48 protein-coding genes and 2 pseudogenes (2 of these 50 only partly in view) are annotated in these 57,253 nt (G+C 67.3%); 30 read left to right on the forward strand and 20 right to left on the reverse strand.

What is annotated here, in order from left to right; all coding sequences use genetic code 11:
* A protein-coding gene (locus QT386_RS07850; protein ID WP_289273319.1) for a DUF1329 domain-containing protein crosses the window boundary here: on the forward strand, positions 1-2,494 show its 3' portion. The gene continues 17 nt to the left of window position 1, outside the view; the window shows 2,494 of its 2,511 coding nt (coding positions 18-2,511); its start codon lies beyond the left edge, outside the window; the stop codon is at positions 2,492-2,494.
* Positions 2,495-2,582: 88 nt separating this feature from the next.
* On the opposite strand, the gene QT386_RS07855 is transcribed toward QT386_RS07850, so the two are convergent.
* Positions 2,583-3,017: a hypothetical protein gene (locus tag QT386_RS07855; RefSeq protein ID WP_289273199.1), complete on the reverse strand. Its 435-nt coding sequence runs from the start codon at positions 3,015-3,017 to the stop codon at positions 2,583-2,585.
* 22 nt (positions 3,018-3,039) lie between these two features.
* Here QT386_RS07855 and QT386_RS07860 point away from each other — a divergent pair, with 22 nt between their 5' ends.
* The 6 genes from QT386_RS07860 to QT386_RS07885 all read left to right on the forward strand — a co-directional run bounded on the left by QT386_RS07860 (position 3,040) and on the right by QT386_RS07885 (position 9,214).
* Positions 3,040-4,425, forward strand: a complete 1,386-nt coding sequence (locus tag QT386_RS07860; RefSeq protein ID WP_289273200.1) for an AarF/ABC1/UbiB kinase family protein — start codon at positions 3,040-3,042, stop codon at positions 4,423-4,425.
* 94 nt (positions 4,426-4,519) lie between these two features.
* Positions 4,520-5,872 (forward strand): DUF1329 domain-containing protein, encoded by a 1,353-nt coding sequence (locus tag QT386_RS07865; protein WP_289273201.1) that lies wholly within the window; start codon positions 4,520-4,522, stop codon positions 5,870-5,872.
* Positions 5,873-6,061: 189 nt separating this feature from the next.
* Positions 6,062-7,414, forward strand: coding sequence for a DUF1329 domain-containing protein (locus QT386_RS07870; protein ID WP_289273202.1), 1,353 nt, complete (start codon positions 6,062-6,064; stop codon positions 7,412-7,414).
* Positions 7,415-7,524: 110 nt separating this feature from the next.
* Positions 7,525-8,013 carry a DUF2505 domain-containing protein gene (locus QT386_RS07875; RefSeq protein ID WP_289273203.1) on the forward strand — a complete coding sequence of 163 codons (489 nt, stop codon included), beginning with the start codon at positions 7,525-7,527 and terminating at the stop codon, positions 8,011-8,013.
* A gap of 1 nt (position 8,014) precedes the next feature.
* Positions 8,015-8,251, forward strand: a complete 237-nt coding sequence (locus QT386_RS07880; protein ID WP_289273204.1) for a DUF2970 domain-containing protein — start codon at positions 8,015-8,017, stop codon at positions 8,249-8,251.
* A gap of 111 nt (positions 8,252-8,362) precedes the next feature.
* Positions 8,363-9,214: an SURF1 family cytochrome oxidase biogenesis protein gene (locus tag QT386_RS07885; RefSeq protein ID WP_289273205.1), complete on the forward strand. Its 852-nt coding sequence runs from the start codon at positions 8,363-8,365 to the stop codon at positions 9,212-9,214.
* A gap of 49 nt (positions 9,215-9,263) precedes the next feature.
* On the opposite strand, the gene mutS is transcribed toward QT386_RS07885, so the two are convergent.
* Positions 9,264-11,843, reverse strand: a complete 2,580-nt coding sequence (mutS, locus tag QT386_RS07890) for a DNA mismatch repair protein MutS (RefSeq protein ID WP_289273206.1) — start codon at positions 11,841-11,843, stop codon at positions 9,264-9,266.
* A complete protein-coding gene (locus QT386_RS07895; protein WP_289273207.1) occupies positions 11,840-13,603 on the reverse strand; it encodes a permease in 1,764 nt (587 codons plus the stop codon). Before QT386_RS07895 ends, mutS begins: the two co-directional genes overlap by 4 nt.
* An 85-nt stretch (positions 13,604-13,688) precedes the next feature.
* On the opposite strand from QT386_RS07895, the gene QT386_RS07900 reads away from it, so the two are divergent.
* From QT386_RS07900 to QT386_RS07925, 6 genes and pseudogenes are all read left to right on the forward strand, one after another.
* The gene (locus QT386_RS07900) at positions 13,689-14,192 is read left to right on the forward strand and encodes a hypothetical protein (protein WP_289273208.1); all 504 of its coding nucleotides are present in this window, start codon (positions 13,689-13,691) and stop codon (positions 14,190-14,192) included.
* On the forward strand, positions 14,164-19,755 hold the full coding sequence (locus QT386_RS07905; RefSeq protein WP_289273209.1) for an alpha-2-macroglobulin: 5,592 nt from the start codon (positions 14,164-14,166) through the stop codon (positions 19,753-19,755). Before QT386_RS07900 ends, QT386_RS07905 begins: the two co-directional genes overlap by 29 nt.
* Positions 19,752-20,102, forward strand: coding sequence for a ribonuclease E inhibitor RraB (locus QT386_RS07910; RefSeq protein ID WP_289273210.1), 351 nt, complete (start codon positions 19,752-19,754; stop codon positions 20,100-20,102). Before QT386_RS07905 ends, QT386_RS07910 begins: the two co-directional genes overlap by 4 nt.
* The gene (locus QT386_RS07915) at positions 20,099-22,174 is read left to right on the forward strand and encodes a transglycosylase domain-containing protein (protein ID WP_289273211.1); all 2,076 of its coding nucleotides are present in this window, start codon (positions 20,099-20,101) and stop codon (positions 22,172-22,174) included. The genes QT386_RS07910 and QT386_RS07915 overlap by 4 nt, the downstream gene beginning before the upstream one ends.
* A gap of 207 nt (positions 22,175-22,381) precedes the next feature.
* Complete coding sequence (lon, locus tag QT386_RS07920) at positions 22,382-24,724, forward strand: endopeptidase La (RefSeq protein WP_367401409.1); 2,343 nt, start codon at positions 22,382-22,384, stop codon at positions 24,722-24,724.
* Positions 24,725-24,829: 105 nt separating this feature from the next.
* Positions 24,830-24,994, forward strand: a pseudogene (locus tag QT386_RS07925) (IS3 family transposase); the annotation flags it as partial.
* A 267-nt stretch (positions 24,995-25,261) separates the two neighbouring features.
* Here the strand turns inward: QT386_RS07925 and QT386_RS07930 are convergent.
* Positions 25,262-25,411 (reverse strand): hypothetical protein, encoded by a 150-nt coding sequence (locus tag QT386_RS07930; RefSeq protein ID WP_289273213.1) that lies wholly within the window; start codon positions 25,409-25,411, stop codon positions 25,262-25,264.
* A gap of 158 nt (positions 25,412-25,569) precedes the next feature.
* Positions 25,570-26,361: a hydroxyacylglutathione hydrolase gene (gene gloB / locus QT386_RS07935; RefSeq protein WP_289273214.1), complete on the reverse strand. Its 792-nt coding sequence runs from the start codon at positions 26,359-26,361 to the stop codon at positions 25,570-25,572.
* Positions 26,362-26,401: 40 nt separating this feature from the next.
* Here gloB and QT386_RS07940 point away from each other — a divergent pair, with 40 nt between their 5' ends.
* From QT386_RS07940 to dnaQ, 3 genes are read left to right on the forward strand one after another with little or no spacing between them, the layout of a single operon-like run.
* Entirely contained in the window at positions 26,402-27,169 is a 768-nt protein-coding gene (locus QT386_RS07940; protein ID WP_289273215.1) for a class I SAM-dependent methyltransferase, read from the forward strand.
* Positions 27,166-27,624: a ribonuclease HI gene (gene rnhA, locus QT386_RS07945; RefSeq protein ID WP_289273216.1), complete on the forward strand. Its 459-nt coding sequence runs from the start codon at positions 27,166-27,168 to the stop codon at positions 27,622-27,624. The genes QT386_RS07940 and rnhA overlap by 4 nt, the downstream gene beginning before the upstream one ends.
* Positions 27,621-28,346 (forward strand): DNA polymerase III subunit epsilon, encoded by a 726-nt coding sequence (gene dnaQ, locus QT386_RS07950; protein ID WP_289273217.1) that lies wholly within the window; start codon positions 27,621-27,623, stop codon positions 28,344-28,346. The genes rnhA and dnaQ overlap by 4 nt, the downstream gene beginning before the upstream one ends.
* A 72-nt stretch (positions 28,347-28,418) precedes the next feature.
* Here the strand turns inward: dnaQ and QT386_RS07955 are convergent, their stop codons facing one another.
* From QT386_RS07955 to QT386_RS07965, 3 genes are all read right to left on the reverse strand, one after another.
* Positions 28,419-28,970 carry a hypothetical protein gene (locus QT386_RS07955; RefSeq protein WP_289273218.1) on the reverse strand — a complete coding sequence of 184 codons (552 nt, stop codon included), beginning with the start codon at positions 28,968-28,970 and terminating at the stop codon, positions 28,419-28,421.
* Between the two features lie 6 nt (positions 28,971-28,976).
* Positions 28,977-29,294 (reverse strand): hypothetical protein, encoded by a 318-nt coding sequence (locus tag QT386_RS07960; RefSeq protein ID WP_289273219.1) that lies wholly within the window; start codon positions 29,292-29,294, stop codon positions 28,977-28,979.
* Between the two features lie 136 nt (positions 29,295-29,430).
* Positions 29,431-29,616, reverse strand: coding sequence for a hypothetical protein (locus QT386_RS07965; protein WP_289273220.1), 186 nt, complete (start codon positions 29,614-29,616; stop codon positions 29,431-29,433).
* Between the two features lie 101 nt (positions 29,617-29,717).
* Here QT386_RS07965 and QT386_RS07970 point away from each other — a divergent pair, with 101 nt between their 5' ends.
* A complete protein-coding gene (locus tag QT386_RS07970) occupies positions 29,718-30,974 on the forward strand; it encodes a DUF445 domain-containing protein (RefSeq protein WP_289273221.1) in 1,257 nt (418 codons plus the stop codon).
* A 76-nt stretch (positions 30,975-31,050) separates the two neighbouring features.
* Here the strand turns inward: QT386_RS07970 and QT386_RS23395 are convergent, their stop codons facing one another.
* From QT386_RS23395 to QT386_RS07985, 3 genes are all read right to left on the reverse strand, one after another.
* Positions 31,051-31,890 (reverse strand): Abi-alpha family protein, encoded by an 840-nt coding sequence (locus QT386_RS23395; RefSeq protein WP_289273222.1) that lies wholly within the window; start codon positions 31,888-31,890, stop codon positions 31,051-31,053.
* Between the two features lie 117 nt (positions 31,891-32,007).
* A complete protein-coding gene (locus QT386_RS07980) occupies positions 32,008-32,937 on the reverse strand; it encodes a metalloregulator ArsR/SmtB family transcription factor (RefSeq protein WP_289273223.1) in 930 nt (309 codons plus the stop codon).
* Positions 32,938-33,031: 94 nt separating this feature from the next.
* The gene (locus QT386_RS07985; protein WP_289273224.1) at positions 33,032-33,790 is read right to left on the reverse strand and encodes a hypothetical protein; all 759 of its coding nucleotides are present in this window, start codon (positions 33,788-33,790) and stop codon (positions 33,032-33,034) included.
* Between the two features lie 560 nt (positions 33,791-34,350).
* On the opposite strand from QT386_RS07985, the gene fadB reads away from it, so the two are divergent.
* The gene (gene fadB, locus QT386_RS07990; protein ID WP_289273225.1) at positions 34,351-36,501 is read left to right on the forward strand and encodes a fatty acid oxidation complex subunit alpha FadB; all 2,151 of its coding nucleotides are present in this window, start codon (positions 34,351-34,353) and stop codon (positions 36,499-36,501) included.
* A gap of 34 nt (positions 36,502-36,535) precedes the next feature.
* Positions 36,536-37,696 carry an acetyl-CoA C-acyltransferase FadA gene (fadA, locus tag QT386_RS07995; RefSeq protein WP_289273226.1) on the forward strand — a complete coding sequence of 387 codons (1,161 nt, stop codon included), beginning with the start codon at positions 36,536-36,538 and terminating at the stop codon, positions 37,694-37,696.
* A gap of 68 nt (positions 37,697-37,764) precedes the next feature.
* On the opposite strand, the gene QT386_RS08000 is transcribed toward fadA, so the two are convergent.
* Positions 37,765-38,796, reverse strand: coding sequence for an isocitrate/isopropylmalate dehydrogenase family protein (locus QT386_RS08000; protein WP_289273227.1), 1,032 nt, complete (start codon positions 38,794-38,796; stop codon positions 37,765-37,767).
* A gap of 135 nt (positions 38,797-38,931) precedes the next feature.
* On the opposite strand from QT386_RS08000, the gene QT386_RS08005 reads away from it, so the two are divergent.
* On the forward strand, positions 38,932-40,242 hold the full coding sequence (locus tag QT386_RS08005) for a sorbosone dehydrogenase family protein (protein ID WP_289273228.1): 1,311 nt from the start codon (positions 38,932-38,934) through the stop codon (positions 40,240-40,242).
* An 8-nt stretch (positions 40,243-40,250) separates the two neighbouring features.
* On the forward strand, positions 40,251-40,673 hold the full coding sequence (locus QT386_RS08010; RefSeq protein ID WP_289273229.1) for an MAPEG family protein: 423 nt from the start codon (positions 40,251-40,253) through the stop codon (positions 40,671-40,673).
* Between the two features lie 7 nt (positions 40,674-40,680).
* On the opposite strand, the gene QT386_RS08015 is transcribed toward QT386_RS08010, so the two are convergent.
* The 3 genes from QT386_RS08015 to QT386_RS08025 form a co-directional block, all read right to left on the reverse strand.
* Positions 40,681-41,340: a TetR/AcrR family transcriptional regulator gene (locus tag QT386_RS08015; protein WP_289273230.1), complete on the reverse strand. Its 660-nt coding sequence runs from the start codon at positions 41,338-41,340 to the stop codon at positions 40,681-40,683.
* Positions 41,341-41,431: 91 nt separating this feature from the next.
* Entirely contained in the window at positions 41,432-42,205 is a 774-nt protein-coding gene (locus QT386_RS08020; RefSeq protein ID WP_289273231.1) for an enoyl-CoA hydratase, read from the reverse strand.
* Positions 42,206-42,318: 113 nt separating this feature from the next.
* Positions 42,319-42,663, reverse strand: a complete 345-nt coding sequence (locus QT386_RS08025; protein WP_367401410.1) for a histidine triad nucleotide-binding protein — start codon at positions 42,661-42,663, stop codon at positions 42,319-42,321.
* Between the two features lie 74 nt (positions 42,664-42,737).
* Here QT386_RS08025 and msbA point away from each other — a divergent pair, with 74 nt between their 5' ends.
* The 4 genes from msbA to kdsB all read left to right on the forward strand — a co-directional run bounded on the left by msbA (position 42,738) and on the right by kdsB (position 46,595).
* On the forward strand, positions 42,738-44,534 hold the full coding sequence (msbA, locus tag QT386_RS08030) for a lipid A export permease/ATP-binding protein MsbA (RefSeq protein ID WP_289273233.1): 1,797 nt from the start codon (positions 42,738-42,740) through the stop codon (positions 44,532-44,534).
* On the forward strand, positions 44,531-45,541 hold the full coding sequence (gene lpxK / locus QT386_RS08035; RefSeq protein WP_289273234.1) for a tetraacyldisaccharide 4'-kinase: 1,011 nt from the start codon (positions 44,531-44,533) through the stop codon (positions 45,539-45,541). The genes msbA and lpxK overlap by 4 nt, the downstream gene beginning before the upstream one ends.
* 110 nt (positions 45,542-45,651) lie before the next feature.
* The gene (locus QT386_RS08040; RefSeq protein WP_289273235.1) at positions 45,652-45,834 is read left to right on the forward strand and encodes a Trm112 family protein; all 183 of its coding nucleotides are present in this window, start codon (positions 45,652-45,654) and stop codon (positions 45,832-45,834) included.
* Positions 45,831-46,595, forward strand: coding sequence for a 3-deoxy-manno-octulosonate cytidylyltransferase (gene kdsB / locus QT386_RS08045; RefSeq protein ID WP_289273236.1), 765 nt, complete (start codon positions 45,831-45,833; stop codon positions 46,593-46,595). The genes QT386_RS08040 and kdsB overlap by 4 nt, the downstream gene beginning before the upstream one ends.
* Positions 46,596-46,652: 57 nt before the next feature.
* Here the strand turns inward: kdsB and QT386_RS08050 are convergent, their stop codons facing one another.
* Both QT386_RS08050 and QT386_RS08055 read right to left on the reverse strand, forming a co-directional pair.
* Positions 46,653-47,987 (reverse strand): UDP-glucose/GDP-mannose dehydrogenase family protein, encoded by a 1,335-nt coding sequence (locus QT386_RS08050; RefSeq protein ID WP_289273237.1) that lies wholly within the window; start codon positions 47,985-47,987, stop codon positions 46,653-46,655.
* Positions 47,988-47,993: 6 nt separating this feature from the next.
* Positions 47,994-50,858: an Rne/Rng family ribonuclease gene (locus QT386_RS08055; protein ID WP_289273238.1), complete on the reverse strand. Its 2,865-nt coding sequence runs from the start codon at positions 50,856-50,858 to the stop codon at positions 47,994-47,996.
* A 274-nt stretch (positions 50,859-51,132) separates the two neighbouring features.
* On the opposite strand from QT386_RS08055, the gene QT386_RS08060 reads away from it, so the two are divergent.
* Both QT386_RS08060 and QT386_RS08065 read left to right on the forward strand, forming a co-directional pair.
* A complete protein-coding gene (locus QT386_RS08060; protein ID WP_289273320.1) occupies positions 51,133-52,047 on the forward strand; it encodes an RluA family pseudouridine synthase in 915 nt (304 codons plus the stop codon).
* 144 nt (positions 52,048-52,191) lie between these two features.
* On the forward strand, positions 52,192-52,890 hold the full coding sequence (locus tag QT386_RS08065) for an HAD-IA family hydrolase (protein WP_289273239.1): 699 nt from the start codon (positions 52,192-52,194) through the stop codon (positions 52,888-52,890).
* On the opposite strand, the gene QT386_RS08070 is transcribed toward QT386_RS08065, so the two are convergent.
* Complete coding sequence (locus QT386_RS08070; protein ID WP_289273240.1) at positions 52,877-53,467, reverse strand: nucleoside triphosphate pyrophosphatase; 591 nt, start codon at positions 53,465-53,467, stop codon at positions 52,877-52,879. The genes QT386_RS08065 and QT386_RS08070 overlap by 14 nt on opposite strands.
* Before the next feature lie 96 nt (positions 53,468-53,563).
* On the opposite strand from QT386_RS08070, the gene QT386_RS08075 reads away from it, so the two are divergent.
* Genes QT386_RS08075 through plsX form a run of 3 tightly spaced genes read left to right on the forward strand, consistent with a single transcriptional unit; the run spans position 53,564 to position 55,385 of the window.
* Positions 53,564-54,073, forward strand: coding sequence for a DUF177 domain-containing protein (locus QT386_RS08075; RefSeq protein ID WP_289273241.1), 510 nt, complete (start codon positions 53,564-53,566; stop codon positions 54,071-54,073).
* A gap of 33 nt (positions 54,074-54,106) precedes the next feature.
* Complete coding sequence (gene rpmF / locus QT386_RS08080) at positions 54,107-54,313, forward strand: 50S ribosomal protein L32 (RefSeq protein WP_289273242.1); 207 nt, start codon at positions 54,107-54,109, stop codon at positions 54,311-54,313.
* 22 nt (positions 54,314-54,335) lie between these two features.
* A complete protein-coding gene (gene plsX, locus QT386_RS08085; RefSeq protein ID WP_289273243.1) occupies positions 54,336-55,385 on the forward strand; it encodes a phosphate acyltransferase PlsX in 1,050 nt (349 codons plus the stop codon).
* A 12-nt stretch (positions 55,386-55,397) separates the two neighbouring features.
* Here plsX and QT386_RS08090 read toward each other — a convergent pair.
* Positions 55,398-56,158: pseudogene (locus tag QT386_RS08090) on the reverse strand (sulfite exporter TauE/SafE family protein).
* Between the two features lie 45 nt (positions 56,159-56,203).
* Positions 56,204-57,253, reverse strand: partial view of a type II secretion system inner membrane protein GspF gene (gene gspF, locus QT386_RS08100; protein WP_289273246.1) — the 3' portion only. 165 nt of this gene lie beyond the right edge of the window; only the last 1,050 of its 1,215 coding nucleotides appear in the window; its start codon lies off the right edge, out of view — the gene reads right to left on this strand; the stop codon is at positions 56,204-56,206.

The raw sequence follows: 57,253 nt of genomic DNA on the forward strand, positions 1-57,253 counted from the left end.
GTGCACGGCATCGGCCGACCAGTACCGCAGTGAGGTCAAGGAACTGGACAGCGTGCCGCAGCCGGCGCCACAGAAGAGTGCCCAGCAGCAGCTGCAGACGACCACCGATCCCTATGCCAAGGCGCTGCTGCTGCGAGAGCTGGCGGCGCAGGCGGTGGCGAAGAAGGATTTCGCGCAGGCCTCCAAGTACCTGGAGCAGGCGCTGGCCACCAAGGCGCTCTCGGGCATCGCCGCGGAGCAGATGAAGCGCGACCTGTCGCAGCTCTACCTGGCCGGTGGCGATTTCAAGCGTGTGCTGCCGCAGCTCGAGGCGCAGGTGAAGGCCGGCAATGCCGCGCCGGAGACGCTGGTGGCGCTGGGTGCGGCCTACGTCGAGCAGAAGCGTTTCCGTGACGCCGTGCCGCTGCTGCAGAAGGGCCTGGCGGCGGTGAAGAATCCGGACCCGAGCTGGCAGCGCGCGCTGGTGGCGGCGCTGTTCGGTGCGGGGCAGGAGAAGGAAGCGCTGCCGATCCTGGAGGCGCTGCTCAAGCGCGACCCCAGTCAGCGCGACGATTGGATGCGCCTGGCCGCGGCCACGATCCGCTACGGCAGCAAGGAACGCGCGCAGGCGGTGATGGAGCTGGCCAATCGCATGGGCTTCCTCGACAAGCCGGACGATCGCCTGCGCCTGGTGCAGCTCACGGCCCAGATCGGTGCGCCCTTCGAGGCGGGCTCCCTGCTGCAGTCCTGGATGCAGAAGGGCGTGCTCAAGGCCGATGCCGCCAACTGGAAACTGCTGGCCGGACTTTGGATCGCCGCACGCGAGTCGGTGCCTGCGATGGCGGCGCTGGAGGAGGCCCTGAAGCTGCAGCCAGACGCGACGCTGTACCGCCAGCTTGGCCAGCTGCGCCTGGACCGGGAGGAGTACGCCGCCGCGGCCGACGCGCTGCTCAAGGCCGTGCAGCGTGGCGGCAAGGACGGCAACACCCTGCTGGCGCTGGGCATGGCCCGCTATCAGCAGGCCGATGTCGAGGGCTCGCTGGAGGCGTTCCGCGAGGCGGCTCAGTTCGTCGCTGCCAAGAAGCTGGCGGCGGAGTGGGTGCGTTACCTGGAATCAGGCCAGGCGCGCGAGCAGGCCCTGGCGGCGGCGGCGCAGCGGCGCCAGCGGGGCGATGGCGGCTTCCAGATGAGTGGCCGCATGAGCGGCGAGAGTTTCACGCTGTCCTCCGGGCAGCAGGCTAGCGTCACGCTGGCCGAGTCCGGCGGCGATCCCCATACGCCGATCGGTGCGGACCGTCCGGGCAGTGCCGACGGCACCATCCCGGCCTGGACCGGTGGCCTGGCCAAGGGCGGCAGCCCTGGTGCGCGCCTGGCCAACCCGTATGCCGGCGACAAGCCGTCGTTTACGATCACCGCCGCCAATGCCACCCAGTATCGCAACCGCCTGACGCCGAGCCACCAGGCCTTGCTGGCGCGGTATCCGGGCTACCAGATGCCGGTCTACCCGACGCGTCGCAGCGTGGCCTACCCGCAGGCGATCTACGACGCCAGCAAGGCCAACATCGGCAAGGCGAAGCTGCTGGGCTCCGACGCCCTGGAAGGCGCGCGCCTGGGCGTGCCCTTTCCGCGCCCGCAGTCCGGCGTGGAGGTCATGTGGAACCACCGCACGCGCTACCGCGGCGACTCGGTCGACATGCAGTCGACGCAGGCGGTAGTGCAGCGCAACGGCCAGTTGCAGACGCTCAAGCAGACCGAGCGCGTGGCCTTCCGCTACGGCAACGTGCGCGCACCGGCGGATCTGTCCAAGAGCAATGTGCTGCTCTACTACCTGACCTGGTTCGGCCGCTCGCGCAACGACACGGACTTCCTCGTGCTGGTCCACGAGACAGCGAATTCGGTAGAGAACCCACGCAACATCTGGGTGCTGCCGCCCAAGATCAACAAGATGTTCCGCGTGCCGCCGGTGGGTTACGACCAGCCGTTCCCGGGTGCGGACGGCCTGATGTTCGTCGACATGATGGACATGTACAACGGTGCCTTCGACCGCTACGTCTGGAAGCTGACCGGCAAGCGCGAGGTCTACATCCCCTACAACGGCTACCGCCTGCTGGACGGCAGCGTCAAGGCGGCGGACCTGCTGCGCCCCGGCCATCCGCGCCAGGACGTGATGCGCTATGAGCTGCACCGCGTCTGGGTGATCGAAGCGGTGGAGCGCGAGGGCAAGCGGCACACCTTCGGCAAGCGCGTGTTCTACGTCGACGAGGACAGCTGGAACGTGGTGCTGGTGGAGAACTACGACCGCGACGGCCGGCCCTGGCGCTTCCAGGAGGGCCACCTGCTGGCCTTCTACGACGCGCAGTTTGCCAATACGGCGCCTGTCTTCACCTACGACCTGAAGGACGGGCGCTACTTCGCCAACCGCCTCAACGACAACGACCCGCCGCCGAAGTACGGCGAGGCGATGAAGGATTCGGAGTTCCTGCCGGCCACCGTCAAGGCGCGCTACGGGCGCTGACGCCGGCCGTGCGGCTGCGGGGTGACTGTGGCCGCAGGCAAGAGGCCCTGCCGGGACAGTCCCGGCGAGGCCTCCGATCGGGCCCTGGTCAGGCCAAGTACTTCTGGACCAGCCGGCCGACCTCCGGCACCATCGCCGCGATGTCCTTGTCGGCGCCGCCGCGGAACTTGGCGTAGAGCGACTTGGCGGTGGCGTTCTGGCTGGTGGACATCAGCTGGTCGATGGTCCGGGCCAGGACGGTGGCGGCTTCGTCGCTGTTCTTCTTCATGAAACCGGCGAAGTCGCTGCCGCCGTCCTTCTGGAAGCGTTCGAACAGGGGCTGCAGTTGGGCCGCGAATTCAGGCAGCATGCGAGTGGCGCCGCGCTCCAGGACGTCGGGGCGGCCAGACTTGAGCATGGCCAGGCCGGTCTTGAGGGCCATGCCGGTCAGGCCGCCGCGGTTGGCCAGGGCGCTCTCCAGCAAATGGGACAGATCGGCCACGACCGCGTCTTTCTTCTCCGGGGCCAATAGAATATCGCTCAAGGACTTCATCCGTGGACTCTCGATGACTGAAGACAGGAAGGGCGGCAAGAGTAGCATTTCCTCGCTGAAAACCCGGCCGCTGGAGCGCAACATCGCGATGACGATGCTGGGCCTGGGCGCGGGCAGCAAGATCGTGGCGCACTCCATCGCCAACATCTTCCGCGACGAGTCCGCGCGTGGCCACGCCGACCGCGACTTCTACAAGCGCCAGGCCGAGGTGCTCGCCGACGAGTTGGGCCGCCTCAAGGGCTCGGTCATGAAGGCCGGGCAGATGATGTCGCTCTACGGCCAGTATTTCCTGCCGGAAGAGGCCGTCGACGTGCTGTCGAGCCTGCAGGACGACACTCCGCCGGTAGCCTGGCATGTGGTCCTGCCGGTGCTGGAGCGCGGCATCGGCCGGGACCGCCTGCGCGAGCTGGAGGTGGACGAGACGCCGCTGGCAGCCGCTTCGCTGGGCCAGGCCCACCGTGCCCGGCGCAAGCGCGACGGCCAGGAGCTGGTGATCAAGATCCAGTATCCGGGCGTGGCCGATGCCATCGAGAGCGACATCCGCACGCTGTCACGCCTGCTGATGATGACGCGCCTGGCGCCCAAGGGCCTGGACCTGGAGCCGGTGTTCAATGAGGTGCGCGAGATGCTCCACCGCGAGGTGGACTACGAAACCGAGCGGCATTTCACCCAGACCTTCGGCGAGAAGCTGCGTGACGACCCGCGCTTCGTGGTGCCGCGCGTGTTCGGGGAGTATTCCAGCGACCGCGTGCTGACCACCAGCTTCGAGCACGGCAACCATGTGCGCGACGACGCCGTGCAACGCCTGCCGCAGGCCCGGCGCAACGCCCTGTCCGCGGCTTTCGTGGAGGTGTTCCTGAAGGAGTTCTTCCGCTGGCACATGGTGCAGTCGGACCCGCATTTCGGGAACTACCGCATCCGCCCGGGGGAGGACGGCCAGGATCGCATCGTGCTGCTGGACTTCGGCGCCACCCGCGTGTTCGGCCGTGGCTTCGTGGAAAGCTATGCCGATATCGTGCGCGGTGCCATCCAGCGCGACCGCGACGCCATACTGCGCGGCGGCGTTGATATCGGGCTGATGAAGGCCAGCTTCCCCAAGCCGGTGCTGGATACCTTCGTGCAGCTCTGCGAGACCATCGTGGAGCCCTTCGGCGATGCGGCCCACATGCCGGAGCGGCTGAAGAACGCCAAGGGCGAGTATCTCTGGGGTGCCAGCGACCTGCCGATGCGGGCGGGGCGTATGGCGGCCTCCAATGCCCTGTCGGTGCACTTCAAGGTGCCGCCGCGGGAGATCGTCTTCCTGCACCGTCGCCTGGCAGGGGTGTTCATCATGCTGGCCACGCTGCATGGCGAGCTGAACGCCCGCGACATGCTGCTGAAGTACTTGGGAGAACCCTGAGGGCCGGGGACGGACGATGGCGCCGGCTGGCGCGCTGGGCTAGCATCCCGGCCCTGTTCGAGCGGCAGCCCCCCGCGCCGCAGGTAGATTCACCATGAAGCCGATCCTCGCCACCCTGGCGGCGTCCGTCCTGTTGCTGGCCGCAGTCCCCGCGGCCGCCCGCGTCACCGAAAGGGAGGCGGCCCAGCTGGGCGCCCGCCTGACCCCGGTTGGCGCCGAGAAGGCGGGCAACCAGGACGGCAGCATCCCCGCCTGGGTGCCGGGCAAGCAGCGTGGGTCCCTGGCCGGCGAGTTCTACACCGACCCGGCAGTGGAGGCAGACAAGCCGCTCTACACGATCACCCGGGCCAACATGGCGCAGTACGCGCCGCGCCTGTCGGAGGGCCACAAGAAGCTGCTGGCGGCCCACGACAGTTACAAGATGCTGGTCTATCCCTCGCACCGCCAGTCCGCCTGGCCCGAGCCGATATACGCCGCCACCCGCGAGAACGCCGTCCGCTGCGAGCTGCGTGGGAGCGACGACCTGTACGGCTGCCGCCTGGGCTTTCCGTTCCCGATCCCCAAATCCGGCGCCGAGGCGATCTGGAACCACAAGCTGAAGTGGCGCGGCGAGTCGGTCACCCGCTACAACAACCAGATGATCGTGCAGCCCAACGGCCAGTACCAGCTGACCAAGATCATCGAGGACGTGCGCTTCGTCTATGCCTCGATCAAGAACCCGGTGACGCTGGGGGGCGGGCAGAGCGACTACCTGCACTACATGGCGCGCACCATCGCGCCGCCGCGCCTGTCGGGCACCACGATCCTGGTACATGACAAGGTCGGCACCGGCAGCGAAGGCCGTGCTGCCTGGCTCTATACCCCCACGCTCAAGCGTGTGCGCCGCGCCCCCACGGTCTGCTGCGACAACCCGGCCGAGGGCACGGACGGCAACCAGTTCTACGACCAGGTGGACATGTACAACGGCGTCCTGGAGCGCTACAACTGGAAGCTGCTGGGCAAGCGCGAGATGATCCTCCCCTACGATCCCTACCGCCTGATCAGCCCCAAGACCCGCTTCGCCGACCTAGCCCGGCCCAGGCACCTGAACCAGGATCTGGCCCGCTATGAGTTGCATCGTGTCTGGGTGGTGGAGGCCGAGCTGCGCCCCGGCGAGACCCATGCCTTCAAGAGGCGTCGCTTCTACCTGGATGAGGACGGCTGGGCGATCGCGATGGTGGATAACGACGACAACCGCGGCCAGCTGGTGCAGTTCCAGGAAGGCCACATCGGCTTCGGCTACAACATCTTGGCCACCTCGGCGGCGCCGGAAGTGATCTACCACTTCGGGTCCGGCCGCTACTTCATCACCACCCTGTTCAACGAGGACAAGCCCTACGACTTCACCCAGGACTACCGTCCGGACTACTTCAGTGCCGCCACGGTACAGAAGCGGGCCACCCGGTAGGGCGATGAGGCCACCGTTCAGGGGACATTCAGCCCCTGTTGCAGTGCGATGAAGTTTCAGGCGTAACCCCCTGAAATTTGTTGGCGCTCCAGGGGATTTGCGCTAGCATCCCCAGCACTCGGTGCCCTTGGGTCAAATTTCTCCGCCAGCGGCAGCCATCCGAAATAACCAGACGAGGAGATGTTCCCGATGAAGAAAACCCTAGCATCAGTCCTTGGCGTCGCTGCCCTGTGCCTGACGGCGCAGGCGGGTGCCAAGGTTCCTGCCGCAGAGGCGGGCAAACTCGGTACCGAGCTGACGCCCGTCGGCGCCGAAAAGGCCGGCAACGCCGACAAGACCATCCCGGAGTGGACCCCGCGTGCCCGCACCGGCGCCCTGAAGGGCGAGTGGCCGAACGACCCGGACGTGGACGCCCAGAAGCCGCTGTTCACGATCACCAAGGCCAACATGGCGCAGTACAGCGCCAAGCTGACCGAAGGCCACAAGAAGCTGCTGTCGAGCTATGACAGCTACAAGCTGAACGTGTATCCGTCGGTGCGCAAGATCGGCTGGCCGGAAGAAATCTACGCCGCCACCAAGGCCAACGCCACGACCTGCGAACTGGTCAACACGGAAATCCTCAATGGCTGCAAGCTGGGCTTCCCGTTCCCGATTCCGAAGTCCGGCGCCGAGCCGATCTGGAACCACAAGCTGAAGTGGCGCGGTGAGTCGGTCACCCGCTACAACAACCAGATGATCGTGCAGCCGAACGGCCAGTTCCAGCTGACCAAGATCGTCGAGGACGTGACCTTCGGCTACGCCTCGCTGAAGAACCCGACCGAGCTCAAGCCCGGCCAGGGCGAGTTCCTGAAGTACCTGTCCAAGACCGTGGCTCCGCCTCGCCTGGCCGGTACCTTCATTCTGGTGCACGAGAAGATGGGCACCGGCGCCGAAGGCCGTGCCGCCTGGCTCTACTCGCCCGGTCTGAAGCGCATCCGTCGCGCCCCGACGGTCTGCTGCGACAACCCGTACGAAGGCACCGACGGTCACCAGTTCTACGACCAGGTCGACATGTTCAACGGCGCCCTGGAACGCTACAACTGGAAGCTGATCGGCAAGAAGGAAATGTACATTCCGTACAACTCCAACAAGATTGCCGGCAAGGGCACCAAGTACAAGGACCTGGCCAAGCCGAAGCACCTGAACCAGGACCTGCCGCGCTATGAGCTGCACCGCGTCTGGGTGGTCGAGGCCGACATCAAGCCGGGCACCAGCCATACCTTCAAGAAGCGTCGCTTCTACCTCGACGAGGATGGCTGGACCATCGCCGCCGTGGACGACTACGACAACCGCGACCAGCTCTACCAGTTCCAGGAAGGCCATATCATCAATGCGTCCAACCTGCTGGCGGCGACGACGGTGCCGGAAGTGATCTACCACTTCACCTCGGGCCGTTACTTCATCACCGCCGCGTGGAACGAAGACAAGCCGATCGACGCAACGGCCAGCTTCAACGCCGACTACTTCAGCGCGGCCTCCGTGCAGAAGATGACGACGAAGTAAGCTGCAAAGAGCATCAGCGACAAGAAAGGCCGCCGGGCGATACCCGGCGGCCTTTCTCTGTTCAGCGTGACGATAAGCGAGCCGTGCAAAGCGGCCGGGGATGGGATGGGATGAAGTACGACGAAAAGCTCGATTACGACAAGCCGATCGAAACGGTGCTGCAGATGTACACCGACCGCAGCTACTTCGAGCGCAAGTACCGCGACTCTGGCGCCTGGGACGTGGAGGTGCTGGAACACGAGAAGACCGACAAGCGCTTCCGCATCAAGTGCCGATTCAGCATGAAGTCCGACGCACCGCTGCCGGATTTCGCCAAGAAGTTCATCGGCGAGTCGGTGTCGGTGGTGCAGCAGGACGCCTGGGACCTGGAGAAGCGGACCGGTCGTATCGACACCGAGATCAAGGGCGCCCCGGTGAAGGTCTTCACCGAGATGCAGCTCAAGCCCGCAGGGCAGGGTTGCGCCAATCACCTGGTCTGGAACGTTTCCTGCGGTATCCCGCTGATCGGTGGCAAGCTGGAGAAGGTGCTGGCCGAAGACCTGCAGGCCAAGTCGCGCACCGACTACCAGGTCAGCCTCAAGATCCTGCGCGATTACTGACATGAGTCCCGCACCCGATCCCGGACTGCCGCCGGGCGGCGAGCCGCCCAGCCTCTGGCAGACCATTGCCAGTGTGGCTGCCTCGTTTTTCGGGGTCCAGAGCTCGAAGAACCGGGAGCGCGATTTCACCAAGGGCAAGCCGCTGCACTTCATCGCCGTGGGCCTGGGCATGACCCTGGCTTTCATCGGGGTGGTCTGGATCGCCGTGCGCCTGGCCCTGCGCAGCGCCGGGCTCTAGCCGGACTGAACCACCGTTCCTCCCGGCGGGTATTGCCCATCCCCCCGGTTCCGGGGCATAAAGGGGGCTAGCGCGCCGTCCGAGCGCGCGGAATATTCGGGAGGAGACGAGATGGCAGTCAGTCATGGCTTGCGCGTGCTGGCCCTGGGTGTTGTGGCCCTGGGCGTGGCAGCGGGTTCATCGTGGTTCGGGCTCCAGCAGCAGAAGCTGGCTGCGGCCTCCGCCGCCGACCTGGCCTTGTACGAAGCGGCCCAGGGCCGCACGCCCCTGGTCCTGACCAGCAACACCACGGCCTCGGACGGCGAGGTCGATCTCGGCAACGTCTCGGGCAAGCTCGTGGTGGACCAGCAACTGCTGGTGCCGCGCCGACTGGCGGGCGGCCGGGAGGGTTTCGACCTGTGGCTGGCGCTGTCCTATACGCCCGGCGAGGGCGATGCCAGCGAGGCGGGCGAGTTCATCATCATCAATCGTGGCTGGATCAGCGCGGCTGACAGCCGTGACCCGGCCAAGCTGGCCCTGTCCTCGGCGGAGGTCCAGTTGTCCGGCTACTGGGTGTCCCTGCCGCTGGCGAGCGATCATGAGGTCAGCCGCGAATTCTGCCTGGAGACGAGCTGGCCCAAGACCCTGGCCAGCCCGGACCCGAGCTTTGGCGACATGAAGTGCCTGTTCAACTCCCAGCAGATCGCACAGGGCCTGCTGATGCTGAGCACCGACCTGGGAGACGGACTGGACCGCGACTGGGTCGGCCAGCGCCAGGCCGTGGTGAAGGGCTTCCAGGCGATGAGCTATGCCGGCTTCGGCGGTGCCGCGCTGGTGCTGCTGCTGTGGCTGCTCCTTGCGATCTTAGGCAAGGCCAAGCCCAAGGCTCCGGCCTCCGCCGCGCCGCTGGCCGCCGCAGCTGAAGGCGGCCAGGCTGCCAAGCCCCAGAATCCGCACGCGCCGCTGGGCAAGCTCCAGCGCTAGCACGCAACCGGGGAGCGGCCGCCGCCGCTCCCCGGTGTTGGGTTCCTGCCTATTTCTTGCCGCGCAGGCCCTTGAGCCGGTAAAGCTGCTCGAGCGCCTCGCGCGGCGACATCGCGTCCGGATCCAGCTGGTCCAGCAGACGGTCACTGTCCGAGTCCGACGGGCCGAACAGCGACATCTGCGGCACCGCGGCCGCGGCTGCCTTGGCCGAGGGTGGCGGCTCGCGGCCTTCCAGCTCCAGCAGGTGCGCGCGGGCGCTGCGGATCACCGGCGCCGGCACGCCGGCCAGCTGCGCCACCTGCAGGCCGTAGCTGCGGTTGGCGGGGCCTTCCTTGACCTGATGCAGGAACACCAGCCGCTCACCGGCCTCTGAGGCGTACTCCGCGGCGTCGAGGTGGGCATTGGCCACGCCCGGCAGCTCGTCGGCCAGCGCCGTCAGCTCGAAGTAATGGGTGGCGAACAGCGTAAAGGAGCGCAGCTTGGCCGCCAGGTGCTCCGCTACCGCGCGGGCCAACGAGAGGCCGTCGTAGGTCGAGGTGCCGCGGCCGATTTCGTCCATCAGCACCAGGCTCTGTTCGCTGGCGTTGTGCAGGATGTTGGCGGTTTCGCTCATCTCCACCATGAAGGTGGACTGGCCGGAGGCCAGGTCGTCGGCGGCACCGATGCGGGTGAAGATGCGGTCGATCGGCCCCAGGCGCGCTGACTCGGCCGGCACGTAGCAGCCGGCATGCGCCAGCAGCACGATCAGCGCGGTCTGGCGCATGTAAGTGGATTTACCGCCCATGTTCGGGCCGGTGATCACCAGCAGGCGGCGGCTGTCGTCCAGCACCAGGTCGTTGGGCACGAAGGGTTCGCGCAGCGTCTGCTCCACCACCGGATGGCGCCCGCCGCGGATTTCCAGGCAGGGCGTGTCCAGCAGTTGCGGTCGGCTCAGGTTCAGCGCGCGTGCGCGCTCGGCGTAGCAGGCCAGCACGTCCAGCTCCGCCAGGGCCTGCGCGGCTTGCTGCAGCGGCCGCAGGCGCTGCGCCAGCTGCTCCAGCAGAGCATCGTAGAGTTCCTTCTCGCGCGCCAGCGCGCGGTCGCGGGCCGACAGCACCTGGTCCTCGAACTTCTTCAGCTCGTCGGTGATGTAACGTTCGTAATTGGTCAGCGTCTGGCGGCGCGTGTAGTCGGCCGGAATCTTGGCGGCGTGGGTCTTGCCGACCTCGATGTAGTAGCCATGGACACGGTTGTAGCCGACTTTGAGGGCGTCGATGCCGGTGCGGGCACGCTCGCGCTGCTCCAGGTCCACCAGGAAGCCGTCAGCGTTCTCGGACAGCTGCCGCAGGTGATCCAGGGTCTCGTCATGGCCAGTGCGGAAGACGCCGCCGTCGCGCGCCAATAGCGGCGGTGTGTCGGACAGCGCGGTGGCCAGCAGCGCGGCGGTGTCGCCGTGGTCGCCCAGTTCCTGGCGCAGCGCGCCGACCAGCGGCGCCTCCAACGACTGCACCGCGGCCACCACGGTGGGCAGCGCCTGCAGGCTGTTGGACAGGCCCAGCAGGTCGCGCGGGCGCGCCGAGCGCAGCGCGATGCGCGCCAGGATGCGTTCGATGTCGACGATGTCGCGCAGGGAGTCGCGCAGGCCACGGTCGGCGGAGTCTTCCAGCAGGCTGGCCACCGCCGCGTAGCGCGCTTCGAGCTGCGCGTGGTCTCGCAGCGGGCGCGTCAGCCAGCGGTGCAGGGCGCGCGCGCCCATCGGCGTTACGCAGCTGTCGAACACGCTGAGCAGCGTGTAGTCGTGCTGGCCGGAGAGCGAGCGGTCGATCTCCAGGTTGCGCCGCGAAGTGGCGTCGAGGATCAGCGCCTCACCGGCAGTCTCGGTACGCAGGCCGGTGACGTGGGGCAGGGCGGCCTTCTGTGTCTCCTGGACATACTGCAGCAGCGCGCCGGCCGCGGCGATGGCCGCGGGCAGTTCTTCGCAGCCGTAGCCGCGCAGGTCGCGGGTGGAGAACTGCGCGGTGAGCAGGCGGTAGGCGGAAGCGGTATCGAAGTGCCAGACCGGGCGTATCCGTGCCGGGAAGCCGCCCCAGTCCGCGTCGCCGCCGTCGGCCGCCAGCAGCTCGCTGGGGCGCAGGCGCTGCAGCTCGGACAGCAGGTCGCCGCGCCGCGCCGCCTGCAGCACGGCGAAGCGGCCGGTGGACAGCTCCAGCCAGGCCAGTCCGAAACCATCCTTGGTTTCCGCCACGGCCGCCAGCAGGGTCTGGGTGCGGGCGTCCAGCAGGGCCTCGTCGGTGGCGGTGCCGGGGGTGACGATGCGCACGACCTCGCGCCGTACCGGCCCCTTCTCCACGCCGACCTCGCCCACCTGCTCGGCGATCACCGCCGACTCGCCGGCCTTGATCAGTCGCGCCAGGTACTGCTCGACGGAGTGGTGCGGCATGCCCGCCATGACCACGGGCTGGCCACCGGATTCGCCGCGCTGCGTCAGCGTGATGTTGAGCAGCCGCGCCGCCTTGCGCGCGTCGTCGTAGAACAACTCGTAGAAGTCGCCCATGCGGAACAGCACGAGCGTGTCCGGGAACTGCGACTTGATGCCGAAGAACTGCTGCATCAAGGGCGTGTGTTCGCTATAGGGCGTGGCAGCGGTCATGTGCGCGAGGACTCGAACAAATCGGCCATCCAGCCGCGGCCGCCGCGGCGCAGCAGCGAGGCCGCATAGAGCAGGACCAGCAGGACCAGGCTGACCTGTTGCAGCAGGCTGCCGCCGTGGTCGTGAAGGTGGGGGATCGTGGTCTGCATCGGCGGTGCCAGCAGGTTCACCGCCAGACCGATCGCTACCGCGCCGGCGGCGGTGATCGCCGCAAAGGCCAGGGCATGGCGGCGGCCGTGGATATTGGCCAGCACGCCGAAAGTGGCGACGTTGGTGGCCGGGCCGGTCAGCAGGAAGGCGATACCCGCGCCGGGCGAGACGCCAGCGGCGATCAGCACCGCCACCAGCGGCGTGGCGGCGGCGGAGCAGACGTATATCGGCAAGCCCAGCGCGGCGAACACCAGGACCTCGATGCCATCCGGCAGGTCGGACCAGAGCACGCCCTCGGCATAGGGCAAGGCGAAGGCCGCCAGCGCGATACCGGCGACGATCCAGGCGGCGGTGTCGTCCACCAGGTCCACCAGGCCGCTGCGCAGTGCGCGCTTCAGGCGCGGCTCAGGCGCGGCGACCGGGGCGGGTGCCGGCATGCCGCAGCCACAGCACGCCGCGGGAGCGGCCGGCGCCGGAGCATTGCTGCGCAGCAGCCGCGCCAGCGTGTAGCCGATGAAGCCGGCCAGCAGTGCCGCGCAAACCACGCGCAGCAGGGTCGCCTCCCAGCCCAGCAGCGGCAGCGAGACGAACAGGGCGGTGAGGCCGACCTCCGGCGTGGCGATCAGGAAGGCCGTGGCCGCTGCCACCGGCACGCCACGCTGGATCAGCGACTGGTAGAGCGGCAGCACGCCGCAGGAGCAGAGCGGCAGCGGCAGGCCCAGGGCGGTGCCGCGCAGGGCTTGCGCCCCCGGGCCGCCGCCAGAGAGCCAGCGCACCCAGCGTTCCGGCAGCTCACCGGAGACGAAGCCGCCGATCAGGTAGGCCAGCAGCAGGGCCGGGGCCGACTGCAGCGCCAGCGACAGGAAGCGTTCGTCGAAGCCGGAGTGTCCGGCTTCGTGCGCATGAGCATGGGCGCCGCCGATGATCAGCAGCGCACCCACCGCCACCAGGTTGCCCAGGCCCTCGTAGGGCGGGCGGCTGGCCTGCTCGGCGGCGTGGTCGTCCAGGTGCGGGCGGCCGAAGACCACGTGCAGGATCGAGCCGGCGACCAGGGCCTGGAACCAGGCGCTGGCCTGCAGGCCCATGACGGCATTGAGCTCGATACCCCAACGGTAGCCGGCGATGGTGCCCAGGCACATGGCGCCGATGGCCAGCGAGGGCAGCAGGGCCCCGAACACCGGCGCCATCAGCCACCAGACCACCAGGCCTACCGGAATGCTGTGGATTGCCACCGCCAACGCCAGGGCCTCGTGTCGATGCAGGGCCTCCTCGCCCAGCGGCGACAGCGCGGCGCCGTCGGCCATGCTGTGCAGCACCAGGCCCAAGATCGCCAGCGCCAGTGCAGCGATATGGGCACCACGGCGGGCGCGGCTCAGCAGGTGTTCGAAGATTGTGGGGCCCAGCAGGCCCAGCAGCAGGAAGGCCGCGCTCCAGGGGCCGCCGTCGACCACGGCTCCCGGTACCACGTCCAGCAGCACCAGGCCGGCGATGCTGACCAGCACGAAGCCGTCGAGGAAGGCCAGCAGCGACGGGCGCTTGTGGGCCACCGCGTAGATCAGCGGACCGGCGAGCAGCGCAGCGAGCGTGGCGAGGAGCAGCGCGAGATGCATGAAAAAGTGACGGAGGCCACGTAGGGGGTTAACAGAAGGGGGGCATTATCCCATAGCATTCGGGGGGCAATGGAGAGCCATTAGAATGAGCAAGGCAGCATGGATCGTGCTGGGGGCGGTTGCCGTGGCCGGAGCCGGCTTCGGTGCCTGGCAATGGCAGAAGGACGACTACGACTACGAGGCCGCCTTCGAGACCCCGGAAGCACAGCAGTTGCCCGAGGCGCCGGGTGTGATCCTGCGCGTGCCGGAGCTGGCCGGCCGCAGCCCGGAGGAGGTCGCGCAGAAGCTGGGCAACCCGCAGGACTGCGAGGATTCGCTGCATAGCCGCCGCTGCCGCTACCCCGACGCCCGCGCCGCCGTGCTCTACATCGACGGCAAGGCCAGCTGGTTCACTGCGGACTTCGGTGATTCCGGCTACCCGCTGCAGGCCGAGACCCTGGCGGCCCTGGGCCTGCCCGAGGGCAAGCCGCAGCAGGTCGGCAAGCGCGAACTGGTCTGGACCGGGTTGCCCGGCTACCAGGAAATCCACCTCTACGGCGACAGCCAGGGGCTCGTGACGCATGCGCTCATCAAGACTGCTGTTCGCTAGCCTCCTGGCAGGGGCGAGCCTCGCCGCCCAGGCCGAACCGCTCAGCATCCTGCGCGTCACCCCCGCGGGCGACGACGTCCAGGACACCCGACAGATCGTCATCGCCTTCGACCGCGCCGTGGTGCCGCTGGGCCGCATGGAGCGCGACCCCGCCGAGGTACCGGTGACGATCAGTCCGGCGATCCGCTGCGACTGGCGCTGGCTGGACCCCGCGACCCTGGCCTGCAACATCCTCTCCGACGAAAAGCTGCGCCTGGCCTCGCGCTACGAGATCGACATCCGCCCCGAGTTCGTTACCGAGCAGGGTGAGAAGCTGGAGCGCGGCCAGACCGTGCGCTTCACCACCGAGCGGCCGATCCTGCGCTACAGCCGCGTCTCCGACTGGGACGGCCCCGGTCAGCCGGTGATCTACGCCCGCTTCAGCCAGCCGGTCACCGCTGCGTCCATCGCCACGGCCTTCCGGCTCGGCGGCGTCGCCCTGCAAGCCGGAGCGGACCCGGACGACCGCGACATGCCGTTCTGGACGCCGCGGGGCGAGGCCCGCGAGCAGTGGCTGCTGCGCCCGGCCAAGCCCCTGCCGCTGGACAGCGCGCAGCGCCTCTGGCTGTCGCCCGGCCTGGAATCCGCCTTCGGCACCGCCACGGGCATCGAGGATCGCGAGATCGAGGCCCTGCACACCTTCCCGGCGCTGCGCCTGCTGGGCGTCAGCTGCCTGCGCAATGCCGCACCCGGCGTGGAGCCGGAGTGGGGCCTGGTCGGCAAGGGCCAGACCTGCGATCCGCTGGGCGGCGCGGTGCTGTCCTTCAGCGCGCCGGTGCGAACGTCGGAGATGAAGGGCCGCCTGAGCCTGGAGCCCGATCCTCGCAAGGCCTTCAAGAAGGAACACGACCCCTGGGCCAACAGTGGCGACAACAGCGGCAGCATCGGCAGCCATTCGCGTGGCGCTAGTTACACCATCCCGCTGCCCTTCAACTTCATCGGCGGCACCCCGTACCGGGGCAGCCTGGCCACCGGCCTGCGCGATGTCTTCGGCCGCGAGCTGGGTGCCAGCAACTTCGCCTTCGACACCGGCGACCGCACGCCGAAGCTGGTGTTCGAGCACGAGCGCGCGGTGATCGAATCCGGCCTGGATTCGGAAGTGCCGGCCGTCGTCACCAACCTGTCCGGCATCGACACCCGTTTCGACCGGCTCACCGCTGATGGCCTGCAGAAGGACCAGACGCACCGCGTGCCGGTGGCGGCGGTACGCAACATCGCCTTCGCGATGCCGCTGGACGTCCGCGGCATGGTCGGCGGCCAGTCCGGCGCGGTGAGCGGCAGCCTGACCACCACGCCTTCCACCTCGACGCAGCCGCAGCGCTTCTTCGCGGAGGTCACGCCCTGGCAGGTGCATGCCAAGCTGGGCCACTCCAACCTGCTGGTCTGGGTCACCGACATGGCCAGCGGCAAGCCGGTGTCCAAGGCCAAGGTCCGCGTGATGCTGGGCTTCGGCGGCGAGACCAAGGCCGAGGCGATGACCGACAGCGACGGCCTGGCCGAGCTGCCGGGCTCGGCGGAGCTCGATCCCAAACTGGAACACGCCGGCTGGCGTCCCGAGAAGTCCCTAATGGTGCACGTCGCCAAGGACCAGGACCTGGCCCTGCTGCCCCTGGAGTACGAATTCCAGGTGGATGTCTACCGTGCCTCGCGCAACCAGTTCTCCGAGTGGCGCCGGCCCAAGCACGGACATCTGCGCGCCTGGGGCACCACGGCGCAGGGCGTCTACCGTGCAGGCGAGAACGTGCAGTACAAGGTCTACGTGCGTGACGAGGCTGGCCGCTCGCTGGCGCCGGCACCGAAGTCCGACTACCAGCTGAAGGTCTACGATCCCACCGGTAATGTAGTACTGGAGCAGGACAAGCTGGCGTTGTCGGAGTTCGGTGCGCTGTCCGGAGACTTGAAGCTGGCCGAGCGCGCGGCGGTGGGCTGGTACCGCTTCGAGCTGACGCCGTCCTTCGCCAAGGACGAGCCGCTGGAACCGCTGCGCGTGCTGGTCAGCGACTTCACGCCGGCACCGTTCCGCGTGGGTGCGGAGTTGCGTGCGCATGACGCCAGGCCGGGCGACGAGGTCGAGGCCGTGGCTTCGGCACGCCTGCACGGCGGTGGTGCCTTCGCCAATGCCCCGGCACGCCTGGTGGTGCGCGTGGACGCCTCGTCCTTCAGCTCCAAGGATCCGGCGGCGGCGGAGTTCCAGTTCAGCAGCTACGAGTCGCGTGCCGCCGAGCCGCTGCTGGATACCGAGACGCGGCTGGACGGGCAGGGGCAATTTGCCCAGAAGCTGAAGCTGCCGCAGATCGAGACGCCTTACGGCCGCCTGCTGTTCGACGCCACGGTGCAGGACGATCGCGGCAAGGGTATCGGCGCGCAGGCCTCCGTGCCGTACTACGGGCGTGACCGCTACGCCGGCGTGCGCTGGAGCGGCTGGATGCTGACCCAGGGCAAGCCTGCCAGCGTCGACGCCATGGTGGTGGACACCGCCGGCAAACCGGTCAAGGGCCAGCCCTACTACGTGAAGATCGACCGCCAGGAAACCCACGCCGCGCGCGTCAAGGGTGCGGGCAACGCCTACATCACGCGCTATGTGCAGAAATGGCAGCGCGTGTCGACCTGCAAGGGGCGCTCGGGAACCGAGGGCATGCCCTGCGAGTTCACGCCGGATGCCAGCGGCGAATTCCGCGTGACCGTGATGACGCGCGACACGCAAAACCGCCTGCACGAGTCCTCCACCTGGATCTACGCCCAGGGCGCCGACGAGGTGGTCTGGGAAGACACCCCGGACTACAGCCTGGAACTGCGCGCCGACCGCCACGAATACAAGGACGGCGAGACCGCCAAGCTGATGGTGAAGAATCCGTACCCCGGCGCCCGCGCGCTGGTGACGGTGGAGCGCTACGGCGTGCTGGACCGCTGGGTGCAGAAGCTTTCGGGTTCCACACCGGAGATCCGCATTCCGGTCAAGCCGGAGTACTTCCCCGGCGCCTACGTCTCGGTGGTGGTGATGTCGCCGCGCGTGGAGCAGCCGGTGAAGGATGGCGTGGACCTGGGCAAGCCCAGCTTCCGCATGGGCTACCTCGAACTGCGCGTCAACGACCCCACACGCGAGATGACGGTGACGGTGAAGCCGCAGCGTGAGGAGCTGCGCCCACGCGAGAGCGTCAAGGTGGAGCTGGAAGCCAAACCGCGTCACAAGAAGCCCGGCGACCGCATCGAGTACGCGGTGGCGGTGCTGGATGAGGCGGTGTTCGACCTGATCAAGGACGGCAAGGACTACTTCGATCCGCTCAAGGGCTTCACCCGACTGGATTCGCTGGACGTCGGCAACTTCGGCCTGCTGACGCGCCTGGTGGGGCGGCAGAAGTTCGAGAAGAAGGGCGCCAATCCTGGCGGCGACGGCGGCAGCGACCTGTCGATGCGCAGTATCGACAAGTACGTGGCCTACTGGAATCCGGCGCTGCCGGCGGATGCCAGCGGCCGTGCGAGCTTCACGTTCCAGGCACCGGACAACCTGACCGGCTGGCGCGTGCTGGCGCTGGCGGTGACGCCGGACGACCGCATGGGCCTGGGCCAGGCCGTGGTCAAGGTCAACAAGAACGCGGAACTGCGACCGGCACTGCCCAACCAGGTGATCGCGGGTGACCGCTTCGACGCCGGGTTCACGCTGCTCAACCGCGGCAAGGGCGAACGCAGCTTTACGCTGAGCATCAAGGCCGAGGGTGCGGCGCAGGGGCAGAAGAGCGAGACCTTCACGCTCAAGCCCTTCGAGCGTCGCACGGTCTACCTGCCGCTGCAGGCCGCCGCGGCCGGCGACATCCGCCTCAGCGCCACGGCAGGCGAGGGCAAGGATGCCGATGCCCTGGCGCAGACCCTCAAGGTGCTGGCGCGCAAGCCCAACATCACGGTGGCGGATTACGGCCATTTCGAGGGCGAGGCTGAGGTCCGCATCCCGCTGAAGCTGCCGGAGACGCTGGAGCGCGGCGAGCTGAAGTTCACGTTTGCGCCCACGGTGCTGGGCGATCTCGACGGCGCCTTCGGTTATGTTCGCCAGTATCCCTATGCCTGCTGGGAACAGCGCCTGACCAAGGCGGTGATGGCGGCGCACTACCTCAAGCTGCGCCCGCGCCTGAGGAACGTCGGCGACTGGCCGGAGGCGCAGCAGCTGGCCTCCGCCACGCTGGAGCAGGCGGCGAGCTTCCAGGCGGAGGAGGGCGGCATGGGCTTCTGGACGCCGGACAACTCGCGCCAGAGTCCCTACCTGTCGGCCTACACCGCGCTGGCCTTTGGCTGGATGAAGGACCTGGGCCACGAGCCGCCGAAGCTGGTCTGGGACAAGCTCGACGTCTATCTCGACAAGCTGCTCAAGGAAGACATCAAGGCCGAGGGCTACGACGCGCCCGAGACGCGCGCCCAGGTGCGCGCCGTGGCGCTGGCGGCACTGGCGCAGCGAGGCAAGCTAAAGAAGGAGGACCTGGACCGCTACGCCAGCTGGCTGCCGCGCATGGGCCTGTTCGGCCAGGCGCTGTTCCTGCAGGCGGCCAGCCGTGTCGAGGGCGCGGAGCCGCTGATGAAGCAGGCCCGCGACCTGATGCTGTCGCGTGGCCAGGAGTCGGCGGGCAGCCTGATGCTGCGCGAGGACGGCGATTCCAGCTGGCATGGCTGGCTGCTCGGCTCCGAGCTGCGCTCCAATTGTGCCGCACTGTCGGCCTTCACCGGCCGCTACGGCTGGGATGCCGCGATGCAGGAGCTGCCGATGAAGCTGACCCGCGCCATCACGCAGGCCCGCGGCAATCGCTTCCACTGGAGCAACACCCAGGAGAACCTCTACTGCACGCGCGCCTTCATCGAATACGCCGACCGCTTCGAGTCGGTGACGCCCGATATCCTGGCGCAGGTGCTGCTGGGCGAGGCCAAGCTGGGCGAGGTGCGCGTGACGCGCGAAGCCGGCGGCCAGCTGCAGAGGCCGGTGACGCCGGAGCAGGCTGGCGCCGCACCGCCGATCCTGATCCGCTCCCAGGGCCAGGGTCGCAGCTATTACACGGCGGCACTGAGCTACGTCGAGAAGGAGTCGGCCGCCCGGGCGATCAATGCCGGCCTGGAGACGCGTCGCAGCTACGCCGTGCTGCGCGACAAGACCTGGGTGCCGATGGAGCCGCCGCTGAAGCTGAAGCGCGGCGACAAGGTCCGCGTGGAACTGGTGCTCAACGCGCCGTCCTGGGCCACCTACGTCGCTGTGGATGACCCGGTCCCCGGAGGCCTGGAGCCGATCAACCCGGACCTGGCCGGCGTACCGGGCGACGATGCGGCGCTGGACAGTGGCGGCTCCTACGCCTTCTACCATCGCGAGCTGCGGCACGACTCCGTGCGCTTCTTCGCGGACTCGATCGGGGCCGGCGAATACCGCATGGCCTGGATCGGCGTGGCGGTGGCCACCGGCGAGTTCGCCGCGCCGGAGACGCACGCGGAGCTGATGTACAGCCCCGAGGTGTTCGGCAACGGCATGCCGGCACGCCTGACGGTGACCGAATGAACGAGGAAACGACCCTGGACGGCGAAGACAACGAACGCGAGCAGAACCGCCTGGCGGTGGCAGCGCTGGAGGACAACGGTGACGATCTGGCGACTCCGCGCGAGATCGATCACTTCGTCTACTTCGACGACCTGGACGGACTGACGCGCTTCGAGCAGCAAGCCGAGGGCCTGGGCTTCCGCGTGCGGCACCATGTCGAGACGGAGGAGGGGCGGCCGGGCCTGCAGGTCTACCGTATCGACATCCCCTCGTTCGAGAAGATCGACGAGATCACGCTGCCCTTGTACCGGGCGGCGCTGGACTGTGGCGGCCAGTACGACGGCTGGGAGTCGCAGGTCGTCGAGTGAAGCGCTTCGCCCGGATCGTCGCGGGGTTCTTCGCGTTGCTGCTGCTGGCCACCCTGCTGGCACAGCGCTCGCTGCCGCGCACGCTGGAGCCGCAGCCCGGTGACACGACGAGGGCGCAGGCCCTGGTGCTGGACCGCGAGGGCCGCCCGCTGAACCTGCGCTACGACGGCGGCTGGAACCTGCAGGAGCGCGTGCCGCTGGAGCAGGTGCCGCCGCTGCTGCGCCAGGCTTTCGTCGAGGCCGAGGACCGGCGCTTCTGGACGCATCACGGTGTGGACTGGCGCGCACGCCTGTCGGCCACCTGGACCAACCTGCGCGCCGGCCGCTCGCTGCGCGGCGCCAGCACCATCACCGAGCAGGCCCTGCGCGTGATCAACCCGCGTCCGCGCACGCTTTGGTCGCGCTGGGTGGAGGGCTTCGAAGCCCTGCGGCTGGATGCGCGCTTCGCCAAGCCGGACCTGCTGGAGTTCTATCTCAACCAGGTGCCCTATGGCGCCAACCGCCGCGGCGTGGCGCCGGCGGCGCGCTATTACTTCGGCCGCAGCCTGGAGACCTTGTCGGAGCGCGAGATGCTGGCGTTGGCGGTGCTGGTGCGCGCGCCCTCGCGGCTGCTGCGCCAGCCCGAGGCCCTGGACGCCGGCATCGCGCGCCTGGCGCAGCGGCTGGCAGAGCAGGGTGCGCTGTCGCCGGAGCGCCTGGCCGCGCTGCAGGCGCAGCGCCTGGCCTGGGCCCGACAGCCGCCGGAACTGCAGGCGGCGCACTTCGCGCTGGAACTGCAGCGCCGTCATCCCTGGGCGACGGCGCAGCGCAGCAGCCTGGACACCACGTTGCAAGCCAGAGCCGAAGGTTTCCTGCGCCAACGCCTGCAGGGACTGCGCTCGCAGGGCGTGCGCCAGGGTGCCTTGCTGGTGGTGGACCTGCAGGACAATCGCGTGCGCGCCTACGCCACGGTGGACGACGAGCACCCGGACATCATCGGCGTGGACGCGGTGCAGGCGCTGCGCCAGCCCGGCTCCACCCTCAAGCCCTTGCTCTACGCCCTGGCCATCGAGAAGGGCTGGAATGCCGACACGATACTGGACGATAGCCGCCTGACCGAGCGGGTCAACGCCGGCCTGCACGAGTACCGCAACTACAGCCGCATGCACTATGGCCGCGTGAGCCTGCGCGAGGCCCTGGGCAACTCGCTGAACATCCCGGCGCTGAAGACCCTGCAGTTCGTTGGCGGCGAGCCCTTCCTGCAACGCCTGCAGGTGCTGGGCATGGCGGGCCTGTCGCGCCACCCGGACTTCTATGGCGACGGCATCGCCCTGGGCAACGGCGAGGTCTCGCTGTTCCAGTTGGTGCAGGCCTATACCGCGCTGGCGCGGGGAGGGCGCTGGCAGCCGCTGACCTTGCTGGAGAGCGATCCGGCGCCGCGCCCGCTGCGGACCCTGATCCAGCCGTCGGCCGCACGCGCCATCAGCGAGATCATCTCCGACCCCCAGGCGCGCCTGCTGGAGTTCGGCGACGGCGGCCTGCTGCGCTTTCCCGCCGAGACGGCGGTGAAGACCGGCACCTCCAGCGACTACCGCGACGCCTGGACCGTGGCCTACAACGGCCGCTGGCTGGTCGGGGCCTGGATGGGCAACCTCTCTGGCCGAGAGACCGACGGCATCACCGGCGCCCAGGGGCCGGCCCTGCTGACCCGCTCCCTGCTGGCCCGGCTTCCGGCGGACCGGCCGCTGGACCGGGCCCTGCGCAGCGGTCACCGGCGGCCGGAGGAGCCGGCCGTGGCCGTGGTGACGGAGACCCTGCCGGCCGAGCCGCGGCTCAGCCAGCCCTTCGAGGGCCTGATGCTGGCCATGGACCCGCGCATCCCCGACCGGCTGGAGGCCTTCGAGTTCGTGGCCGAATGGGACCGCCCACTGCGCCGGACCACCTGGCATGTGAACAACGGTCCGCCGGTCACGGTCGAAGGAGACCGCTATCTGTGGCCGCTGGCCCGGGGGCGGCAGAGGGTCTGGGCCGAGTTGGAGGCCGAGGACGGCCGGCGCGGTCGCACGCCTGAGGCTGCTTTCCTGGTGAAGTGAATTTTCCTTCCCGATCAGGGTACAGGACTTGCTTCTTCAGAAAGTACTTGACCACCGCGACGCAGCACTCTTGATTCTCCGGGGAGTGGCCGCATTTCAGCAGGGTTGCGGCATAATGCGGCAACCCCAACAGGAAGATCCGTGGAAACCCTGACCGACCGTTCCGCACCCGTACTCCCGCTTCGCGATGTGGTGGTCTTCCCCCACATGGCGATTCCGTTGTTCGTGGGCCGCGAGAAATCCATCAAGGCGCTGTCGGCAGCCATGCAGCACGACAAACGCATCCTGCTGCTTGCCCAACGCACGGCCGACACCGACGATCCTGCCGAAAAAGACCTCTATGAGGTCGGCACCCTGGCCAGCATCCTGCAGATGCTCAAGCTGCCCGACGGTACCGTGAAGGTGCTGGTGGAAGGTGTGCGCCGCGCCCGCGTGACCCGCCTGGATTTCGGCGGCGAGTTCCTCGTGGCGGATTGCCAGCCCCTGCCGGAAGACCCGGCCACGGTCACCGACGACAAGGAGATCGACGCGATGACGCGCTCGATCCTGGCCCAGTTCGAGCAGTACTCCAAGCTCAACAAGAAGATCCCGGCCGAGCTGCTGCCGTCGCTGGCCAGCATGGACTCGCCCGGCCGCCTAGCCGACACCATCGCCGCGCACCTGAATCTCAAGCTGGAGGACAAGCAGCAGGTCCTGGAGATCCAGGAGCCCAAGCCGCGCCTCGAGCACGTGTCCTCGCAGCTGGAAGGCGAGATCGACGTGCTGCAGATCGAGAAGAAGATTCGCTCGCGCGTGAAGCAGCAGATGGAGAAGAACCAGCGCGAGTACTACCTCAACGAGCAGATGAAGGCCATCCAGAAGGAACTGGGTGACAACGAGGACGGCCCCAGCGAGCTGGAGGAGCTGACCCAGAAGGTCGAGCGCTCCGGCATGCACAAGGAAGCCAAGACCAAGGCCCGCGCCGAGCTCAACAAGCTGAAGATGATGCCGGCGATGTCCGCCGAGGCCACGGTGGTGCGCAACTACTTGGACTGGCTGACCCAGATGCCGTGGAAGCGGCGCAGCAAGACCGTCATCGACCTCAAGGCCTGCCAGGACAAGCTGGACACGGACCACTATGGCCTGGAGAAGGTCAAGGAACGCATCGTCGAGTATCTGGCGGTCCAGTCCCGCGTGAAGAAGATCAAGGGCCCGATCCTGTGCCTCGTCGGTCCTCCCGGCGTAGGCAAGACCTCGCTCGGCCGTAGCATCGCCGAGTCGGTCAACCGCAAGTTCGTGCGCATGTCGCTCGGCGGCGTGCGTGACGAGGCGGAAATCCGCGGTCACCGCCGCACCTACATCGGCTCCATGCCGGGCAAGATCGTCCAGAACCTGTCCAAGGTGGGCGTGAAGAATCCGCTGTTCCTGCTCGATGAAATCGACAAGATGAGCATGGACTTCCGTGGTGACCCGTCGTCGGCGCTGCTGGAAGTGCTGGACCCGGAGCAGAACGCGACCTTCCAGGATCACTACCTGGAGGTGGACTTCGACCTGTCCGACGTCATGTTCATCGCCACGGCCAACACACTGAACATCCCCGGTCCGCTGCTGGACCGCATGGAAGTCATCCGCCTGCCGGGCTACACCGAGGACGAGAAGGTCAGCATTGCCAAGCAGTACCTCGTGCCCAAGCAGATGAAGCAGAACGGGCTGAAGGATGGCGAGCTGGAGATCAGCGACAGCGCGCTGCGCGCCGTCGTGCGCACCTACACGCGCGAAGCTGGCGTGCGCAAACTGGAACAGCACGTCAGCAAGATCGCCCGCAAGACCGTTAAGCAGCTGCTACTGAAGCCTGCCGACAAGAAGGTCAAGGTCACCGACAAGAACCTCGACAAGTTCCTCGGCATCCCGCAGTACCGCTACGGCCGCGCCGAAGAGAAGAACCAGATCGGCCAGGTCACCGGCCTGGCCTGGACCGAGGTCGGCGGCGAGCTGCTGACGATCGAGGCGGCGCTGACGGCGGGCAAGGGCAAGATGACGCAGACCGGCTCGCTGGGCAACGTGATGCAGGAGTCGATCCAGGCTGCCCTCACCGTGGTGCGCTCGCGTGCCAAAGCCCTGGGGATCGACCCGGAGTTCTACGCCAAGAACGACCTGCACGTACACGTGCCCGAGGGCGCCACGCCCAAGGACGGCCCTTCCGCCGGTATCGCCATGTGCACGGCGCTGGTGTCCGCGCTCACCGGCATCCCGGTGCGTGCTGACGTCGCCATGACCGGCGAGATCACGCTGCGCGGCGAGGTGCTGCCCATCGGTGGTCTCAAGGAAAAGATGCTTGCGGCCCAGCGCGGCGGCATCCAGACCGTGGTCATCCCGCAGGAGAACGTCAAGGACCTGGCCGATATCCCGGACAACGTGAAGAGCAAGCTCAACATCGAACCGGTCCGCTGGATCGAGGATGTGCTGAAGCTGGCCCTGGAGCGTCTGCCGGAACCCAAGCCGGAATCCGATACGCCGGCCGCGCCGGCCAGCCCGGCCGAAGGCTCGGGCGAGGGTGCCAGGGCGCACTGAGTCGGTAGAGAGTCAAAGAAGGGCGCGGATTCCGCGCCCTTCTTTGTGTCCGTGACCCGTCCTGCCCAGGGTTGACACCTTTTCGAAGTCGAGAAGGAGAGTCAAATGGAATCAAGGGTTAAGAGGACGCAGCGCGATTACACGATGGCCTTTAAGTTGGCGGTTGTGGATCAGGTTGAGAGAGGTGAGATGAGTGGTCGTCAGGCCCAGGATCGGTACGGCATCCAGGGTGCCTCGACGGTTCTGAAGTGGGTACGGCGATATGGCCGGCCTGCGGCGGGGCGGGCATCGAGCGGGGCAGCATCGACTGGAATCCGCAGACCGGCGAGATCAACGCCGAAGTGGGCCTCGATACCAATGGCGACTGGCGACTGAGCGACATCCAGGGTAGCGAGCGCATCTACCTAAGCTTGAGCGATGGCAACCTCGTCGTGCGCGTGGTGGACCTGGAGACCCAGCCCTCGACCGAAGAGCGCCTGGAATTCACCCGCGTCAACAACGACAAGGGCCTGCTTGCGCAGGCCCTGGAGCAAATCCTTAGCGGCTGCCGGGTATCGGCAGCGTCGGCCCCCGCTGGGGGACGGCCACGCTGCTGCCGGTGGGCAACTGCGGCAGCTGGCGCTGACCCTGGAGTGTCGTCGGACGGACTTCGCCCAGCGAGGGCATCTGGCGCTGCGTGAGGCTCATCGGCATCTCCGTGGGGTTGGTTGACGGCCCCAATGTGCGCGCTTGCACACAGGCTGTCTGTAGATAAAGTCTCACGTTGCTGGCACGGGAATTTCGGCCGCCGACGAGCGGTGGCGAATCAGGGGATGAAGTGCGTGGCCGGGGGGCGACGCTCCCGACTAGACCGTCCCGATCTCCGCAGGTGCCTTGAACTGGTCCTTCCAACTGCGCAGCGCGGTGAACACCGCCACGCTGTCCGGCAGGCGGCCGCCGGACCACTGGCGCGCGGACTGCACCACGGCCGGCATCTCGGTACGCAGGAAGGGGTTGATCTGCTTCTCTAGCGCCAGCGTCGTCGGCAGGCTGGGCTCGCGGTTGCCGCGCAACGCGCGCACGCGCATCAGCTGGTTGGCGACGGCGCCATTGTCCGGCTCCACCGCGCGGGCGAAGGCGAGGTTGCTCAGCGTGTACTCGTGGGTGCAGTACACCAGTGTCTCCGGCGGCAGGGCCGCCAGACGCGAAAGCGAGGAGTGCATCTGCGAGGGTGTGCCCTCGAACAGGCGGCCGCAGCCGGCCGAGAACAGGGTGTCACCACAGAGCAGGATGCCGGGACTGTAGAAGACGATGTGGCCCAGGGTGTGGCCTGGCACGGCGATGACCTGGAAGGGAGTGTCCAGCAGGCTGATCCGGTCGCCTTCCTTCAGCAGTTGTGTCAGGCCCGGAATGCGCTTTTCCTCCGCCGCCGGGCCATAGACCGGTATGCCCTTGAATTGGCGACAGAGTTCGGCAACGCCACCGATGTGATCGGGGTGCCAGTGGGTGATCGCGATGGCTTGCAGGCTCAGCCCGCGGGCCTCCAGCTCCTTGAGCACCGGGGCGGCGTCGCCCGGATCGACCACGACGGCGTGCGAACCCTCCACCAGGGTCCAAAGGTAGTTGTCCTGAAAAGCCGGGATCGGAATGATCTGCATGGCGTATGATCTTGGTGCCTGATCCCGGTCTGGTCAAACCATGCCTTCGCGAGCCCATCTTTCCGGATTGCCGCTGACCCGCCATACGCTGGACCTGTGGCTGCGTTCACCGCGCGGCCGCCGCCTGCTGGCCCTGCAGGAAAGCGAGGTGCGCCGGGTGCTGCCGGAGGTCTTCGGGCGCCATGTCCTGCAGATCGGCAGCTGGGGCACGGACAACCAGCTCATCGCCTCGGCGGAGACCCTTCACAAGGCGGTGCTCGGCACGGTCAGCGGCGAGCCCTCCTCGGCGCTGATCGACCCCGAGCAGCTGCCCCTGATGAGCAAGAGCGTGGACGCCGTGCTGCTGCCGCACACCCTGGAGTTCAGCCGCTCTCCGCACAACGTGCTGCGCGAGGTGAACCGGGTACTCAACGACCGCGGGCGCCTGGTGGTCCTGGGCTTCAGTCCCTGGAGCATCTGGTCGCTGCGCGGCCTGCTGGGCCTGCGCTATCGCGCCTTCCCGGCGGGTGCGCGCTACCATGCCGCCGGCCGCATCTGTGACTGGTTGGAACTGCTGGACTTCGAGGTCACCGAAATCCGCCGCTTCGGCGTCGGCTTCCCGTGGCTGGAGCCGCGCACCGCGGGCGGCCCCTGGAGCCTCGGCGCCCTGCTGTCGCCGCTGTCGGATGCCTACATGCTGGTGGCGCGCAAGCGCGTCATCCCGATCAATTTCATCGGACGCGCGCAGCGGGCCCAGGTCAAGCCGCTGGTCGGCGTGGCCGCCCCTGCGGCACAATCGCAAGCCTCTTTGGAAAAGCATCCGACGTGAAGCAGATCGTGATTCATACCGACGGCGCCTGCAGGGGCAATCCCGGGCCCGGCGGCTGGGGTGCCTTGCTGGAGTACAACGGTACCCGCAAGGACCTCAAGGGCGGCGAAGCCCTGACCACCAACAACCGCATGGAGCTGATGGCCGCCATCAGCGCGCTGGAAGCATTGCGCGAGACCTGCTCCGTGCAGCTCTATACCGACTCGGTCTACGTGCGCTCCGGCCTGCTGGAATGGCTGCCGGGCTGGAAGAAGCGCGGCTGGAAGACGGCCGACAAGAAGCCGGTGAAGAACCAGGACCTGTGGCAGCGCCTGGACGCCGCCGCCTCACGTCACCAGGTGGAATGGCACTGGGTCAAGGGCCATGCCGGCCACCCCGGCAACGAGGCGGCGGACCGCTTGGCCAACCAGGGTATCGACGAACTGCTGGAGCAGCAGAAGGGCGCGGCGGCATGAGCGCCGTCCTCAAGCGCCAGGTCATCCTCGATACGGAAACCACCGGCCTGGAGGCCAGCCAGGGCCATCGCATCATCGAGGTTGGCTGCATCGAGCTGGTCGGCCGCCGCTATACCCAGAACAACTTCCACCGGTACATCAACCCGGAGCGCGAGATCGACCGCGGCGCCATCGAGGTGCACGGCATCACCAACGAATCCCTGGCCGACAAGCCGAAGTTCTTCGAGCTGGCCAAGGAACTCTGGGATTACCTGGAGGGCGCGGAGCTGATCATCCACAACGCAGCCTTCGACATCGGCTTCCTCAACGCCGAGTTCGGTCGCGTAGGCTTCACCCGGCGCATCGACGAGGTCTGCGAGGTGACCGACACGGTCGCCATGGCGCGCAAGATGCACCCCGGCCAGCGAGTCAGCCTGGACGCGTTGTGCAAGCGCTACGAGGTGGACAACTCCGGCCGCGACCTGCACGGCGCCTTGCTCGATGCCCGTCTGCTGGCCGACGTCTACCTGTCCATGACCGGTGGCCAGAACCGGCTGATGCTGGACAGCGGCGAAAGCGGTGGCATATCGCGCTCGCGCTTCGTCGAACTGCTCGGCGCCAGCACGGCTTCGCTGCCGGTGCTGTCGCCGGACGAGACCGAACAGGCCGCACACCTGGCCAAGCTCAAGAAGCTGGCCGACAAGGGCAAGTGCATCTGGGCCAGCGAGCTCCCCGCCGCCTGAGCGGCGGGCACTCGGATCAGCGCAGGTCCAGCATCACCGGCCGCCAGCGCCAGCCGGCGCCGGTCACCAACTCTACCAGCGGCCGGCGCATCTCCTCGATGTCGAAGCGCCAGGCGTAGGCCAGGTCGCGGGTCGGGCGCCCATCGCGGATCTGCAGGCCCAGCAGGCTCTGCGTGCGCCGTTCGAAGAAGCAGATGCCCCACTGGCCTGGTAGCGCAGCCCGGCTTCGCCGCGGCCTGCCGAGGCACCGAAAGCCGCATGGAACTCGCGGACCCGGACCTCGGCGCGAGCCTCGTCCAGCTGCAGACGATACCGCAGCAGCCGGCGCAGGCGGAGCGCCCGCGTCAGGTCCAGCCAGGTGGCGTCGGCGTAGCGCCATTCTGCGATCAGCTCGTCCGGCCGCTCGCCGGGCGCCAGCGTGAATGGCAGGTCCTCGCCTGCGAGCCGCAGCAATCGCTGGCGCAGCGCCGCCACCGGCAGCACCGGTACATCCGCTGCCGGTGCGTGGCTCGCCGCCCAGGCCGACAGACGCAGGAATGTCCAGGCGACGAACACGGTGCAGGCCAGCACGCCAGCCAGCAGCGGCAATGGGGGCAAGCCGGGCGCAGCCGCAGCCGTTTCCACGGGCGGTTAGGGCGCCGCTGCCGCCTGGCGGGAGGCCTTCAGGCGCCGTTCGAGCGTTCCCCGGTCAGCTGCCGTGACCTTCAGCAGCCGCCGGCCGTCCAGGGCGTGGAAGCCGGCATGGCCGGCGTCCTGGCTGAGCACGCCGCTGTAGCCGGATAGCATGGCCAGCGGTTGCGGCTGGTTCTGGTATTCCGTCAGGAAGCTCAGTCGTGGCTGGGCCTCACCGTCATAGATGATCTCCAGAACCTGACTGCCAACGGCAAGGATCGACAGCAGGGCCCGGCGCGCGTCCAGGATGCCGCGGGTCAGGTCGGTGACCTGCAAGGCTGTGTCCGCGGTGGGTTGCGGGAAATGCTCGGCTGCCGGGGCAGGGGCCGCCGCCCGTGGCAGGTATTGCGGAAACAGCCCGAAAGCCAGAAATGCGGCAGCACCACGAGGCCGAAGAAGGGCCCGAAGAACACTACCGGGCGCGCATCATCGCCAGCAGCAATGCCAGCACCGCGCCGCCGCTGAGCGCCAGACCGGTCATCACCAGCACCTGCGGTTGGTCCGCCGGCCCGCCGCGCATCCAGGCGGCTGTCAGCACGCCAAGGCCCGCCAGCAGGTAGGCAGCCACCAGGCATTGTGCGATCGGTCGGGTTTGCATCTTGACCCCCGTGACGTGCTCCGATTCCATCTGGACCATAGGAAAGCGCGGCGGGTCTGTGGCATAAACCCTTCATAACGACACTAACGGGGGACCTGCGGATGCAGTCCTGGGCTGAAATCCTGGCGGATGTGCAAGCGAACTGGCTGATCTACGCCTCCATGCCCTTTGTGGCGGCGCTGATCGGCTACATCACCAAGCTGGTGGCGATCCGCATGATGTTCGAGCCCATCGAGTTCCTCGGCATCAAGCCCTACCTGGGCTGGCAGGGCATCGTGCCGCGCAAGGCGGCGATCATGGCCAGCATCGCCTGCGACACCATGACCCAGCGCCTGCTCAAGCCGCAGGACATCTTCGGCCGCCTGGACCCGGACCAGATCGCTCGCGAGATCGAGGGGCCGCTGCTGGCGCAGGTCGAGAAGATCACCCACGAGGTGGCCTCGCACTACTCGCCGGGCCTGTGGGAAGCGGCGCCGGATTCCGTGCGCCAGGCCATCATCCGCCGCATCCAGGCAGAGGCGCCCAACATCGTGCGCCAGATGATGGTGGACCTGAAGAACAACATCGACGACATGTTCGACCTCACGGACATGGTCGTGCGCGCCCTGATGCGTGACAAGCGCCTGCTCAACCGCATCTTCCAGGAGGCCGGGCACGAGGAGTTCCGCTTCATCGCCCGCTCCGGCATCTACTTCGGCTTCATCATCGGCTGCGTGCAGGCGGTGACCTGGGCGCTGACGCACAGCCCCTGGGTCATGCCGCTGTTCGGCGGTTTCACCGGCTGGTTCACCGACTGGCTGGCCCTGAAGATGATCTTCTATCCGAAGAAGCCTACGAAGTACCTCGGCCTGTTTACCTGGCAGGGCCTGTTCCTCAAGCGTCGCAAGGAAGTGGCCGCCGAGTACGGCGCGCTGATCGCCGCCGAGGTGGTCACGCCGCGCAACGTGCTGGAGGCGGTGCTGCGTGGCCCGTTCTCCGACCGCCTGTTCCACATGGTGACCAAGCAGGTGCAGAAGTCCATCGACGAGCAGGCCGGCATCGTCCGCCGCGTCGTCATGTTCGCCGTAGGCAGCCGCCAGTACCGCGACATGAAGCAGATGATCGCCGACAAGATCGTCGAGACCCTGCCCGAGACGCTGCGCCACATGGAAGGCTACGTCGGCACCGCCATGGACCTGCGCGGCACCCTGACCGTCAAGATGCAGGAACTGACCGAGGACGAGTTCGAGGCGCTGCTGCGTCCCGCCTTCCAGCAGGACGAGTGGATCCTGATCACCGTCGGCGCCGTGCTTGGCTTCCTGGTCGGCGAGATGCAGGTGCAGGTGATGCTGCACCTGGGGTCGATACCCGGGCGCTGAAGCGAGCATGTAGGAGCCAGCTTGCTGGCGACCCTTGCCGAGAGTCGCCAGCAAGCTGGCTCCTACAGATGAGGGCCTACTTGCCCGCCGCCGCCAGCTTGGGCTGGCTGCTGGCCCCGCCGCAGGCGCGCCACAGCTGCTGGCCCGTCACGCTCAGGCGCAAGGTCTCGCGCGTGATCTTCGCGCGCTGGCGCGGCTTGGACTCGATGCTGGCGATGGTCTGGCGCATCTCACTGCTGTTCTCGATCAGCTGGTATTGCACCAGCAGCTGCGGATCCTCCGGGCCGAACTCGATCAGGCCCAGGCGGCGCAGGCGGCCGATGTAATAGTGGCCGGACTCGTGCAGCGAGGCGCCGGCGCTCTTGGCCACCGCATTGACGTTTTCCATCACCAGCGTGCGCGACTGGGCCGAGCCCAGCAGGGTGCCACTGTGCAGCTGGATCACCGCGTGGCGCGCGCCATCTGACAGGAAGGAGATGATGCGGGCCTCGTCCGGCACCAGTTCGCGCAGGATCGCGGCAAACAGGTAGTCGTAGGCCTGGGGCTTGGTCTGGTCCACCGCCTGCTGCAGCAGGTCGGCGAACATGCGCGACGGCGGCTGCGGCAAGGGCAGCATGTAGGTGCGCTCGACCTTGGGTTTGCGTGGCCGGGCGCCGCCGCCGGCAGCGCCCGCGGAGCTGCCTTCACCGGCCGGCGGCTCGTCCTCGGCGGCCCGTTCCATGCGGTCCTTCAGCGTCGCAAACAGCGCCTTCTCGGCGCGGCGCAGCTGCTCCTGCGCAATGTCCGCGCCGGGCAGGCGGCTGAGGAAGCTGGCGGCGAATCGGCCGGCGCGGCGTGCGTTGGCGGCGGCGCCATCGTTGATCGCCAGGGCGCGGCCGGCGGTGCTGTCTTCCTGGTTCGGGTCTTTGGCGCTCACTCGAAAGCCTCTGGATGCGGATGCGGATGCAGCTAGTGTCCGCTGCAAGCATACGTCAGGTGAATGGCCCTGCGGCCGGGCCCGAGGGTCCGATCCCCCACACCTGGCCGCGTGGGCCTAGGGCTTGCGGGCTAGCGCGGTGACGACCTCGAAGTACGGCGGACGGCTCTCTCGCGAGGTCACTCGGCAGTTCTCCACCGAGAAGCCAGCCGTCTCCAGCAGGCGCTGCAGCTTGGCCGGCTGCAGCCCGAGGTTGACGTGATCGTAGGCCTGCATCGCGGCCTCATGCCGGTGGGCGTTGAGCGCGGCCACCACCAGCCGGCCGCCGCGGCGCAGCAGGCGGAAGGTCTCGGACAGCAGCTTGTCGGGTGTACGGGTATAGGCCAGCGCATGCATCGCGAAGACGTGGTCGGCGCTGGCATGGGGCAGGGGGATGGCATGCATGTCCGCCTCGTGGAAATGCACGTTGCGGAATGGCACCAGGCGCTTGCGGGCGGCGGCGATCACGGCAGGGCTGATGTCCACGCAGGCGACGCTGCGCGCGCGCTCGGCGATCAGTTCCGCCAGCACGCCGTCTCCGCTACCGACATCGATTACATCGCCCAGGTCCAGCAGGCCGATCAGGGCGCGCGCCGTCGCTTCCCAGGTGCGCCCGGGCGAGTAATGCAGCTCCATGCGGCCGGCCACCGACTCCGCCCAGGTCTGTCCCGGCGTGCGGCTTCGCAGCACTTCCTCGGCACGTTCGCGGTCCAGCCGCAGCTGTGCGTCGTCCAGGCGCTCGCGCAGCAGTTCCCACAGCTCGCCCACGGCGCCGGCGACGCCGGCGCCTGAATAGAGCGCGGAGCTGCCGCTGCGCTTGTCCTGTACCAGGCCGGCCCGCTTGAGCCGGGCCAGGTGGGTGGACACGCGGCTCTGCGCCAAACCGGTGATGCCGGTCAGCTCCGCCACGCTCAACTCATGGGTCTCCAGCAGCAGCAGCAGGCGCAGGCGGCTGGCGTCGGCCAGCAGGCTGCAGACCTCGGTACTTTGTTCCAGTGACAGTGTCATGCGGATAGGCGGATGATTTCCCGCCATTAGACGTGAGCCGGGGACACAAAAAAAGCCCGCCGGGGGTGCCGGCGGGCTTTTCAGGTACCGCGGCTCAGGGCAGCAGGCTGCCCTGGCTCGGCGGGGCCGGCGGCGCGTCGGATGCAGCAGCCGGAGCCGGCTCGGAGGCCGGAGCGGCTGCCGGGGCCGGGGCAGGAGTGGTGGCCGCTTCCTTCTTGCCCTGCGAGGTGGCGAGGAAGGCGCGCGAACCGGGCGACGGCGTGATGGCGGCCTGCACCGCGCTCACGACCTTCTCGGTGGCTTCGCTGATCTTGGCCTTGGCCTTGGCTACAGTGCCCTGGGGGGCGGCGGCGGGCTTGGCCGGAGCAGGCTTGGCGGGGGCGGCAGGCTTGGCCGCGGGCTTGGGTGCCGGTGCCTTGGCGACGACCTTCTCCACCGCAGCCTTGGCCTTGGCCACATCCTTCTTGACCACGGCCTTGACCTTGGCCACGTCCTTCTTCACGGCGGCCTTGACCTTGGCCACGTCCTTCTTGACCACGGTCTTGGCCTTGGCGACGTCTTTCTTGACGACGGCCTTGGCCTTGGTGACCTGCTTCTTGACGGCGACCTTGGCCTTGGCGACCTGCTTCTTGACGGCCTTCTTGACGGCGACCTGCGCCTTCTTGGCCTTGGCCACCGGCTTCTTGACGGCAGCCTTGGCCTTGGCGACCGGCTTCTTCACGGCCTTCTTGGCCTGCACCTTGGCCTTGGCGACGGTCTTCTTGGCCGTGCTCTGAGCCTTCTTGGCTTGAGCCTTGACCTTGGAAACGGTCTTCTTCGCGGCCTTGCCGCTGGATTTGCTCGGCTTCTTCATAAGTTCAACAAGCTCCAAACGTATAGCGGCCGCGGTAGGCCAGGGACTCATGGGCGGTCGATACGACACACCATATCGTCATCCTGCAGCGGCCTGGCCGCTGCGAGGCGACATTCTTTTACTTTTGCCGCCCGAAACGGGCGACATCAAGCGAATCCAGTTTGGAGTGAAAATGTCTATCGGCCCCGGGTCGCCACGATGACCGGCCGATCTGGACTTGTATGCTGGAACGAGCGACCTGCGCTGGCCTTCCGGGCCATCCTCCGTGCCGACGGCGTCTGTAGTGCCGTTCATAAGGCCGGGTTCGCCGCTTTCCTGCAGCCGTCCAACTCCCCTTGACATTTTCCCTGCAAGCTTTTCATGAGTGTAGGGCGTGTGATGAATCAGTGTCAAAAATTTTTCAGTGGCGCAGGTTTAGGCGGCACCCCGGCCTGTCCGGGCGGGGCCGTTTCGGTTGTCGCAGGGGGGGGCGGTCGTTATGATTGCCGCCTCTTCATTTCGGCTGCGGCCGTCTTTCGCCGCGCAATTTCCATTTTTTCTTAAATCCTCAAGAGGTGACCATGTACCAGGGGCAATCCATCCGGGTGTCAAAGCTCGACGGCGGCATCGCCGAACTGTGCTTTGACCGCCAGAACGACGTCATCAACAAGTTCGACGCCGCTACCGTCAAGGAACTGGGCGAGGCTGGTGCCGCGCTGGCCAAGGCCGGCGACATCAAGGGCCTGCTCGTGACCAGCGCCAAGGACGTCTTCATCGTCGGCGCCGACATCACCGAGTTCGGCAGCAAGTTCCAGGCTTCCGAAGAAGAGATCGCCGGCTGGACCGTCGAGTCCAACAAGGTGTTCTCCGCCATCGAGGACCTGCCGTTCCCCACGGTCACCGTGATCAACGGCGTCGCCCTGGGCGGCGGCTTCGAGATGGCGCTGTCCACCGACTACCGCGTTGCCAGCGCCACCGCCCAGATCGGCCTGCCCGAGGCCAAGCTGGGCCTGTTCCCCGGTTTCGGCGGCACCGTGCGCCTGCCGCGCCTGATCGGCGCCGACAATGCCATCGAGTGGATCGCCGGCGGCGACCCGGTGAAGCCTGACGCCGCGCTGAAGGTCCACGCGGTCGACGCCGTCGTGGCGCCGGACAAGCTCAAGGCCGCGGCCCTGAAGCTGCTGGAGCAGGCCATCGCCGGCAAGTACGACTGGAAGGCGCGTCGCGCTCAGAAGACCGGCCCGCTGAAGCTCGACATGATGGAATCCATGATGGTCTTCGAGACCGCCAAGGGCTTCATCGCCGGCAAGGCTGGCAAGAACTACCCGGCCCCGCTGGCCGCGGTCACCGCGATCCAGAAGGCCGCCGGCAAGGGCCGTGACGACGCGCTGAAGATCGAGGGCCAGGCCTTCGCCAAGATCGCCAAGACCACCGCCGCCGACGCCCTGATCGGCCTGTTCCTGAACGACCAGCTGCTGAAGAAGAAGGCCAAGGCCGCCGGCAAGATCGCCAAGCCCGTGAAGCAGGCCGCCGTTCTCGGTGCCGGCATCATGGGTGGCGGCATTGCCTACCAGAGCGCCTCCAAGGGCACGCCGATCATCATGAAGGACATCGCCGACAAGGCGCTGGACCTGGGCATGAGCGAGGCCAACAAGCTGGTCTCCAAGCAGGTCGGCAAGAAGCTGACCCCGGAGAAGGCCGGCAAGATCCTGGCCGACATCCGCCCGACGCTGAACTACGGCGACTTCCAGAACGTGGATATCGTCGTCGAGGCCGTGGTCGAAAACCCGAAGATCAAGAAGTCGGTGCTGGCCGAGGTCGAGTCCCAGGTCAAGCCGGGCACGATCATCGCCTCCAACACCTCCTCCATCTCGATCGACGAGTTGGCCACCGCGGTGAAGTCGCCCGAGAACTTCCTCGGCATGCACTTCTTCAACCCGGTGCACCGCATGCCGCTGGTCGAGGTGATCTACGGCGAGAAGACCTCCAAGGAGGCCATCGCCACCACGGTTGCCTACGCCACCGCCATGGGTAAGAACGCCATCGTGGTGAAGAACTGCCCGGGCTTCCTGGTCAACCGCATCCTGTTCCCGTACTTCGGCGGCTGGTCGGCCCTGCTGCGTGACGGCGGCGACTACCTGCAGATCGACAAGGTCATGGAGAACTTCGGCTGGCCCATGGGCCCGTCGTACCTGCAGGACGTGGTCGGCATCGACACCTCGCACCACGTCGGCGACGTGCTGGCCGAGGGTTACCCGGACCGCATGTCCAACAAGGAATTCAAGTCCGCGCTGGACGTGATGTACGAGAACAAGCGCTACGGCCAGAAGAACGGCATCGGTTTCTTCAAGTACGAGACCGACCCCAAGGGCAAGCCGGTCAAGAAGATCGATCCGGAAACCGAGCAGCTGATCGCCTCGGTCGCCACGGCCCCCAAGAAGGAGTTCTCGGAAGCCGAGATCGTCGACCGCCTGATGCTGCCGATGATCATCGAGACCGTGCGCTGCCTGGATGAAGGCATCGTCGAGACCCCGACCGAGGCCGACATGGGCCTGATCCTGGGTATCGGCTTCCCGCCGTTCCGCGGCGGCGCCCTCAAGTACGCCGACACCATCGGTATGAAGACCATCCTCGAGAAGGCGGCCCAGTACGCCCACCTCGGCAAGCTCTACGAGCCGACCGAGTCGATGAAGAAGATGGCCGCCGAAGGCAAGACCTACTTCCCCAAGTAAGTCTCGCGCACGAAAGAATTCCGGAGATTTTGAGATGACGACTGAAGTTGTGATTGTCGACGCGATCCGCACCCCGATGGGTCGTTCGCGCGGTGGCGTGTTCCGCAACGTGCGCGCCGAGAAGCTGTCCGCCGACCTGATGCAGGCGATCCTCGCCCGCAACCCGGCGGTGAACCCGAAGGAAGTGGAAGACGTGATCTGGGGCTGCGTGATCCAGACCCTGGAGCAGGGCTTCAACATCGCCCGCAACGCGCTGCTGCTGGCCGGCCTGCCCAAGGAAGTCTCGGGCCAGACCGTGAACCGCCTCTGCGGCTCCTCGATGACCGCCATCCACACCGCCGTGGGCAACATCCTGTCCGGCATGGGTGACACCTACATCTGCGGCGGCGTCGAGCACATGGGCCACGTGCCCATGACGCACGGCTTCGACGGCGACCCCGAGCTGACCCTGAACACCGCCAAGGCTTCGGCGATGATGGGCCTGACCGCGGAAATGCTGACGCAGACCCACCAGATCAACCGCCAGCAGCAGGACGAGTTCGCCCTGGCCTCGCACCAGAAGGCCTATGCCGCTTTCAAGAACGGCGAGTACAAGAACCAGATCGTCGCGGTGGAAGGCCACGATGCCGACGGCGCGCCGCTGCTGGTGGACTACGATGAAGTGGTCCGCACCGACGCCAACATCGCCGACCTCGGCAAGCTCAAGCCGGCCTTCAACCCGAAAGGCAGCGTCACCGCCGGCAACAGCTCCGCGATCTCCGATGGTGCTTCCTGCGTGCTGATCATGTCCGCCGAGAAGGCCAAGGCCCTGGGCCTGAAGCCGCTGGCGAAGATCCGTGGCATGGCCTCGGCCGGCTGCAACGCCGCGATCATGGGTATCGGCCCGGTGCCGGCGACGCAGAAGGCGCTGAAGCGCGCCGGCCTGTCGATCGGCGACATCGACTACTTCGAGCTCAACGAGGCCTTCGCCGCGCAGTCGCTGGCGGTGATGAAGGACCTCAAGATCACGGACAAGGCCGATCGCATCAACATCAAGGGCGGCGCCATCGCCCTGGGCCACCCGCTGGGCTGCTCCGGCGCGCGCATCACCGGCGCCCTGGCGCATGTGCTGCAGGAGAAGAACGCGCAGTTCGGCGTCGCCACCATGTGCATCGGCATGGGCCAGGGTGTGGCCACGGTGCTGGAGCGCGTGTGAGCCGGTAGCGTCAGCAGTAACGAAAAGAGGCCGGGGAGACCCGGCCTTTTTCGTTGTGCGCGATCCGCTCAGCCGTTGCGGATCCGCGCCACCAGCGCTTTGGTGAAGGCCTTGGTGTCCGCCGTGCCGCCGAGGTCGCCGGTGCGCACGCCGTCCACGTTGAAGGTGTCGTTGATTGCCTGGCGCAGGCGCGTCGCCGCGTCGTTGAGCTTGAGGTGATCCAGCATCATCGCCGCCGCCAACATCAGCGCCACCGGGTTGGCGATGCCCTTGCCGGCAATGTCCGGCGCCGAGCCGTGCACTGCCTCGAAGATCGCCGCGTCGGCACCGATGTTGGCGCCCGGTGCCATGCCAAGGCCGCCGACCAAGCCGGCGACGAGGTCCGACAGGATGTCGCCGAACAGGTTGGTGGTGACCAGCGCGTCGAACTGCCAGGGATTCAGCACCAGCTTCATCGCGCAGGCGTCGATGATCACCTCCTGCATCTCGATACGGCCCTGGTACCTCTGCTGGTACAGTTTGCGCGCCTCGTCCAGGAAGATGCCGGTCAGCGCCTTCATGATGTTGGCCTTGTGTACCACCGCGATTTTCTTGCGGCCCAGAGCGATGGCGTGCTCGAAGGCGTACTCCAGCAGGCGATGCGAGCCCTGGCGCGTGTTGACGCCGGTGGCGATGGCAACGGCCTCCGGATCGCCGTCCATCGCGATGTAGTGCTCGTAGCCCATGTACAGGCCTTCGAGATTCTCGCGGTAGACCATCAGGTCGATGTTGTCGTAGCGCCCGCCGGGGATCAGCGTGCGCGCCGGGCGCACGTTGGCGTAGAGCTTGAAGGCCTCGCGCAGGCGCACGTTGCTGGAACGGTAGCCACTGCCGGAGGGCGTCTCCAGCGGACCCTTCAGTGCCAGGCGCGTGCGGCGGATGCTGTCCAGCACGGCATCGGGCAGGGGGTCGCCGACGCTCCGTACCGCCGCCAGGCCCGCCTGCTGGATGTCCCAGTCGAAGTCCACGCCCAGCGCTTCCAGAGCGGCCAGCGTGGCTTCGACGATCTCGGGGCCGATACCATCGCCGGGGATCAGGGTGGCTGCGATGCGGCTGCTCATGCGCGGTTCTCGTTCTGCTGGGATGGAGCGGCCACTGTATCCCCTGCGGCGCGATCCGGTGCGATCCGCCCCGCGCGATGCGAAATCCGTTTCCTCGCGTAACATGGCCGCATCGAATCAGACACGGTATCCGTCATGCCCCTGCAACGCTTCGCCGTCACCGCCTCCCTTGTCCTGTTGCTCGCCGCCTGTGGTGGCAGCGCTCAACTGCCGGTATCCGACGGCACCGGTCCCAACCCCAAGCTGCCGGCGCCGGGCCGCACGCTGCTGCCGGTGGTGAACATCGCCCCGGCGCAGGGCTGGCCCGCCGGCGGCAAGCCGCAGCCGGCCGAAGGCCTGCAGGTCCAGGCCTTCGCCGATGGCCTGGATCATCCGCGCTGGATCGAGGTGCTGCCCAACGGCGACGTGCTGGTGGCGGAGAGCAATGCCCCGGCCAATCCGCCGCGCGGCATCGTCGGCCGCGTGGAGAAGGCAGTGATGAAGAAGGCCGGTGCCGGCGTGCCCAGCGCCAACCGCATCACGCTGCTGCGCGACACCGATGACGACGGCGTTGCCGACCAGCGCTCGGTCTTCCTCAAGGACCTGAACTCGCCCTTCGGCATGGCCCTCATCGGCGGTGACTTCTTCGTCGCCAACACCGACGCGGTGCTGCGCTATGCCTATACCCCGGGCGCCACGTCGCTCGCCGCGCCGGGCGCACCGCTGACGGACCTGCCGGCGGGCGACATCAATCGCCACTGGACCAAGAGCCTGATCGCCAGCCCAGACGGCACGCGGCTGTATGTCGGCGTCGGTGCCAACAGCAACATCGGCGAGGCCGGCATGGACGTGGAGGAGGGGCGGGCACTGATCTGGGAGATCGACGCCAGGACCGGCGACAAGCGCATCTACGCCTATGGTCTGCGCAACCCGGTGGGCCTGGCCTGGGAACCGGTCACCGGTGCCCTGTGGACGGCGGTCAACGAGCGCGACGAACTGGGCAGCGACCTGGTACCGGACTACATGACCTCGGTGCGCAGCGGCGGCTTCTACGGCTGGCCCTGGAGCTACTGGGGCCAGCACGTGGATGAGCGGGTCAAGCCGCAGCAGCCGGATCTGGTGGCCAAGGCGATCGCGCCCGACTACGCCCTGGGCCCGCACACCGCCTCGCTGGGCCTGGCGCACTCCGGGGGGACCTCGCTGCCGGCAGCCTACGCCGCAGGCATGTTCGTGGGTCAGCATGGTTCCTGGAACCGCAAGCCGCACAGCGGCTACAAGGTGATCTTCGTACCCTTCGCGGACGGCAAGCCCAATGGCCAGCCGCTGGACGTGCTGACCGGCTTCCTGAGCGGCGAGGGCAAGGCCCTGGGTCGCCCGGTAGGCGTGGCCCTGGACAAGGGCGGCGCGCTGCTGGTGGCCGACGACGTCGGCAACGTCATCTGGCGCGTCAGCGCCGTAAAGCCCTGAGGATCGTCATGGAAACGCCACTTCACTGGTACGCGCTCAGCACCGTGCTGCTGTTCGCCAAGATGTTCGGGATTTCGCTCTACCAGGGCTGGTATCGCATCAGCCGGCAACAATTCAAGACGCCGGAGGACGCCGCTTTCGTCGGCCGGGCGCCGGTGGCCGAGGAACTTCCGCAGGTGCAGCGCGCCGCCCGCGCCTGGGCCAATGACCTGGAGAACATTCCCATCTTCCTGGCCCTGGGGATCGCCTACGTGCAACTGGGCTTGTCGGCCACCGCGGCTCCCTGGCTGTTCGGCAGCTTCGTGGCGGCGCGGGTGGCCCACACGCTGTGCTATCTCGCCGGGTTGCAGCCCTGGCGCACCGTGTCCTATGCGGTCGGCGTAGGAGCGACGCTGTGGATGGCAGCCCTGATCCTCGGCGCCGTGCTCTGAGTGGAGCTCAGCGGGCCGCGCCCCTGAGCAGCAGCGAGCCGCGGCGGATCAGTTCGCCGCCGGACGGCTCCGGCTGCAGGTTGGCCAGGCCGTTGATCAGCAGGCGGGCGACGAACATCGCTGCCTCGCGCGGATCGGGATTCTTGCGCTCCACCAGCGTGCGGCTGAGTTCGTAGGCGCTGCCGAAGATCGTCGCGGTCAGGTAGTCCACGTTGATGTCCGCCAGCAGGCCGCGCGCCACGGCGTCGGCGAGGTCGATCTTCAGCATGCGTATGGTGTGGCCGAAGACGTTGTCCGTGAAGAATGCGCGGATCACCGGCTCGTTGCGGAACATCATCCGGTAGAAGTCCGGGTGCGCGCAGATTTCCTCGAACGTGGTGAGGAAGGCGCCCTGCATGAACTGCTCGAGGGTATCGGCCGTGCGCCGGACCTGGGTCAGGCGATCGGTCAGCTCCGACAGGCGCTCCTCGACTAGGGAGCGCAGCAGCGATTCCTTGTCCGGGAAGTAGTTGTAGAAGGTGCCCGAGGCCAGCGGCGTGGCGCGGATGACGTCGCGGATGGTGACGGCGTCGTAGCCCTGTTCGGCGAACAGCCGGCGCGCGCTATCGAGGATCGACGCACGATTGGCCAGCTTGTTCTGCTCTCGCTTGCCGCTGGACGTCTGCATTGACGGGACCGGTCGAGGCTGTGTGACGGGTGTGTCACATTCCACCCCGGGGCCGCCCGCTGTCAAGGGCGGCCCCGGAGTGAAGCGGGCCTCAGCTGAACTTGGAGAAGTCCGGCTTGCGCTTCTGCATGAAGGCGCCCATGGCCTCGCGGGCCTCGGGCATACCCAGCATGGGGATGAACTTGTCCGCCTCGATGCGGATCGCGTCCACCACCAGGTCCTCGCGCCAGCGCTTCAGCAGGGCCTTGCTGGTGCGCAGGGCGTTGGGCGGCTGCGCCGCCAGCTTCAGGGCCGCCTCGCGTGCCTTGGCCTCGCTCTGGTCATTGGGCAGGACAGCATTGACCAGGCCGGCTTCCCGCGCCGTGGCAGCGTCGAAGGGCTCCGCCAGCAGGCACAGCTCGGCCGCCTTCTGGTGGCCCATCAGGCGCGGCAGGATGTAGGTGGATGCAAACTCCGGGCAGATGCCGATGTTGACGAAGGGCAGGTGGAAACGAGTCTTCTCGCCGGCATAGACCAGGTCGCAGTGCAACAGCAGCGTTGTGCCCACGCCCACGGCGATGCCGTTGACCGCCGCCACTACCGGCTTCCTGGCCGTGGCCAGCGTGCGCATGAAGCGCGCCACGGCGCTGTCGTCGCCCTGGGGCGGGTTCTGCAGGAAGTCCGCCAGGTCGTTGCCGCTGGTGAAGCAGTCATTGGAGCCGGCCAGCAGGATGACCCGCGCCTCCGGATCGGCCTCGGCCTTCAGCAGGGCGGCGGTGATGCCTTCGTACATCGCCGTAGTCAGGGCGTTCTTCTTGTCGAGGCGGTTCATGCGGATCGTGCAGACCCGGTCCTGCAGCTCGGTCAGGACATGTTCGGTGGTCATCGGATGGCTCCAAGGGGTGAAAAAAGGGAATGGCGCCATTCTAAGGCAGCCGGAATCGGCGCCTCTCGTCCCGCTGGACGACGCTCGCTGGCGCTCGGGTCACCGAGGGGTTTTCAGCCCGGCGGCCACTTCAGCGGGCGCCCGCCGATCAGGTGCAGATGAAGGTGGAACACCGATTGGCCTGCGTCTGCGCCATTGTTCACCACCAGGCGGAAGGCCTCGCCGTAACCGTAGGCCGCGGCGATCTTGCCGGCGGACAGCATCAGGTGGCCCAGCAGGGCCTGGTCCTCGGGGCCAGCGTCGCAGAGGCGGGGGATCGGTTTGCGCGGGATCAGCAGAAGGTGCATGGGCGCGCCAGGATTGATGTCCTGGATCGCTACGCAATGCTCGTCCTCGTGGACGATCGTGGCGGGGATTTCCCGGTCGATGATCTTCTCGAACAGCGTCTTCGCCATCAGGGGCTCCTGGATCAGGGATTCCCAGTGTAAGCCATGAGCGGCGCCCAGCCCGGCGTTTGTTACCATTCCCACCCATGACCGAACCTCATCCGACCGTAGCCGGCGATTTCCGGCCGATGGCCGTCTACCGCCGACTCCTCGGCTACACCCGGCCTTACTGGCCGGTCTTCCTGCTGGCCTCGGTGGGCATGATCCTGGCCGCCGCGACCCAGGTGGGCTTCATGTCCCTGGTCAAGCCGCTGCTCGACGGGACCTTTGTCGAGCGCGACCCGGAGGTGATCCGCTGGGTGCCCTGGGCCATCGTCGGCCTGTTCCTGATGCGCGGCATCTCGGAGTTCATCTCCTCCTTCGGCATGTCCTGGATCGGGCGGCAGGTGATCAAGGCCCTGCGCGGCGAGCTCTTCGACCACCTGCTGCGGCTGCCTTCGAATTTCTATGACCGCATGAGCAGCGGCCAGTTGATCGCGCGCCTGACCTATCACGTCGAGCAGGTTGCCGAGGCGGTGACCACCGCGTTCACCTCGATCATCAAGGATGGCCTGACCGTGATCGGCCTGCTGGCCTGGATGTTCTGGCTGAACTGGGAGCTGACGCTGTTCTGTCTGGGCGTTGCGCCGCTGATCGCGGGCGTCATCTCCTATGTCAGCCGCCGCTTCCGCAAGGTATCGGGCCGCATCCAGCAGAACATCGGCATCGTCACGCAGGCCTCCGAGGAGGCCATCGGCGGCCAGCGGGTCATCAAGATCTACAACGGGCAGCAGCAGGAGCGCCAGCGCTTCGAAGGCGTCAACGAGCAGCAGCGCTGGCTGTCGATGAAGCTGGTCGCCACCAAGTCCGGCAGCGACGCCCTGATCCAGTTCATCTCCGCCTGGGCGGTGGCCTTCATCATCTACTTCGCCACGCGGCCCGACCTGCTGCACGAGATCACGCCAGGCACCTTCGTGTCCTTCCTCGGCGCCATGCTGTCGTTGATGAACCCGCTGAAGAGCCTGACCAACGTCAACGAGCGCCTGCAGCGTGGCATCGCCGCGGCCACCGACGTGTTCAAGCTGATGGCTGAAGACGTCGAGCCCGTCGGCGGAACGCGGCCGCTGCAGCGCGCCCAGGGACTGGTGGAGTTCCAGGACGTGCGGTTCCGCTATGCCACGCAGTCGTCCCAGGCCTTGCGAGGCGTGACGGTCACCGTGAAGCCGGGCCAGACCGTGGCCTTCGTCGGCGCGTCGGGCAGTGGCAAGTCCACCTTGCTGGCGTTGCTCCCGCGCTTCTACGACACCGAATCCGGCGTGGTGAAGGTGGACGGCCACGACGTGCGCGAGTATCCCCTGGACAGCCTGCGCGCGCAGATCGCCCTGGTGGATCAGCAGGTGCGCCTGTTCGATGCCACGGTGGCGGAGAACATCGCCTACGGCATCGATCCCGTGCCGGACGAGGCCCGCATCATCGAGGCGGCCAAGGCCGCCTACGCCTGGGAGTTCATCAGCCGCCTGCCGCAGGGCTTGCAGACTCCGATCGGCCAGAACGGCAACAAGCTCTCCGGCGGCCAGCGCCAGCGCATCGCCATCGCGCGGGCGCTGGCCAAGAACGCTCCGATCCTGATCCTGGACGAAGCCACCTCGGCGCTGGATACAGAGTCCGAACGCTACATCCAGAGCGCGCTCGAGGCACTGGTCAAGGGCCGCACCACCCTGGTGATCGCGCACCGCCTCTCCACCATCCAGAACGCCGACCTGATCGTGGTCATGCGCGACGGCCAGGTGGTAGAGCAGGGCACCCATGCCGAACTGCTGGCGCTGCAGGGCACCTATTCGGCGTTGCACAGTCTGCAGTTCCGCGACGAAGCGGGCGACAGCGGCGAACCGGCCGGCGGATGAAGGCCTGGCTGGAGCGGGTCTGGTACCGGTCCGCGCCGCCGCCACTGTGGCTGCGTCCCCTGTCCCGCGCCTACGGTGCCGTGGCGGCCCATCTGGCCGATGCGCGCCGGCGGCAGGCCCAGCGCCTGCCGGTGCCGGTGATCGTGGTCGGCAACGTGGCCGTCGGCGGCACCGGGAAAACCCCCAGCGTCCTGTGGCTGGTGGAAGCCCTGCGCCGCGCCGGCCATCGTCCGGGCATCCTCAGCCGCGGCTACGGTGGCCGCGGGCCGTTCCCGATGCTGGTATCGCCAGATACCGATCCCGCGCTTTGCGGAGATGAACCCGCACTGATGGCGCAACGCAGCGGCGTGCCCCTCGCCGTGGCCCCGGACCGGCTGGCCGGCGGCCGCCTGCTGCTCGCACGCCACCCCGGGGTCGACGTGCTGGTCTGTGACGATGGCCTGCAGCACTACCGCCTGGCCCGGGACCTGGAGCTTTGCATCGTCGACGGCGCGCGGGGCTATGGCAACGGCTGGCTGCTGCCTGCCGGACCGCTGCGGGAGCCGCCGGCGCGTGCCCGCGCGGCTGCGCTGATCCTGGTCAACGGTGGCGATCCGGCGGCCTTCGGCGCCACCGCCATCGGCTTCCGACTGGAGACCGCAGTGGCGGTGAACCTGGCCAACGGCGAGCAACGGCCGCTGTCGGCCTTCGGGGCCGCGGACGTCCATGCGATTGCCGGCATCGGCAATCCCCCGCGGTTCTTCGACGGCCTGAGGGTCCGGGGGCTGCAGTTGCGTGAGCACGCCTTCGCCGACCATCACGCCTATGTGCCGGCCGATCTCGAGTTTGGCGATGGCCTGCCGGTACTGATGACCGAGAAGGACGCGGTCAAGTGCCGTGCCTTCGCGCAGCCGCACTGGTGGGCCGTGCCAGCCGACCTGAGCTTCGTGGCGGACGGTGACACGCGGCTGCTCGCCGAACTACGTAAGCTGCGGCGCGCGGGCCCTGGATTCTCGACACCGCGCTGACACGGGCCGGGGTAGGGCAGTCCCGGCGGGTTTGCCGGGCGCGCGCTGGCATCGGAGGGGGTAAAGCGTGCAACAATGCTGCCCCCGCATTGCAAGCACCCCCCGGAAACATGGACAAGCGCCTGCTCGACATACTCGTCTGCCCCGTCAGCCAGGGGTCGCTGGAATGGCACCCGGAACGGCAGGAGCTGTGGAGCCGCGGTGCGCGCCTGGCCTACCCGGTGCGTGACGGCATCCCGGTCATGCTCGAGGAAGAAGCCCGCGAACTGGCCACTGACGAGCTGGACGCATGAAGGGCTTCAAGGTCGTCATCCCGGCTCGCCTGGGCTCCACCCGTCTGCCGAACAAGGTCCTGCGCGACGTACATGGCAAACCGGTGCTGCGCCATGTCTGGGAGGCTGCCCGCAAGAGCGGTGCAGGAGAGGTCATCGTCGCCACTGATTCCGAGCAAGTGCTCGAGGCCTGCCGCGTCTTCGGCGCCGATGCGCGCTTGACCGCCGCTACCCACAACTCGGGTACCGACCGCATCAACGAGATTGCCCGGGCGGCCGGCTGGGCCGCCGATACCGTCGTGGTCAACCTGCAGGGCGACGAGCCGCTGATGCCGCCGGAACTGGTGAGCCAGGCGGCACAGCTGCTCGCCGACGACAGCGAGGCTCACATCGCCTCGCTGTGCCATCCGCTGCACGCGCAGGAGGAGTGGCTCAATCCCAACGTGGTCAAGGTGGTCATGGATCGCCGCGGCTACGCACTGTATTTCTCGCGCGCCCCCATCCCCTGGAAGCGTGACGGCTCCACGCGGGAACAGCCGCGCATGCCGGAAGGCCTGGCCTACCGCCATGTCGGCCTGTACGCCTACCGCGTCGCGGCCCTGGCCGAGTTCAGCCAGTTGCCGGCGGCGCCGCTGGAGGACTGCGAGGCACTGGAACAGCTGCGCGCGCTGACGCATGGCTTCCGCATCAGGATGGGCATCACCCACAACCCGCCGCCGCGCGGAGTGGACACCGAGGAAGACCTGCAGGCGGTGATCGCCCTGCTCAAGCCGCCGCGCTGAGCGCGGCACAACGAAAAAGGGCTCCGCAAGGAGCCCTTTTTCGTTGAAGCGTCACCTTCAGGGAGCGGTCGGCTGGCGGCCGATGCTGTAGTAGGTGAAGCCCAGGCGCTTCAGCAGCTGCGGATCGTAGAGGTTGCGGCCATCGAAGATCGTCGGCTGCTTGAGCTGCTTGGCCAGGCGATCAAAGTTGGGGCTGCGGAACTGCTTCCACTCGGTGACGATCGCCAGCACGTCGGCGCCGTCGCAGGCCGCCTCGGCGCTGTCGCAGAGCGCCAGGTCGGCGCGCTCGCCGTAGATCTTGCGCGTCTCGTGCATGGCCACCGGGTCGAAGGCGCGGACCTTGGCGCCGGCATCCCACAGCGACTCCATCAGCACGCGGCTGGAAGCTTCGCGCATGTCGTCGGTGTTGGGCTTGAAGGCCAGGCCCCAGAGTGCCACCGTGCGGCCCTTCAGCTCGCCCCCGAAATGGCTGCGGATGCGCTCGAACAGCACGCGCTTCTGGCGCTCGTTGACGTCCTCCACCGCGGCCAGCAGGGCCGCCAGGTGGCCCGACTCGGCGGCGGTATGCACCAGCGCCTTGACGTCCTTGGGGAAGCAGGAACCGCCGTAGCCGCAGCCCGGGTAGATGAAGTGGTAGCCGATGCGCGGATCCGAGCCGATGCCGATACGCACCTTCTCGATGTCGGCGCCGACCTTCTCGGCCACGTTGGCCAGCTCGTTCATGAAGCTGATCTTGGTCGCCAGCATGGCGTTGGCCGCGTACTTGGTAAGCTCCGAGGAGCGCACGTCCATCACCACCACGCGATCATGGTTGTGGTTGAAGGGCGCGTAGAGCGCGCGCATCAGTTCGGCCGTGCGCGGATTGTCGGTGCCGATGACGATGCGATCCGGCTTGGTGAAGTCGGGGATCGCGGCGCCTTCCTTGAGAAACTCGGGATTGGAGACGATATCGTATTCGACGTTCTCGCCGCGCTTCTGCAGGGCGGCCTTCACCGCGTCGCGCACCTTGTCCGCCGTGCCGACCGGCACGGTCGACTTGGTGACCACGATGCGGTAGTCGCTCATCAGGCGGCCGATGGTATCGGCCACCTGCAGCACGTATTTCAGGTCAGCGGAGCCGTCCTCGCCCGGCGGCGTGCCGACGGCGATGAACTGGAACAGGCCATGGCGGACGCCTTCCTCGGCATCGGTCGTGAAGCGCAGGCGGCCTTCCTGGAAGTTGGTCTTGACGATCTGGTCCAGGCCCGGTTCGTAGAACGGGACTTCGCCTCGTGACAGCGTTTCCACGCGCTTGGCGTCGACATCGACGCAGACAACGGAGTTGCCGGCGTCCGCGAAGCAGGCCGCCGTTACGAGTCCGACGTAGCCGGAGCCGAAAATGGTGATATCCATGAGGAATCAGGAGTGGGTGTTATCGGATTTCTGATTATCGGCGTTCTCGGCCTCGGCCGTTGTGACCGGGCTCTCGGCAGCCGGCTCTTCGAACAGCTTGAAGTAGTCCGAGGCCGGAGCGCTGCTGCGGAACTTCTGCGGGGCCTGCTCAGCCTCCGCGATATCTTCCGGGCTGTCCATGGCGATCACATGAACCTCTTCCTCCGTCGTTTCCGCGGGGGGCAGGAGATCGGCCTGGGCGGTGGCGATGGGCGCTGCTTCTTCCACCGCGACCTGCTCCACGACCTGGGCCGGGCTGGCCTCCGCGACCGGGGCCACTTCGACGACCGCGACCGGCGTGACGCTTTCCGGCGGCACGGCTTCGGATTCCGCCGCGGGTTCGACCGCGACCGTGTCCGGCGTCGTGGCTTCCACCATCACCGGCAGTGTGGCGCTTTCCAGCGGCGCAGCGGTGTCTTCCACAGCAGCCAGCTGTTCTTCCGGATGCGGAAGTTCCGATTCCGGTGCGGCCGATGACGGGATGTTGCCCGCCAGCGCATCTTCAGCCGTCAGCGCGATTACGCCCGCAGCGGGGGCCGGCAGCGCGTTCTGGCCCTGGCCTTCACCGCCACGGTCTCCGCCACGACCGCGGTTGCGACGGTTGCGACGGCCGCGCAGGCTGCGCCCGCCTGGAGTCGCCTGGCCCTCGGTACCTTCCGGCAGGGTGCCCGCGGCTTCCGCGGCCTCGGCGGCCAGTTCGGCCGCGGCGTCTTCTGCAGTCAGCGGCAGCAATTCCTGCGTCGGCTGCGGCGGGCGCTCGGGGCGGCCGTCGCGGCGTTGCTGATTCTGCTGGCCATCGCGGTTCTTCTGCTGGTTCTGCTGGTTCTGCTGGCCGTCGCGGTTCTTCTGCTGGCCCTGCTGGTTCTGCTGGCCGTCGCGGTTCTTCTGCTGGCCCTGCTGATTCTGCTGGCCGTCGCGGCTCTTCTGCTGGTTCTGCTGGCCGTCGCGATTCTTCTGCTGGCTCTGCTGTCCGTCACGGCGCTGCTGGTTCTGCTGGCCGCCGCGGTTGTGGTCACGGCCCTGGTCGCGGCGCTGGTTGTTGCCGCCGCGGCCATCACGGCGCTCGTCGCGGCGGCGCTGGTCGGGCAGGGCCTTGGCCGGTGCGGCCTCCGCCGCCGGTTTGGTGCCGAAGCCCAGCCAGCGCATCAACTTGGTCCAGACCGATTCGGTGGGCACGACCACCATCTGCGCAGGCGCCGCCACCACTTCCTGCTTGATGACGATGGGCGCAGGCGTTGCCGGCACGATCTGCTTCACCGCCGGCTCCTGCAGCGCGCGCTGCGGCGCCTGCGGCTTGGCCTGTTCCTCCTGGGCTGCGGCGTCGAAATTCTGCGCCAGCACGTAGGAAATGCCGGAGTTGTTATCCTGCTGCAGGTGATCCGCGCGGACGCGCTTGATCTCGAAGTTCGGGGTGTGCAGGGTCGCATTGGGCACGATCGCGATGTGCACGCGGCAGCGCGCCTCGATCTCGCGCACGTTCAGGCGCTTCTCGTTGAGCAGGAAGGTGCCAACGTCCACCGGCACCTGCGCAATCACGCGCCCGGTGCGCTCCTTCATCGCCTCTTCCTCGATCAGTCGCAGGATCGACAGGGCCAGCGACTCGACGCTGCGGATGTGGCCACGGCCGCTGCAGCGCGGGCAGGCCACCTGGGTGTGCTCGGCCAGGGTGGGGCGTAGGCGCTGGCGCGACAGCTCCAGCAGGCCGAAGCGCGAGATGCGGCCCAGCTGGATGCGGGCGCGGTCCATCTCGACCGCGCGCTCCAGGCGCCGCTCGACTTCCTTCTGGTTCTTGGAGCTGGACATGTCGATGAAATCGACGACGATCAGGCCGCCAAGGTCGCGCAGGCGCAGCTGGCGGGCGATTTCCTCGGCCGCTTCCAGGTTGGTGTTGAACGCGGTTTCCTCAATGTCGCGGCCGCCGGTTGCTTTGGCGGAGTTGATGTCGATCGCGGTCAGGGCCTCGGTGTGGTCGATGACGATCGAGCCGCCCGAGGGCAGGCGCACGTTGCGTTCATGCGCCAGTTCGATCTGGCTTTCCACCTGGAAGCGCTGGAACAGCGGCGTTTCGTCGCTGTACTGCTTGAGCTTGGGCAGGTCCTGCGGCGTGGAGTACTGCAGCTGCTCGCGGGCTTCCTCGTAGATCTCGGCGTTGTCGACGATCACCTCGCCGATGTCGGCGCGCAGGTAATCGCGCAGCGCACGCATGACGATGTTGTTTTCCTGGTAGATCAGGAAGGGGCCCTGACGCTTGGCGGCCTCGGCGATGATCGCGTTCCAGGTGCTGACGCGGTGGTCGAGATCCCACTGCAGTTCCTCGACCGTGCGGCCGACGCCGTTGGAGCGGATGATCAGCCCCATGCCGTCCGGCAGGTTGAGCTGGTTGAGGGCCTCCTTGGCTTCCTCGCGCTCGTCACCGTCGGCGCGGCGCGAAATGCCGCCGGCCCGCGGGTTGTTGGGCATCAGTACCAGGTAGCGGCCGGCCAGCGAGACAAAGGTGGTCAGGGCGGCGCCCTTGTTGCCGCGCTCTTCCTTCTCGACCTGGACGATGATTTCCTGGCCCTCGTCGAGCTGGTCGCGCAGGTTCTTGCCGTCACCCTTGAAATAGGAGCGGACGATCTCCTTCACCGGCAGGAAGCCGTGGCGCTCTCCGCCGTAGTCGACGAAGCAGGCTTCGAGGCTGGGCTCTACGCGGGTGATGCGCCCCTTGTAGATATTGCCCTTTTTCTGCTCGCGGGAGGCGTGCTCAATGTCCAGGTCATGGAGTTTCTGCCCGTCCACGATCGCCACGCGCAGCTCTTCGCGCTGCGTGGCATTGATCAGAATGCGTTTCATGTTGGTCTCGTCTGATGACGCTCGACCGCAGGGCAGGGGAGATTTCAGTGACAGGCATGGTGCGTTGTCTTTGTAGGTCGCCCGCCCTTTGCAGGAGCGCTGGTTTGTAGATGCCTGCGGCGCAAAAGCGCCCCAGACGCAAACTTGGGGCGAGCGGCGCTGCTAATATGCGCGCTGCAACATCCCCGAATCGATTCCGTAACCGCCGATGCGGTAACGGAATTTTCCGCTTATTCAAACGGAATGTCGTATTTTGACACAAACCCGCCAAGAAGTGCGCAAGGTTACCGTTACCGCCGGCGAAGATGGCCAGCGCATCGATAATTTTCTTTTAAAACAATTGCCTGGGGTGCCGAAATCGCACGTCTACCGGCTCCTGCGTTCCGGCCAGGTACGGGTGGATGGCGGCCGCGCCAAACCGGAGCGCAAGCTGGTCAAGGGCGAGGAAGTGCGCATCCCACCGGTGCGCATGGTCGAGAAGGGCGAGACCGTGCGCCCGCCGGATGCCGTGCTGAACAGGTTGCGTGAGGCGGTGATCCACGAAGATGAGCACTACTTGGCGCTAAATAAGCCGGCCGGCCTGTCCGCGCACGGCGGAACCGGCGTGCTTTACGGGGTGATCGAGACCGTTCGCGCCTGGAACAAGTACGAATTCATCGAATTGGCACATCGCCTGGATCGCGACACCAGTGGCGTGCTGCTGCTGGCCAAGACCCGCCCGGCCTTGCTGCGGGCCCAGCGCGCCTTCAAGAACAGCACCGCCGACAAGCGCTATTTCGCCCTGCTGGACGGCAAGTGGAAAGGGGAGGATCGTGATGTCGACGCCGCCCTGGTGCGCAACAACCTGCGGGTGGAGATCGACGAGGAAGAGGGCAAGCCTTCCATGTCGCGGTTCTCGCCCAAGGCGCGCTATCGCGACGCCACCCTGATGGAGGTGCAGATCTTTTCCGGGCGCACCCACCAGATCCGCGTGCATTCCCTGGCCCTGGGCCACCCGGTCTGCGGCGATGCCAAGTACGGCGAGCGCGAGGTCAACAAGCAGTACAAGGACAAGGGCCTCAAACGCATGTTCCTGCACTCGCACTTCCTCAAGCTGGCGGCAGACGAGGAGTTCCCCAAGCTGATCCTGAATGCGCCCATGACCGATGAGCTCCGGGATTTCCTCACCAAGCTTGGGCCGGGACGGTGACGGTCGGCGGAAACAAGGCCCTGTCATGAACGGGCCTAGCCTTCTGATCTTCGACTGGGACGGGTGCGCAGGAACAAGCGCATGTCCAGTGGACATGCGCCCTGCGCACGGGCGGCCATGGATGGCCGCCCCGGGGGTGGGTGGGTGAGCCGCGGCCCCGCCATGGATGGCAAGCGCTACAAGTTGTTGATATTCGACTGGGATGGGACTTTATCCGACTCAGCCGCGGCGATCGTCGACACCATGCAGGTGGCGATCCGTGACCTGGGGCTGCCGCCGCGCGAGGACCAGGTCATCCGCGAGCTCATCGGCCTGGGCATGAACGACGTGCTCACCCGGTTGTTCCCGGAGCTGGAGTTGAACGCCCTCAAGGCTCTGCTGGAGCGCTACCGCGCCCAGTGGGTCAACGAGACCCGGGAGGCTCCCTTGTTCCCCGGGGCACTGGAGGCCCTCCAGGCGCTGCAGGGGCAGGGCTACCGGCTGGCGGTGGCTACCGGCAAGTCGCGCCGTGGCCTGGATCGCTCGCTGAGGCACCACACCGAATTGCAGCGCCTGCTGGTGGGCTCGCGCACTGCGGACGAAACCGCCTCCAAGCCCGACCCCCTGATGCTGCGCGAGTTGCTGGACGTCGAGGGCCTGGCCGCCGGCGAGGCCCTGATGATCGGCGATACCGAGTACGACATGGCCATGGCCTGCGCCATCGGCATGCCGGGGGCGGGCGTGCTCTGCGGGGTGCATGAAGCGCCACGCCTGAGCCAGTCCGGTGCCGCGGTGCTGCTGGAGGACGTGGCCGGGCTGCCGGGCTGGCTCGCTGCGCCGCGCAGTTCCGTCAGGGGATCCTGAATCCGGCTTCCCGCAGCAGGGCGGCGGTGCGGATCAGCGGCAGGCCGATCAGGCCGGTGGGGTCGTTGCTACGCATCTCCTCGAACAGGCTGATGCCCAGGCCCTCGCACTTGAAGCTGCCCGCGCAGTCCAGCGCCGGTTCGGCCGCCAGGTAACGTTCGATGGTCGTCTCGTCCAGGCGGCGGAAGCGCACCGTGGTGACGTCCAGGGCCTGCAGCAGCCGCGTGCCCTGGACCAGGGCCACCGCCGTAAGGAACTCCACGGTCTGGCCCGACAGCAGGCGCAGTTGCTCCCGGGCCCGCTCCAGGGTGCCAGGCTTGCCCAGGATGCGTCCCTGGGCGGCGGCGGACTGGTCGGAACCCAGGATCCAGGCCTGGGGATGCGCCTGGGCCAGGGCGCGGGCCTTGGCCACGGCCAGGCGCTGGGTCAGTTCGCGCGGGTTCTCGCCGGGCTGGGGAGTCTCGTCCACCTGCGAGGGCAGTGCCCGGAAGGCGATCTGCAGCCGGCCCAGCAGCTCCGCCCGGTAGCGAGAGCCCGAAGCAAGGATCAATATGGGGTTGGCTACGGGGTTAGCCATTGAATTTCTTGAGATATGCGTCCACTGCGCCTTTGACTTTTGAGGGGCGGATCACTATGATGCGCGCCCTTTGAAGGGTAGCTCGGGACGCTTGCCTTGGGTATCCCCACCAGAATCCGTGTTTCCAGTGCGGCCGCGCAGGCGGAACGCTACGACGGCGGCCTGCCGTTGAAGTCGTTGCCGCGCCTGGCCGGGTTGCTGGCGGATGTCGGCGGCGCGCTCGAGGTGTCTCTCCAGGCGCAGATGCGTGAAGGCCATGCGGCCTTGCAGGGTTCTCTGGGCGGTTCGCTCACGCTGGCCTGCAAGCGTTGCGGAAAGTCCTACGCCTGGCCGCTGGAGACGGAAGTGGACTGGCGGCTGGTTGCGGATGAAGCCAGCGAGCGGGCCCTGATGCAGGAATTCGAGCCGCTGCTGGTCGAAGATGACGAGTTGCAGCTACGCGAGGCGATCGAAGACGAAGTGTTGTTGTGTCTGCCGATGCTGCCGCGCTGTGAATCGTGCGAAAATATGGTCGCGTCGCAGCCCGAGGCTGCAGCGCCGGTGGAAGAAGAGCCTCGTCGGGAAAACCCTTTCGCGGCATTGAAGAAGCAGTTGAAGTCGGATTGAAGTACAGGGCGTTGTGCCCGACGGAGCAAGACAATGGCAGTTTCACAGGATAAGAAGTCCCGTCAGATGCGCGGCCACCGCCACGCCCACTGGAAAAACAAGGTCAAGCCGGCTGCACTGTCGGTCGACTCCACTTCCGGTGAGACGCACCAGCGTCACCACGTGACGGCTGACGGCTACTACCGCGGCAAGAAGGTCATCGACACGGCCGCCCCGGCCGCCGACAGCACCGAAGAGTAAGCCTGGATCCGGGCGCAACCGCATGGCTGCCCCCGTCATCCTCGCCATCGACGCCATGAGCGGCGATCACGGCTATCCGGTAGCCGTGGACGCCGCTCTGTCGTCTTTGCAGGAACACCCGCAGCTGCAATTGGTCCTCGTCGGTGACGAGGGGCGGTTGCGCGCAGCCCTGGCCGAGCGCAAGCAGGGCAATGATCCGCGCCTGACGCTGCAGCACGCCAGCGAAGTCGTGGAAATGGACGAATCGCCGTCCAAGGCGCTGCGCAACAAGAAAGATTCCTCGATGCGGGTGGCCATCAACCTGGTCAAGGAAGGCCGCGCCCGCGCCGCCGTCTCTGCCGGCAATACTGGCGCGCTGATGGCCACCGCCAAGTTCGTGCTGAAGACCCTGCCGGGCATCGACCGGCCGGCGATCATCTCCGCCATTCCTTCGGTCAACGGCCACGTCCACATGCTGGATCTGGGCGCCAATGCCGAATGCAGTGCCGACCAGTTGGTGCAGTTCGCCGTGATGGGCTCGGCCCTGGTGACCGCGGCCTACGGCATCCAGCGGCCCAAGGTCGCCTTGCTGAACATCGGCGAGGAGGAGATCAAGGGCAACGACACGATCAAGCTGGCGGCTTCGCTGCTGCAGCAATCCAGCCTCAACTACATCGGCTTCGTCGAGGGTGACGGCATCTTCCTGCGCGACGTCGACGTGGTGGTCTGCGACGGTTTCGTCGGCAACGTCGCGCTCAAGACCGGCGAGGGTGTGGCCAAGCTGATCCACCAGTTCATGAAGGAAGAGTTCACCCGCAACGTCTTCACCAAGGCGGCAGCGGTGGCGGCGATGCCGGCACTCAAGGCCCTGGGGCGTCGCATGGACCCGCGCAACTACAACGGCGCCAGCTTTGCCGGCCTGACCGGCATCGTCATCAAGTCGCACGGCAGTGCCGACGCCCTGGCCTTTGCCCACGCCATCGGTGTGGCGATCAAGGCCGTGGAGCAGGACATACCGGCGCGCATCAGCAGCCTGCTCGTCAGCGTGGTCAAGCCCGCCGACGACGCAGTGCCGGGCGCCGAAGCCGCCTGAACAGCGGGGCGCTCAGCCCCAGATACCCTGGACGATCAGGCTGGCGCCCATCAGCAGCGTCAGGAATTCGTAGGCGCGCTTGATGAAGCGATTGCCCTGCAGCAACCCCAGGTGCGAGCCCAGGTAACCACCGGCGAGCCCGCCGATCACCAGCGCCGGAATCCAGGCCCACATTACCGGCCCGGCCACGGCCGCGGTCATCGCGCCGGCGGCATTCCAGAACAGGCCCACCATGATCATCGTGTGGGCCACCGCCTGACGGTAGTCGAAGCCGAACCAGAGCAGTAACAGCAGGGTCGAGAACACACCCGGGCCTGACGGCACCAGCCCGGTCAGCCAGCCGACCACGAAAATCCAGAGGCAACCCCAGCGCAGGCCGGCGCCCTCACGGTTGCGCGGCACCGCCTGCAGCCCCAGGGCGGGCCGCCAGATCGAGTACAAGCCCATGCCGATGTTCACGCAGCCGAACACCACGTTGCCGACGTTGTCCGGAATCTCGAAAGCCAGGCGCGTGCCGAAGATCACGCCCGGCAGACCCAGCAGCGTGCACAAGCCCAGGAAACGCCAGTCGATGCGCCCTCGCGCAGGTGCCGCGCGGTGGATCCTACGCCCAGCGCCACCACCGCGACCTTGTGCGTCGCCACCGCCGCGGCGAAGGGCAGGCCCAGCAGCACCAGCGCAGGGAACTGCAGCAGCCCCGCGCCACCGCCGGCCAGGGCGGAGAAGAAACTGGCGGCGAAGCCGGTGAGCAGGAGGGTGAGGGTTTCGAGCATGAAGCCTTGTGTATCGTCGCAGGAGCGGCCGCTCCTGCGGAACGGCTACTTGACCAGGTTGTTCAGGTCGAAGATCGGCATCAGGATGGCCAGCACGATCAGCATCACCATGCCGCCCATCACCACGATGATCAGCGGCTCGAAGACGCCCATCAGCGTGGCCACCAGGGTCTCCACCTCGCGCTCCTGGTTCTCGGCAGAGCGATCCAGCATCTCGTCGAGCTTGCCGGAGGTTTCGCCGCTGGCGATCAGGTGGATCGTGATCGGTGGGAACAGCTTGCTGGCGTTGAGCGAGCGCGACAGCGTGGCACCCTCGCGGACCTTGATCGCTGCTTCCTCGATCGCTTCCTTCATCGGCAGGTTGTCCACCACCTGGGTGCCGATGCGCATGGCGTCGAGGATCGGAACGCCGCTGCCGAACAGGATGCCCAGCGTGCGGGTGAAGCGTCCGGTATTGGCGCTGCGCGTCAGCCGGCCGACGATGGGCATGCGCAGCAGTGACAGATGTATGCGGCGCTTGAAGCTGTCGGTCCGCATCATGCGCGAGAAGCTGAAGACTGCTGCCGCGATCAGGCCCAGCAGCAGCCAGCCGTACTCGCGCAGGAAGCCCGAGGTGGCGATCATGCCCTTGGTCAGGGCCGGCAGTTCGGTGTCGATGCTGTCGAACACCGAAACCACCTGGGGCACGACGTAGGTCAGCATGGCGATCACCACCAGGATGGCCACCGTCACCAGCGCCAGTGGGTAGACCGCCGCGATCATCATCTTGCTGCGCATGGCCTGGCGCTTCTCCACGTATTCGGCCAGGCGCTCAAGGATGTAGTCGAGCTTGCCGGACTGCTCGCCGGCCTCGATGGTGGCGCGGAACAGCGGCGGGAAGGCATTGGGGAACTGGTTGAGCGACATCGCCAGCGTGTTGCCCTCGACGACGCCGGAGCGCACGCCCAGGGCGATGCGCTGCACGCGCTTGCTTTCGCTCTGCTCGGATACCGCGGTCAGCGCCTCGTCCAGCGGCAGGCCGGAGCGGACCAGGATCGCCAGCTGGCGCGTGAACAGCGACAGCTCGGTATGGCTGATGCCGCCGCCGCGCTGGAA

Origin of the sequence: Solimonas sp. SE-A11, assembly GCF_030345715.1 — a bacterium.
Lineage (GTDB): Bacteria > Pseudomonadota > Gammaproteobacteria > Nevskiales > Nevskiaceae > Solimonas_A.

Bases quoted from the DNA above. Each gene is read 5' to 3' on its own strand.
- QT386_RS07860 (WP_289273200.1), top strand. From the start codon at position 3,040: ATGACTGAAGACAGGAAGGGCGGCAAGAGTAGCATTTCCTCGCTGAAA.
- QT386_RS07865 (WP_289273201.1), top strand. From the start codon at position 4,520: ATGAAGCCGATCCTCGCCACCCTGGCGGCGTCCGTCCTGTTGCTGGCC.
- QT386_RS07870 (WP_289273202.1), top strand. From the start codon at position 6,062: ATGAAGAAAACCCTAGCATCAGTCCTTGGCGTCGCTGCCCTGTGCCTG.
- QT386_RS07875 (WP_289273203.1), top strand. From the start codon at position 7,525: ATGAAGTACGACGAAAAGCTCGATTACGACAAGCCGATCGAAACGGTG.
- QT386_RS07880 (WP_289273204.1), top strand. From the start codon at position 8,015: ATGAGTCCCGCACCCGATCCCGGACTGCCGCCGGGCGGCGAGCCGCCC.
- QT386_RS07885 (WP_289273205.1), top strand. From the start codon at position 8,363: ATGGCAGTCAGTCATGGCTTGCGCGTGCTGGCCCTGGGTGTTGTGGCC.
- mutS (WP_289273206.1), bottom strand. From the start codon at position 11,843: ATGACCGCTGCCACGCCCTATAGCGAACACACGCCCTTGATGCAGCAG.
- QT386_RS07895 (WP_289273207.1), bottom strand. From the start codon at position 13,603: ATGCATCTCGCGCTGCTCCTCGCCACGCTCGCTGCGCTGCTCGCCGGT.
- QT386_RS07900 (WP_289273208.1), top strand. From the start codon at position 13,689: ATGAGCAAGGCAGCATGGATCGTGCTGGGGGCGGTTGCCGTGGCCGGA.
- QT386_RS07905 (WP_289273209.1), top strand. From the start codon at position 14,164: ATGCGCTCATCAAGACTGCTGTTCGCTAGCCTCCTGGCAGGGGCGAGC.
- QT386_RS07910 (WP_289273210.1), top strand. From the start codon at position 19,752: ATGAACGAGGAAACGACCCTGGACGGCGAAGACAACGAACGCGAGCAG.
- lon (WP_367401409.1), top strand. From the start codon at position 22,382: ATGGCGATTCCGTTGTTCGTGGGCCGCGAGAAATCCATCAAGGCGCTG.
- QT386_RS07930 (WP_289273213.1), bottom strand. From the start codon at position 25,411: ATGAGCCTCACGCAGCGCCAGATGCCCTCGCTGGGCGAAGTCCGTCCG.
- gloB (WP_289273214.1), bottom strand. From the start codon at position 26,361: ATGCAGATCATTCCGATCCCGGCTTTTCAGGACAACTACCTTTGGACC.
- QT386_RS07940 (WP_289273215.1), top strand. From the start codon at position 26,402: ATGCCTTCGCGAGCCCATCTTTCCGGATTGCCGCTGACCCGCCATACG.
- dnaQ (WP_289273217.1), top strand. From the start codon at position 27,621: ATGAGCGCCGTCCTCAAGCGCCAGGTCATCCTCGATACGGAAACCACC.
- QT386_RS07965 (WP_289273220.1), bottom strand. From the start codon at position 29,616: ATGCAAACCCGACCGATCGCACAATGCCTGGTGGCTGCCTACCTGCTG.
- QT386_RS07970 (WP_289273221.1), top strand. From the start codon at position 29,718: ATGCAGTCCTGGGCTGAAATCCTGGCGGATGTGCAAGCGAACTGGCTG.
- QT386_RS07980 (WP_289273223.1), bottom strand. From the start codon at position 32,937: ATGACACTGTCACTGGAACAAAGTACCGAGGTCTGCAGCCTGCTGGCC.
- QT386_RS07985 (WP_289273224.1), bottom strand. From the start codon at position 33,790: ATGAAGAAGCCGAGCAAATCCAGCGGCAAGGCCGCGAAGAAGACCGTT.
- fadB (WP_289273225.1), top strand. From the start codon at position 34,351: ATGTACCAGGGGCAATCCATCCGGGTGTCAAAGCTCGACGGCGGCATC.
- fadA (WP_289273226.1), top strand. From the start codon at position 36,536: ATGACGACTGAAGTTGTGATTGTCGACGCGATCCGCACCCCGATGGGT.
- QT386_RS08000 (WP_289273227.1), bottom strand. From the start codon at position 38,796: ATGAGCAGCCGCATCGCAGCCACCCTGATCCCCGGCGATGGTATCGGC.
- QT386_RS08005 (WP_289273228.1), top strand. From the start codon at position 38,932: ATGCCCCTGCAACGCTTCGCCGTCACCGCCTCCCTTGTCCTGTTGCTC.
- QT386_RS08010 (WP_289273229.1), top strand. From the start codon at position 40,251: ATGGAAACGCCACTTCACTGGTACGCGCTCAGCACCGTGCTGCTGTTC.
- QT386_RS08015 (WP_289273230.1), bottom strand. From the start codon at position 41,340: ATGCAGACGTCCAGCGGCAAGCGAGAGCAGAACAAGCTGGCCAATCGT.
- QT386_RS08020 (WP_289273231.1), bottom strand. From the start codon at position 42,205: ATGACCACCGAACATGTCCTGACCGAGCTGCAGGACCGGGTCTGCACG.
- msbA (WP_289273233.1), top strand. From the start codon at position 42,738: ATGACCGAACCTCATCCGACCGTAGCCGGCGATTTCCGGCCGATGGCC.
- lpxK (WP_289273234.1), top strand. From the start codon at position 44,531: ATGAAGGCCTGGCTGGAGCGGGTCTGGTACCGGTCCGCGCCGCCGCCA.
- QT386_RS08040 (WP_289273235.1), top strand. From the start codon at position 45,652: ATGGACAAGCGCCTGCTCGACATACTCGTCTGCCCCGTCAGCCAGGGG.
- kdsB (WP_289273236.1), top strand. From the start codon at position 45,831: ATGAAGGGCTTCAAGGTCGTCATCCCGGCTCGCCTGGGCTCCACCCGT.
- QT386_RS08050 (WP_289273237.1), bottom strand. From the start codon at position 47,987: ATGGATATCACCATTTTCGGCTCCGGCTACGTCGGACTCGTAACGGCG.
- QT386_RS08055 (WP_289273238.1), bottom strand. From the start codon at position 50,858: ATGAAACGCATTCTGATCAATGCCACGCAGCGCGAAGAGCTGCGCGTG.
- QT386_RS08070 (WP_289273240.1), bottom strand. From the start codon at position 53,467: ATGGCTAACCCCGTAGCCAACCCCATATTGATCCTTGCTTCGGGCTCT.
- rpmF (WP_289273242.1), top strand. From the start codon at position 54,107: ATGGCAGTTTCACAGGATAAGAAGTCCCGTCAGATGCGCGGCCACCGC.
- plsX (WP_289273243.1), top strand. From the start codon at position 54,336: ATGGCTGCCCCCGTCATCCTCGCCATCGACGCCATGAGCGGCGATCAC.